Source organism: Halomonas alkaliantarctica (assembly GCF_029854215.1).
GTDB lineage: Bacteria > Pseudomonadota > Gammaproteobacteria > Pseudomonadales > Halomonadaceae > Vreelandella > Vreelandella alkaliantarctica_A.
The window spans coordinates 1840653-1897757 of record NZ_CP122961.1 but is presented as its reverse complement, the minus strand read 5'-3'; the positions used below and the strand labels follow the sequence as shown (position 1 = coordinate 1897757).

The following is a 57105-nucleotide window of genomic DNA, read 5'->3' as shown; positions in this document are numbered from 1 at the left end:
TATCACCGTGCGGATGGTATTTACCGATGACATCGCCGACGACACGCGCCGACTTCTTGTACGGTTTATTCCAATCATTACCCAGTTCATGCATGGCAAACAGCACACGCCGGTGAACCGGTTTAAGGCCATCCCGCACATCTGGAAGCGCGCGGCCGATAATGACGCTCATCGCATAGTCGAGATACGACTGTTTAAGCTCGTCTTCAATATTGACGGGCAAGATTTCTCTGGCGATGTCACCCATGAAAGTCAGATCCTTTGCACTGCATTGGCACTGCGAGAGTTGAAAGCGCTGATAAACACCGCTCTGAAATTACCATAGAGCGGCGCGCAAATACTGCGCCATCATACCACCGCAAAAGCAGCAAGGGCAGCCAGGGAGCTCAGCAAAGCCGTTTAGGCGCTAAATGCCTCTTTCCCCAAGGTCAACGCGGCTAACGCTTCACGCACCTCTCCCTCGATTGCAGCGGCCTTATTGGCGCGCATATCGAGCAGTACGAAGGTTAAATCGGCACGAGCAATGACGGTGCCATCTTTACGCCCACCGTCTTTACGAATGATACGGTGGTGGCAGAGTCCACTGCGCTCTCCAACGTCGATGATCCCGGTCAGCACTTCTAAATCATCCCCTTGTCGGGCAGCGGCCAGATAATCAATGTTCAAATTGACGACGACGAATGCCCGCCCGGCTTGATGGAGCTCTTTCATCATTTCTGGATGTTGATCAAAAAAATCCCAGCGTCCTTCTTCCATAAATTCTAGGTAGCGAGCGTTATTCACATGACCGTAGCCATCTAAGTGATAGCCTCGAACGCGTAACTGAACACGTGACAGCGATGTACTCATATCGACTCCTCCATAAGGATTGGCAACAACTCAATCAAACACAAGTTTGAAACACGTGCAACAGAGACGATTGGTGGCAGCCGCTGGTAGGAATGCCCCGCTTTCGCCATAATGTGCCACCTTTTGAACAGGATTGGTCCCATGTGGTTTAAGCACTTGCATTTATACCGCCTGCACGACGCGCCCGCATTATCCAGCGATGAGCTCGCTAGCGCTTTACAAGAGCATGCCGCCAAACCACTCGGCAACGCCGATGCACGCCGCCTGGGCTGGACTGCACCCGCTGGACGTATGGGCGGCGGTCAACTCGTTCACGAAATTCAATCGCATCGGCTGCTTTCAGCGCTGCGCCAAGAACGCCTTCTGCCCGCGTCTGTTGTAAAAGAAGAAGTCGATGAGCAGGTTGCCGATATTGAGGCCAGCGAAGGCCGCAAAGTGACCCGCAAAGAGAAGACCGCGTTAAAAGAGCAGGTCACCGAGGATTTATTGCCTCGCGCTTTTGTGCGTAGCCAGAAAATTGATCTTTGGTGGGATACTAATGGCCAGATGATCGGCATCAATGCCAGCTCGAGAACCCGCGCCGAAGACATTCTGGATTTGCTACGTGAAACCCTGGGCAGCTTAAAAGTCACCCCGCTGAGTTCACAGACGCTGCCTATCCGCGCCATGACCACCTGGCTGGGTGATGTGTCTAGCCGCCCTGCCGATCTACAATTAGGTGATCAGGTTGAACTCAAAGCCAAAGGCGATGACGGTGTGCTGCGCGCTCGCCAGGTCGATTTGGACAGCGATGAAATTCAGCAGTTACTTGAGAGCGGCCGCCAAGCCAGCAAGCTCGCTGTTAGCCTGGAAGGCCGGTTAAGCTTTGTGCTACACGATGATTTGGCGCTGAAATCGTTGCGTTTTGGCGATGCCCTGATTGAAGAAGCCGATCACGCTGACGACGGTGACGATGCTCTCGCTCGCCTGGAAACAGACTTTATTTTAATGGCGCAGGCCCTATCCGCTGATATACCGCGCTTGGTAGAGTGGCTTGGCGGCGAAACGCAGCGGGAACCTGCGGCGCAGTAAGGGCTCTATAGCCCTTCGGCCTTGATGCTATTAATCGATACCTATTCCTAATCACCCATGGTTTATCATCCAACGGTTCGCATGACTCATCAAAATAACGCTACCAACGCTTCTACTGAGACAGACCCGTGGGCCGATATTCGGCCCTTTATGGATCATGAAGTGGCCGATGTACTTGCCAGGCTCTCACGTGACAATGAGTTGCTGGATGCACTAACCCGCTTCCGGCTGCCGCGCATGGCACGCTGGGCACCATCCCTGGCGCGTATTTTTGCCAGCCGCGCCGTACGGCGCGAAGTCAAAGGTGTTTCATCCGTTTATGAGTTCCAAATGCGCATTGCCCATTACATGGAGCGCATGATTCGCACCACCACGGATGCGTTTGAAGTCACTGGCCTCGACAAACTCGACCCCAACGGCGCCTATCTATTTATTGGCAATCACCGCGATATCTCTCTGGATCCCGCGTTCGTTAATTATGCGCTATACCAGGCGAACCGCGGCACCGTCCGCATCGCGATCGGTGACAATCTGCTCAAAAAGCCCTATGTCACTGACCTGATGCGGCTTAACAAAAGCTTCATTGTGCCGCGCAGTGCACGGGGCAAGCGGGCCATGCTGGCGGCGTACCAGCAGCTGTCTGCCTATATTCGCCACACCATTACCGAAGACCAGCACTCAATCTGGATGGCCCAGCGTGAAGGTCGCGCCAAGAACGGCATCGACCATACCGAGCCCGCTATCATCAAAATGCTGACCATGGCCAGACGCACCTCGGAGCGTGACATGGTTTTTGGCGAGGCAATCGCCGAGCTGAAATTGGTGCCGGTATCAATTAGCTATGAATACGACCCCTGCGACGTGCAAAAAGCCCAGGAACTGCACGATATCGATACCCAGGGCAGCTACGCCAAGAGTGAGTTTGAAGATATTAGCTCTATTGTGGCGGGCATTACCGGCTCAAAGGGACGCGTGCGACTGCATTTTGGTACGCCAGTGGGTTCTGATATGGCGACCCCCGATGAAGTGGCGGCGGAGATTGACCGTCAGGTAATTGGCGGCTATCGCCTGTTCCCCAGCCACTATTTAGCCTTAGAGGCGTTGGGGGAAGCGCCAGAGCTAGTGGCACGCAAAGCCATAACTCGACAGGACCGAGAACGTTTTAATGCCCGGCTTGCCGAAGTGCCTGAGCCTCTGCGCCCTTATTGGCTTGCTCAGTACGCCAATCCCGTTAAACACAAGGCCGGTCGCCTGACGGTTTAATGCCGCGCAACTCATGCCCGTTGGCAGAAAAAATGCTATGGTCAACGCATTGTTTGGTTTCGCTTGGCGCTGTCGCCAATTGCGATCCTAAGGAGACTCTCATGTCCGGTTCAGAAATCCAGAAAACACGCGTCATCAATGAGCTGCGTGACTTTATTCGCAAATTGCTGCAAGACCCAAAAATTCTTGAGCAATCCCTTGTGATTGCCAGGCAACAGTTAACCGAAGGCAATAGCCCAGCGGCCATGGCGCGGATTGCCAACGAAATTTCAGACACCACCAGTGTGCACATACCCGAAGACCCTGCTGAACACTCGGAGGCTGATAAGCTCTTTTTAGAACTGCTGCGTGAAGTCGTTCAAGAAGAGCAAGCGCTTTATTAACCGTTGCTAGCAAGCAACGGTACCGGCGAAGCGTTTAGCGACTTCGCCGTCTTTTTTGTTATCGCCTGATCGGCACCCTTATTAACTCGGAATTAACCTCCACCATGTCTACTACCGCCACGCGCAACATTTTGGTGACTAGTGCGCTCCCTTACGCCAACGGAGCCATTCACCTCGGTCACTTACTTGAGTATATCCAGACTGATATCTGGGTACGTTTCCAGAAAAGCCGTGGCCAACAGTGCTACTACGTATGTGCCGACGACGCCCATGGCACTGCCATTATGCTGCGTGCGGAACAGGAAGGTATTACCTCTGAAGCGCTGATTGAACGGGTTTCCAACGATCACCAAACGGACTTTGCCCGTTTTGGTGTCGGGTTCGACAACTATCACTCGACCCACTCCGCTGAAAACCGCCACTTCAGCGAAATGATTTACAAGCGCTTACGGGATAAAGGCCATATTGCCACTCGCGATATTGAGCAGATGTTTGATCCCCAAAAAGGTCTGTTTCTGGCCGATCGTTTTATTAAAGGCACCTGCCCCAAATGTGGCGCCGATGACCAGTATGGCGATAACTGCGAAAAGTGTGGCGCTACCTATACTCCCGCAGACTTAATTAATCCTGTTTCGGCTATCTCTGGTGCCACTCCAGAAGTACGCACCTCGACTCACTACTTCTTTAAGCTGCCCGACTTTGCCGACTTCTTACAGCGCTGGATTGACGATGGCCACGTTCAGCCGCAAATCCGTAATAAGTTGATGGAGTGGTTTGAGTCTGGTTTTAACGAGTGGGACATTTCCCGCGACGCGCCCTACTTTGGCTTCGAAATCCCCGACGCACCAGGCAAGTACTTCTATGTCTGGCTGGATGCGCCGATCGGCTATTTAGCTAGCTTTAAAAACCTCTGTGATCGCGAAGGGGTCGACTTCGACAGCTACTGGAACAAAGACTCGAAGGCCGAGGTATATCACTTTATCGGCAAAGATATCGTCTACTTCCACGCGCTGTTCTGGCCCGCCATGCTGCATGGCGCTGACCTGCGCACGCCCACCGCTGTTAACTGCCACGGCTTCCTGACGGTAGACGGCGCCAAGATGTCGAAATCGCGCGGTACCTTTATTAAAGCCGCTACCTACGCCGACCATCTCGACCCCGAGTATCTGCGCTACTACTTTGCCGCCAAGCTTACTTCTAAAGTCGACGACCTGGATCTGAATCTGGAAGATTTCGCCGCTCGGGTAAACTCTGATTTAGTCGGCAAGGTGGTCAACATTGCCAGCCGCTGTGCCGGTTTTGTTAAAAAACTTGGCGGTGGAAGTCTTTCAAGCCACTGCGCTGAGCCACAGATGGTCGCCCGCTTTATTGCCGCCGGAGACGATATTGCCGAAGATTTTGAAGCACGCGAATTTAGCCGGGCAATGCGCAAAATTATGGAACTGGCGGACGAAGCCAATACCTACATTGCTGATAAAGAGCCCTGGGCCCTGGCTAAACAGGATGGGCGCGATGCTGAAGTACTGGAAATATGCTCGGTAGGCATTAACCTATTCCGTCAGTTGATGGTGTATCTAGCGCCCGTGGTACCCGCTATGGCCGTGGAAGCTCGTGCGTTTCTTAACGTTGAGTCGCTGGAATGGCATTCTCGTCAAACGGTTCTGACCGATCATTCGATCAACAAATTCAAGCCGCTGATGACCCGCGTTGAGCGTGACAAGATTGATGCCATGATTGAAGCGTCGAAGGAGGATCTCGTGGAAGAGCAAAAGCTGAAAGAAGTGCCCAAAGGTCCGCTGGCGGAAGAGCCTATCGCTGAAGAAATCGACTTTGCCGCTTTTGCCAAGGTCGACCTAAGGATTGCGCGCATTGCCAAAGCGGAATACGTCGAAGGCGCCGACAAGCTACTGCAACTGACCCTCGATCTGGGTGGCGAAACCCGCAACGTCTTCTCCGGCATTCGCTCCGCCTACGCCCCTGAAGCCCTGGAAGGTCGCTTAACGGTCATGGTCGCCAACCTGGCGCCGCGCAAAATGCGCTTTGGCGTATCGGAAGGCATGGTGCTGGCCTCTGCGAATGAAGAAGGCATCTACTTACTCTCCCCTGACACAGGTGCTGAACCGGGCCAGCGGGTCACCTAATCACAATAGAGTCTTGTCAAAGGGGCAGAGGCTAAACGCCTTTGCCCCTTTTATTTTTTGCATCTGTCATACATTGTCATCGTTTCGCTTAGGCACACCCTATGGTTCAACGCTTTTCACGATCATTGCGCTTTCGTTTTCTAGCTGCCTTGGGTGGCGTGTTATTACTAGCCCTTATTTCCTTAGTTGCCTTGAGCAAGTGGGTCATATTTCCCTCGCTTCATAGAGAAGAGCGCGCGTTAGTAACCCAGGAGCTAGAGCAAATTGAACGTAGCCTCAATATGAGCCAACAGGAGCTACTCGCGCAAGTGCGAGACTGGGCGATCTGGGACGATACCTATGAATTTATTGAGGGGAACTACCCTGGCTATACGGATACCAATTTTAGCCAACAGATGTTTGAAGAAATGCGCTACCAACTAATGGCCTTCTTCGACGCGGAGGGCGACGTACATTTTCTAGCAGGTCTCAATCCAGCTACCAGCCAATACCAAACTTGCTATACCGTAGAACGTGAGTGTCGCTGGATGTCGGTGCTGATTCGCACGATGCAGACTTCCATAAAAGAAGATCCAGAACAAGGAAAAAGCAGCCTGTATGCGGGTACAACGCCGCTAATGGTAGCATCAAACCCCATTCTAAGAACGGATGAGAGCGGCCCGCCCCAAGGATGGCTATTCAAAGTGAGGCCAATGGACGATGCATGGTTGTCGATCATAGAAGACTATACAGGGCTACCAACGACGCTTTCGATGGAGCAAGGAGGAAGCAACAATGACACAACCATCACTATCTCTGGCAATACAATCAAGGCGCAACGCTATTTAGCTGTCTACCCCAATAACGAGCACATAGTTTTGGGTACCCAGCTTAATCGCACCAGTTATTTGGCGAGTCTAGAAACATTTCGCTACGTACTTTTATGGACAGTCTGCTTGATGCTATTGGTGATTGGCCTTGTTCTGCTGCTACTCGAGCGTATTATACTGACGCCACTAAGAGCCCTTACCCAGTTTACGCAGCAAGCCAGCGTGGATATAAAGGGATCAAGCAATTTATTAAGACGCGGAGATGAAATCGGCCTCCTAGCGCGCGCCTTCCAAGAGCAGTTCAAGCATCAACAGCAACTCAATGCCGAGCTCATTGAGCTCTCTACCCACGACCCCTTGACCGGTCTACCCAATCGCCGATTATTCGATCAGCGCCTGCGAGAGGTCATTAATATTGCCTTGACCACAGATCAGCCCGTGTCGGTCATGATGATTGACATTGATCATTTCAAACTGTTTAACGATCATTACGGACACCCCGAAGGCGATAAATGCTTACAGCGAGTTGCGCAGACGATGCATGACATTGCTACTGCACATGGCTTTTTTATCGCACGCACAGGTGGGGAGGAATTCAGTGCTATGTTACCTGCGACTACCACCACCCAAGCAATGGAAAAAAGCCAAGCGCTGAGTCATGCTATCGATCAGTTAAAGTATCCTCACCCCAAGTCGCCAGTGGCCTCTTACGTCACCGTCAGCATTGGTATTAGCCAGTTGCATGTAGAAGGTGTTATGACGCCCAGCGGATTAATGACAGCCGCTGACCAGGCGCTTTATGCAGCCAAAGCTGCAGGGCGACATTGCGCCAAGGTGTATGCCCGCTCGCTAGCCAACGAACCCTTTTCTTCGCACAATACGCTGCCATGAGTGAGCTATTTATCATTTTGATCAGCACGGCCCTGGTCAACAACTTCGTATTGGTTCAGTTTCTGGGCCTGTGCCCATTTATGGGCGTCTCTAATAAACTGGAGTCGGCCATGGGCATGTCCCTGGCCACAACCTTTGTGCTGACCCTGGCGTCGGCTGCTAGCTTCGTGGTTTATCATGGTCTGCTTGTGCCGCTGGATGTGACCTACCTGCGCACCATTAGCTTTATCGTGGTGATCGCCGCCGTGGTGCAGTTTACTGAAATAATGGTGCGCCAGTTGAGTCCACTGCTGCACCAGGTGCTGGGCATCTTCCTGCCCCTTATCACCACTAACTGCGCGGTATTGGGCGTAGCGCTGCTGTCGTTAAACCGCGAGTTAAGCTTTTTTCACACCACCCTGTATGGGTTGGGCGCAGCGCTAGGCTTCTCGCTTATTTTGGTGCTGTTTGCCGCCATGCGTGAACGTTTAGCGGGGGCCGATATTCCCAAACCCTTCCAAGGAGCCGCGATTGCTATGGTCACCGCGAGTCTCATGTCGTTGGCATTTCTCGGCTTTTCAGGCTTGGTGCAGGGATGAAGGCAGCGCGCGATGAATAGCACCAGTGATGTGATAGGAATCCTTAGCGCTATCGCGGTATTAACCGGCTTGGGCATCGGGTTTGGTGCCCTGCTGGGCGTGGTTAGCGAGCGTTTTAAGCGCGAAGATAACCCGCTAGTTGAACAAATTGATGCCCTGCTGCCGCAAACCCAGTGCGGCCAGTGCGGCTACCCAGGCTGCCACCCTTACGCAGAAGCGATTAACCAGGGCGATGCGCTGAATAAATGCCCTCCGGGTGGCGAAGCGACGATTCATGCCCTTGCCGATCTGCTTGGTCGCGAGCCGGAGCCCCTGGATGGCGAAGCGCAAAGCGAGCCCAAGGTGGCGTTTATTCGCGAAGCGGAGTGTATTGGCTGCACCAAGTGCATCCAAGCCTGCCCGGTCGATGCAATTATCGGCGCGGCTAAGTTAATGCATACCGTGATTGAAGACGAATGCACCGGCTGTGATCTGTGTCTCGATCCCTGCCCTGTGGACTGTATCGATATGCTGCCACGCTCGACACCGCTCAACCAGTGGCAACCCGTAGTGGCGCAATCATCAAACATGATTGCCAGCGACCGCCAATCCGCACCAGGGAGTCTTGATGTCGAACGTCTATGACTTCCCCGGTGGCATTTATCCGCCTGAGCGCAAACAGCGCTCCAACCAATCCGCACTCATTCAAGCGCCACTGCCAGGCCGAGTAATTCTTACCCTGCAGCAGCACAGCGGCCAGCCCGCCACGCCATGTGTGGCGCCGGGAGATGAAGTAAAAGTGGGCAGCGTGATTGCCAAGCGTGAAGGCATGATCTGTAGCGACCTGCATGCCAGCATTAGCGGAACGGTGAGCGAGGTTGGCACGACCCAAATCACCATTGATGGCGATGGCCAAGATAACTGGGAGCGACTGCCCAGTCTCGACTGGCAACGCGCTGAACCCAGTGCACTACTTGAGCGCTTAAACGAGAGCGGCATTGTCGGCCTAGGCGGCGCAGGGTTTCCCACCCATATTAAAGCGCGAGTGGTCGAACGGCATGCGATTCACACCCTGGTGATTAACGCCGCCGAATGCGAGCCTTATATCACCGCCGATGACCTGACTCTGCGCCACCACGCTAACGAAGTGCTCGAAGGTGCACAGATAGTCGCCAAGCTGTGCGGCGCGCAGCATATAATGATTGGCATTGAGGATAACAAACCCGATGCCATAAAAGCCCTGAAACACGCCCTTTCAAATTACCAGCCGATTAACATTGAGCTGAAAGTAATACCTACCCGCTACCCCAGCGGCGGCGAGCGCCAGCTAATTAAAAGGCTACTAAACCTTGATGTGCCCAGCGGCGGGCTGCCCGCTGATGTGGGAGTGCTCTGCCATAACCCAGGCACGCTACTGGCGATACTACACGCAGTACGCGATGGGCAGCCGCTGGTTTCCAGGGTGGTCACGCTGACAGGCGAAGCCATCACCCAGCCCGGCAATCGCTGGGTGCGTCTGGGCACATCGGTTAGAGAGCTGCTGGAGCAGGCAGGGCTGAATACCCCAGAGTTACACCAAGTGATTCAGGGTGGCCCCATGATGGGCTCACCACTGCTAACGCTCGATACGCCGGTCACCAAGCTTACCAACTGTTTAATCGCGGCCACGCTTAATGAGTTACCGCCGCCCCCAGCAGAATCGCCCTGCATTCGCTGCGGTGAGTGTGAAAGCGTTTGCCCGGTAGCGCTGCTGCCGCAACAGCTGCACTGGTATGCTCGCGCTCAAGACGATGCCAAGCTAGAGCGCTATCACCTGTTCGACTGCATTGAATGCGGCGCTTGCAGTTACGTATGCCCCAGCCATATTCCGCTCGTGGTGGATTACCGGGAAGCTAAAAGCCGGATACGCCTACAGCGGATTGAGGCAGTAAAAGCGGAGCACGCCAAGCACCGTTTTGAGTTCCGCCAAGCGCGGCTCGCTCGGGAAGAGGCTGAAAAACAGGCGCGCAAGCAAGCCCGCCAGGCGCAACAACGTCGCTCGTCTACCAGTGCCGCCGCCAGCAGCGAAAAGGTCGACTTACGCGGTCTGCGCATCGCCCATGCCGCCGCCAAAGCATCGGTCAAAAAGGCTGAAAAAACCCTGGCGCGCGTCGCTCAGGAAGACCCCAAACAATCCCTGGATGACTTAGAAATGCAGCTTGCCACCGCCCAGGAGAACTTAAAAGCAGCCGAGTTGCAGCTTGCCCAGGCGCGCGAACAGCAGTCCAGCGAGGAGTCGCCATGAGCATGATGCACGCCTCAGGCGTTAAAGATGCCATTACAGCAACGTCTGTGCCGCCAACGGCGAGCTTGATGCGCTGGGTCATTGCGGCAACCCTGCCAGGCATCGCCACCATGAGCTACTTTTTCGGCCTTGGAATTATCAGCAATGTACTGCTAGCCGCCGCTTTTGGTGTTGCGCTTGAAGCCGCCGTGCTTCGGCTACGCCAGCGCCCCATCCGTGTAAAGCTGAATGACTCAAGCGCCCTGCTTACGGGCGTTTTGCTGGGCGCATCACTGCCTCCCGCCAGCCCCTGGTGGCTTATCGGTGTGGGTATGATCGCGGCGATTGTGGTCGCCAAGCAGCTATACGGCGGTTTGGGCCATAACCCGTTCAACCCCGCCATGGTGGGCTATGCGCTACTGTTAGTGTCTTTTCCTACCTACATGACGCTGTGGGCCCCGCCCCAGGAATTGCTACCTAATGATTTATGGGCGCAAATCGCCGGCACGCTGCCAACCGCCCAATTGGATAGTTTGAGCGGCGCAACGCCCCTTGATGCATTTAAGCACAAAGGCGAAGCGGTACTGGCCAGCGAGTTCTGGGCTGCCAGTCCACTGCCGGATGGAACCCTAAGCGCCTGGCGATGGGTAGCGCTTGCTTGGCTAGCGGGTGGTGCGGTGTTGTTAGCGAAGCGTATTATTAGCTGGCATATTCCGGTCGCTATGCTTGGCAGCGTATTACTACTGGCCACGCTGTTTTATCTCAGCGACCCCAGCCACTTCGCTTCACCGCTGTTCCACCTGCTCACCGGGGCAACACTATTCGGGGCATTCTTTATTGCTACCGACCCGGTCTCCGCTGCCACCAGCCAACGCGGCAAACTACTCTATGGCGCAGGGATTGGCGCGCTGGTCATGATCATTCGCACCTTTGGCGGTTACCCGGACGCGGTGGCGTTTGCGGTATTGCTGATGAATCTGTGTGTACCGCTGCTAGACCTATACAGCGTGCCACGCCCTACAGGTCAGCAAAAAGCCTCACCGGGTAAACCAGGAGAACAGCCATGACGCTGTTACAGGCCATGCAGCGCGGTGCGCTTGCCCTGGGGACCTTTGCGCTGGTAACGGCAGGCAGCGTTGCGCTTACCCGCACGTTAACCGCCGAGCGTATAGAGAAACATCAGCTGGCTTATCAACACCGCCAGCTGCAGGCAGTACTGCCCCAAGCGCTGGCGAATACGCCCGTCACTAAGGTGCTGGAGAGCACTTTTACCCTTCCCAACCCACAGGCGCTGGGGCTTGCGAGCGAAAGCCAAGGTTGGTGGGTAAACGATCAGGGTAGCAGCGCAGTGATCTTGCCGGTGGTGACCCGCCAGGGGTATAACGGCGAAATCCGCCTGCTGATTGGCATTGATGAGCAGCAGCGTATCAGCGGCGTGCGCGTTACCCAGCACCAGGAAACGCCTGGGCTAGGCGATGATATTGAGCGCAGCCGCAGCGACTGGATCACCGAGTTTAATGGTTTAAGGTTAGATAGTTTGCCGCCAGAAGGCTGGGCGGTGACGAAAGACGGCGGCCAGTTTGACGCTTTTACCGGCGCTACGATTACGCCCCGTGCTGTGGTCAATGCTGTCCATAAAGCGCTTCAGTACGCCGACGATGCACCGCTACCGATGTCATTTGAGGAGTCCACCTTATGAGCCAGTGGCGCGAACTAGCCCGAAGTGGTCTTTGGTCGAATAACCCCGCGCTGGTGCAGCTGCTCGGGCTCTGCCCGCTACTAGCGGTAAGCGGCAGCGTGGTCAATGCGCTGGGGCTGGCGCTGGCCACGTTGCTGGTCATGGTCGGTGCCAGCACGGCGATTTCGCTGATTCGTCACCAGGTGCCCAGCGCAGTGCGTCTGCCCGCTTTCGTGATGGTGATTGCTGCTTTTGTTACCTGCGCTGAACTGCTCATGGCCGCCTACGCTTACCCGCTCTATCAGGTGTTGGGAATTTTTATTCCGCTGATCGTCACCAACTGCGCCATCCTGGGTCGCGCGGATGCCTTTGCCTCACGCCAGCCGGTTCTTCCAGCGGCCATTGATGGCTTTATGATGGGATTGGGTTTTGGCGCCGTACTGGTGTTGCTTGGGGCCCTACGTGAGCTACTGGGTCAAGGCACGCTGTTTAGCGACCTGGCGCTACTGTTTGGGCCGCAAGCGGCCAATTGGCAGCTGACTGTTGCCGACGACTACCAGTTCCTGTTTTTCGTGCTGCCACCGGGGGCATTCTTTGTAGCGGGTCTATTGATTGCGCTGAAAAACGCCATTGATCAACGCAGTGCTGCCCGCGCCAAGCCAGTGGCGACAACACCTCGAACTGAGCGTCGCGTGCGGGTTACCGGCACGATAAAATAGCTGGCAAAATTGCGAAAGTGCCAATGTAAACAACTGCTCGTATTTATAACGCGTATTTATTAAGAGACCCGCCATGAATGCCCAAAAGCGTCATGAAATTTTTGCTCGCCTTCAGGCAGAGAACCCCCACCCGACTACCGAGCTTAATTGGAACACGCCATTTGAGCTGCTGGCTGCGGTACTGCTTTCCGCTCAAGCCACCGATGTGGGGGTGAATAAAGCCACTGCGCGGCTTTACCCAGTCGCCAACACGCCCCAAGCGATCATTGATTTAGGTATCGACGGGCTTAAAGCACATATCAAAACCATTGGCTTATACAACACCAAAGCCGAAAACCTGATGAAAACCTGCCACATGCTCGTTAATCAGCACGGCGGCGAAGTGCCCGACACCCGCCAAGCGTTGGAAGCCTTACCCGGTGTAGGCCGTAAAACCGCTAATGTGATTCTCAACACGGCGTTTGGTCAGCCCACCATGGCGGTAGATACGCATATTTTCCGGGTATCCAATCGTACCGGCATCGCTAAAGGCAAAGATGTCGTTGAGGTGGAACAAAAACTGCTGCGCCATGTGCCAAAAGGATTTCTTCAAGATGCTCACCACTGGCTGATTCTGCACGGTCGTTACACTTGTATCGCGCGCAAACCCCGCTGCGGTAGCTGCATTATCGAGGACCTATGCGACTATAAAGACAAAACCGAACTTACTTAACGGCTAATAAAACCCAGGCTACCAAGTCGAACTCATCAGCAACCGGCGGTAAGCCTCACGCCAAGCGGGCCACTCCCAAACGGTGGTATCAAGGCGCTCAGGGCGAACCGCAGGATCGGTGAGCCAAGCACTAAGCCGGTCATAAAGCCCTTCCCGAGAGCCGTCATAGCGATAGGCTGCAGGGTAAAGCGCAGGGAAACAGAGCCGATCAGGCACTAGTGGCAGCGCCCCGCGCTGGGCCGCTTCCATAATCGCCAAGCCCTGAAACTCATGCCAAGTGGTCGAGACCACAATGCCCGCGCTATCCAACAATTCACGGTACGCTTCCTCCGGCTGCGGCCCCCAAGCCACAATATGCCTGGCTAAGCGCTGCTCGGCCTCGGCAAAAATAGCCGGAACCTGGCGGAAACGCTGACCAAGCACCGCCAGCTCAAACGCTACCCCCGCATCGCTTAACGCAAACAGCACGGCAAAGAAGTCGTCGGGATTTTTGTCATATTCCCAGCGATGATTCCAAACAATGCGGTGCGGAACCGTTGGGTGGACGTACTGACTGCGGATAGATATTGGCACTGGTAATACCCTGGCCCGCTCGCGTAGCGCTTCCAGTGGCTTGGCTGCGGGGAGGTTTTCCGGCATTTTTTTTAGAAAAGCCCGCGCACCATCAATAAAAGAGTCGCGGTTGTAGGCGCTGTTAAACACCACGCAATCCGCCGCCAGCGCCGTATAGAGATTGACCATCTTAGCCTCTACTTGTGGCATCTGATCGCTCGACTCTGGATAAGCGAACTGATTTTCATGAAAGTAGACGACCTTTTTTGCACGGCCAAGATGCGGAAAAAGCCCCACCAGCGTGGCCAGATCAACCATCGAAGTGGCAAGAACCACATCATACGTTTGGTTTAGGATGTCATGCTCTTTCAGCATCCAACTCAGTGGGTTGCCGCGAATACGCCAGGCGAAATGGCGTGGCGGCAGTCTCAACAGCGTCCACGACACCTCATCAAGCTGCGCCATTAAACTTTGCGCCCAGTAGCGATGGCTCACCGCTTCGTAGGCAGATAACAGGAGTACGCGCATTGTCAGCCCTAACAACAAGATCAGTGGAACGCCATAACAGGTTAAGCCATGGCAAAGGGGCAAGCAGTGTAACAAAACGCGCTTGCCAGCTTCTTAGTGAACGCTCCTTTGTCTTGCATGCATTCGGCCAAGGTCGTCTTGGCTGACCGGCGAGATATATCTAGACTGCAGCCATACAGCTTTAAAACAAATAAACGTTAAAACAAATAAAAGCAGGAGAGCTCCATGGCTAAAGTGCTCGTCGTCGATGACGAACCCAATATTGTTTTATCGCTAGAGTTCTTGATGGAGCAAGCAGGTTTTGAGGTCGTTACTGCCGAAGATGGTGAACAGGCCCTGGCAAGAGTGAATGATAGCCAGCCCGATCTACTGCTCCTCGATATTAGCCTGCCGGGAATTAGCGGTTTTGACGTTTTAGAGCGACTACGTAGCGAAGCGGCTACCGCCCAGCTTCCGATTATTATGCTGACAGCCCACGGGCGTGACGTGGAGCGTGAAAAAGGCATGGCGCTGGGCGCCGATGATTACATCACCAAGCCCTTCTCTACCCAGTCGCTGGTCGAAAAAGTCAAAGCCCTACTAATTGAGGAGCAACCATGACCCGAGGCGGGCTGCCCAAACGTCAGCGCCTAATGGGCCTTTGGCTGCTACTTAGCGGCATCAGCCTGCTGGGTGGGGCCATTTTTGCCGCCTGGCTGGATGCGAAGCTTGCTCCCACAGGCGTAACGCGCATCGCCCTCTGGCTTGGTAGCTTCTCCGGTGGCGCAACGATTTTTTTAGCCGGTTTGCTGCTTGAGCGGATGCTGTTTACCCCACTGCGGCATTTACAGGTGCAGCTGGCGCGCTTAGTCGCCAACCCGGACGCGCGGGACGAGCACCCACCCGAAGGTTGGCTAAAAGGATTGGGGCCCGACCTACGACGAGTACGCGAAAGCTGGCGATCAGATCGCAGCCGCCTTGCCACCGCTCACGCTGACGGCGCCCGCAGCGCTGCACGCATCCGCCAGGAGCTGGAAACACTGCTGCAAGTACTCGAAACGCCGCTGCTACTGTGTGATCACCACCGCCGCCTCATGCTGTTCAACCAGGCGGCTGAAGACTTTTTTGAGGGTAATACCGGATTAGGCCTGGGCAAACGCCTGGAAGCGCTGCTACCGGTAGCCAGCTTACAGCAAGTGCTCGGCCAACTGCCTAATGACGGTTCCCCGCGCGAGTTACTCGCCCCCTGTGATGACCGCTGGCTCAAAGTGATTTTACGCCGCGTGCCGGGTAGCAATGGCGAAACACTGCTGACCTTTAGCGACGCCACCGCCTCCTGGTCGAGTGAAATGGGCGTTAGAGCGGAACTGGCAGCAATGTTGACACCGCTTCGTCAGCATACCGCCAGTCTGACCAGCGCCGCCGATGCGCTGATACAGCTGCGCGATCAAAATGACGCCAACACGTCGTCTTTACGCCAGCGTTTTGAGCGGGTAATCCATGAGGAAGGCGTCACGCTGGGCGACAACGTGGCCAAAATCGGCCAGCTACTCGACGATATGCAGCATCAGGGCGAGCGCTTAACGCCCATGTGGTCAAACGATTTCTGGCAAGCGTTGGATGAGCGCCTTGACCCGGAGCACCGCTTAATTACCCCGGTGGGGATGCCTGCCTGGTTTAAAGGCGACGCCCCGGCGCTGATTGCGCTGTTTGACTCTTTAGTTAAGCACCTCAATACCCATCTTCCCGACAGTGGCTTTGAGGGTGAGATATGCCTGGGCAATAAACGCGTCTACCTTGACCTTATTTGGCGCGGCAAAGCGATCCCCGAGCATGAGCTGACGGAGTGGCGACAGCAGCCGCTAAACTCACTACCGTTGACGCCAAGCGTCGCCGATGTAATGCGCCAACACGCCAGCGACATCTGGAGCCTTGCCGACGACGATGGCGTTCATTCACGCCTGCGACTCCCCCTACCCGCCATGGAGCGCGTAGGCGCCCCAAGAGAAACCGCCCCGCCGCGCCCAGAATTCCATGACTTTGGCATTGCCGACCTGCCCCCGCCGGATGAAGCGCTGGCCAGTCGAACGTTGCGCAGCCTGGAAATAGTCGCCTTTGACACGGAAACCACCGGGCTTGAGCTACGCCGAGGCGACACCGTCATCAGTCTTGGCGCCTGTCGCGTGGTCAACGCCCGTTTATTAGCAAGCGAGGCCTTCGATCAAAAAGTTGATCCGCAGCGGCCGATCCCACCGGCTAGCACCGCGATACACGGCCTTACTGATGCCGATGTGATCGGTGCGCCGCCGCTGGATATTGTGCTTACCCGCTTTCGTGATTATGTCGGTGAAGCCGTATTGCTCGCCCATAACGCCGCCTTTGACTTACTTGCCATTAGCCACAAAGGGGTCGCATTTGATATCCCTGTGATTGACACTCTACTGATTTCACGGGCACTGGACGAAGCGCTCGATGGGCATGATTTGGATAGCCTTGCCCAACGCTACGATCTGGCGTTTCCACCGGGGACGCGCCACACTGCTTTAGGCGATGCCCGCGTTACCGCCGAGCTCTGGCTAGCCCTGCTGCCACGCTTAGAAGCCCGCGGCGTCGATACACTTGAGCAGTTATTAGCGCTACAAGCCAACGCCTTCGACCGACAGGATGCCAGTGCCTGATGAAACCTTTCGGTGTGAAATCACGCCAAACAGAGCGCCTAATGGCTCTGGTGGCGATTGCCCTGCTGCTGTTCTGCCCACCGCTGATTATCGTGGTGGACCGTCTTCCCGCTTTTAGCGTGGGGTGGCTACCGCTTTATCTATTTATCGTCTGGGCAGTAGTGATCGGTTTAACTGCCTGGCTGATGGAACAGCGTGCGGGCCGCTAACCATGCGTAATGAGGCGATGATCCTCGGCACCGCCTTTGGCTACTTAGCGCTGCTGTTTGTGGTCGCCGCCTGGGGCGACCGGCGAGCGGAGCAGGGTCGCTCCATCATTGGCTCGCCTACGGTATATGCCCTTTCTATCGCTGTTTACTGCACGGCTTGGACGTTCTACGGCAGCGTAGGACGCGCCGCCGAGTACGGCCCCAGTTTTTTGCTCATCTACCTGGGACCCACTCTGGCGATGCTGTTGGCCCCTTCGGTAATCAGAAAGATGGTGCGCATCGCCGCACGACAACGGATCACCTCCATCGCCGACTTTATTAGTGCCCGCTACGGCAAAAGCACTGGCCTAGGGGCGCTGGTTGCCTTGATGGCGCTGATTAGCATCACCCCCTACATTGCCCTGCAGTTAAAAGCCATTACCGTGAGTCATGCGGTACTGATCAATTACCCCCGCGCAGCCGACACCACCTTGGTGGATGAGCACTTCTGGATGGATAAGTCCCTCTGGGTCGCCCTGGTATTGGCAGTATTTATTATTCTGTTTGGCACGCGCCACCTGGATGCCAGCGAGCGCCATGAAGGCATGGTGGCGGCAATCGCGGTGGAATCCATCGTTAAACTGGTGGCCTTTATGGCCGTTGGCGTGTTCGTGGTGTTTGTGATGTTTGAAGGTCCCGCTGCGCTGTTTGCCCAGGTAGCGGCAACTCCCGCCCTTGTCGATAGCATGCGGCTGGATAGCGTTCCGGGTGGCGCCACCGGCTGGGTGGGCATGCTGGTGCTGGCCTTTCTGGCCTTTTTGACCCTGCCCCGTCAATTCCAGGTATTGGTGGTTGAGAATGTCGATGAGCAGCACTTAGCCAGAGCAAGCTGGCTCTTTCCCCTCTATATGCTGCTGATTAATCTGTTCGTTATTCCCATTGCGCTAGCGGGACTGCTGCTAGGGGTCAGCGCGGGTGACCCGGACAGTTTCGTGCTAACGCTGCCGCTGTCAGCAGGTTTAGAAGGGCTGCCGCTACTGGTCTTTATTGGCGGCCTTTCTGCGGCGACAGGCATGGTGATTGTCGAGACAATCGCGCTTTCAACCATGGTCAGCAACCAGTTGGTGATGCCTCTTCTGCTGCGCTCACGGCGGCTGCACTTAAGTACCAAAGGGGAGCTTGCCGGTTGGCTGTTGGGTATTCGGCGCATTGCTATCGTGCTTATTCTGCTGCTCGGCTATCTCTACCATGCGCTAATTGGTGACTCCTATAGTCTTGTCACCATTGGACTGGTCTCCTTCGCCGGGGCCGCGCAGTTTGCCCCAGCGCTTTTGATTGGCCTTTATTGGCGCGGCGCTACTCGCCAAGGTGCCGCGGCTGGCCTAATCGCCGGGTTCTTACTCTGGTGTTATACGCTGCTGCTGCCAGGGTTTTCCCAATCCGGTTGGTTGGATGCGGCACTACTCACCGAGGGCCCCTGGGGTATTGCTTGGCTAATGCCCTACGGCTTATTCGGGCTCGAAAATTGGGATATTTATACCCATTCGTTGCTCTGGAGCATGATGGCTAACGTGGGGCTATTAGTGGGGGTATCGCTGTTTACCCGACCTACACCACTTGAGCAAACCCAGGCAGCGCTGTTCACAGAAGCAATGCACCCTAATCTGCAAACCACCTCGCTATCTACGTCACTTTGGCGTGGGCAAACGACCCAGGGGGCTCTCAAAGAGCTGCTGGTTCGCTATTTGGGTGCCCAGACCACCCGCCGCGTATTTAGCTATAGCGGAACCAAAAGCGCTTATGCAGCCGATGAGCTCGCTACTGCCGAGCTGATTACCCGCGCCGAACAGGCCCTAGCGGGGGCGCTAGGCAGTTCTTCAGCGCGAGTATTGATCAACTCGGTGGTACGCGGTGAAGCGCTGGACATTGAGTCGATTCTGAGCATTTTGGACACCACCTCACAAACCCTGGAGTACAACCGCCGTTTGGAACAGAAGTCCCAAGAACTGGCAAAAATCGGCGAAGAGTTGCGCAGCGCCAATGAGCGCCTGCGCGAGCTGGATCGCTTGAAAGATGAGTTTGTCGCCATGGTCAGCCACGAGCTACGCACGCCGCTCACCTCCATTCGCGCCTTTGCTGAAATTTTATGCGATAGCAGTCAGCTCCCCGACGAAAAGCGCCAGCATTTTCTTGGTGTGATCGTCCACGAGAGCCAGCGACTGTCACGTTTAATTGAAGAGATTCTGGATCTTGCCCGCCTGGAGAGCGGTCGTTTAACGCTAAATCCCGTGCCACTCGACCTTGCCGACCTTACTCGGCATAGCATTGACGCTATTGCGCATCTGCATGAGGAGCGTGGCATTGCCTTAGATGTTAGCTTGGAAGCTGACCCTGCGATGGTCGTTGGCGACCATGACCGTTTAGAGCAGGTAATTATTAATCTGCTTGATAATGCGGGTAAGTTTGCCGACCGTGATCAGCCAAAAGTGCACCTCACGCTTTATCGCCATCGTCGGCATTTCCGCCTTAGCGTGGAGGATAACGGTGCGGGCATTAGCGAAGACGAGCGTGAGCGGGTGTTTGAAAAATTTCATCAAATTCAACAGGACGACGATATTCCGCGAGGTAGGCCAAGAGGCAGCGGCTTAGGGCTGCCGATTAGTCGGGGCATTATCGCCCACCTGGGGGGGCGACTCTGGGTAGAGGATGCCAAAACCTTAGGCGGTGCATGCTTAACACTGGAGCTGCCCGCGGCGCCGGATGACACTTCTCTTTCCACCCCGGACTAGGCGTTTTTCACTCCCTGAACAAAAGCTCTGATCTGCTGCAGATCAAACTTCAGCAGCAGGCGCTCATCTTCGCGCAGGCGCCGCATATCAATCCAGCCATCAGCGGCTTCACCACGGGCTTTGTTATACCGCTGCTGATCCAATAGGCGCTGCTGCAGACGCTCAAAAGCAGCTATAAGTAACTCCGATTCAGCCAGCGTCAGCGCAGCCGCAGTATGACTTAGCGCGATCAATCGCTGGTGTGTGGCTATTTCGCGCAGCCCGTGACGCAGGCAGCTTAAGCGTGCAGCGCTAATCAAGGGCAACAAACCTTGATGCTTAAGATTAAGGGCTTGCTCGTGGGGGGCATCCAGGCCCGGGCTTGAGGCTAGCCGCCCCAGACGATCCAGCGCCACCGGTAGCTCATCAAGTAGCGCCGCCATTTCATCCATAAACAGTGACGCTTTGGGAAGTGTCGAAGCGATACTTTCCTCTAGTCGCTTAGCAAGCGCTGGATTACCGGCAACCGGAAAAAAATCGAGCAGAATATTGGTCTGCTGTACGCGTTTTACCTGCCGGTCAGCGCTCCATATAGCTAGCTGCGCATGCCACTCGCTCAGCCGTTTGCGCCACATCGGCCAGCGCGCCATGACATGACCACGGCAGAGCGGGATACCGGCCTGATCCAAACGCTGGGTAAACCGCTCGCCCAGCGCTTGAAAGTAGCCATCAATCTCTACATGTCGGTGGTCAGGGTAGTCGTCGATAATCAACGCATTATCCTGGTCGGGGCCTAGCAGGCTTTCGAAGCGCGCCGCGGAGCCTAGCAGCAGAACACAGTAGTCGACGGGCGGAGCGCCCCAGCCCTGCGCCTGCATTTCGTCAAGGGATTGCGCTATTGCCTGACGATACAGTGAAGCATTGTGGTCACTGATAATTTGGCTAATACGCCAGGCGGGCAGATCATAATGCACCAATGTTTCCACCAGCGGCAGTTGCCAAGCATAGGCGTCAGCTAATGAGGTATCCGGTGAGGGGAAGCTCGAGGGGAAGTTTGAGGAGAGTTTTGAGAAGAGATGGTGCAACGGCGCATTGAGCGCCGAGGTATTGAGCGTGCCATTCTCATGGAATAGAGAGCGCCATGGTGAGGCTTGGTGTACTAAACGCATACGCCTATCCTTCACTAAACGTTATGTCGACGGCGCTCTACTCGCTCTGGTCGCTATCACCTGCACGGCGCGGGTCTGGCGCGAACATCGCCTCACCCACTTCATCGATATAGCGCTGCGCTTTGGTGACCATCATGGCATCACAGGCCTCTCGCCCTGGGAGCATATCGGAGCGCTCAAATCGGTGTTCGAGCGTTTCACCACTGGCGTCAGCCTTACTTATCCAACCACTGACGCGGTACTGACCGCTCTGATTATCGGGCTGAGAGACAATCTCATAGCCTTTGTATTCAACCGGCTCAGCAGCTTTGGTGGTGGCGCCTGGCTCAGACTGACGATCACTACCAAAGAGGCCGGAAAGTATTTTTTTTAGCATGATGGCTCCTTTTTAAAAACCATGGCTCCTTTGCTTGTAGGGCGGCAATACGAAGGCCGCCCTACAAGGGTTAAGCTGCTTTTTTTATAAACGCTTGATTAGCTTTGCTTGCGTCCCTTACCTGCGGCAATGCGCAAACGCAGCGCGTTCAGCTTAATAAAGCCTTCAGCGTCTTTTTGGTTGTAAGCACCAGCATCATCTTCAAACGTTGCGATCGACTCATCAAACAGCGACTCATCGGACTTGCGCCCCACTACGGTAGCGTTGCCTTTGTAGAGCTTCATACGCACGACACCCGCTACATTCTTTTGGGTCTCGTCAATGGCCGCCTGCAGCATACGACGCTCGGGGCTCCACCAGTAACCGTTATAGATCACTTCAGCGTATTTCGGCATCAGCTGATCTTTCAGGTGGGCTTCTTCGCGGTCCAGGGTGAGTGATTCAATCGCGCGGTGAGCACGCAACATAATGGTGCCCCCTGGCGTTTCATAGCAGCCGCGAGATTTCATGCCCACATAGCGGTTTTCAACAATATCCAAACGACCGATACCGTTGTCGCCACCCAGTTTGTTGAGTTTCTCGAGCACTTCATGGGCTTTCAACGGCTCGCCGTCGATGGCCACGATATCGCCCTTTTCAAACGTCAGCTCAACGTAGGTGGGCTGGTCGGGCGCGGCTTCGGGAGAGACACTCCAGCGCCACATATCATCTTCGGCTTCGGCCCATGGATCTTCCAAAATGCCGCCCTCGTAGGAGATGTGCAGCAGGTTGGCATCCATCGAGTAGGGCGATTTTTTCTTTTTATTAGAAAAATCGACCGGAATTTTATGCTCTTCGCAATACGCCATTAGCTTTTCGCGGGAAGTTAAATCCCACTCACGCCATGGGGCGATTACTTTTACGCCGGGCTTCAGGGCATAGCCGCCAAGTTCGAAACGTACCTGGTCGTTGCCTTTACCCGTCGCGCCATGGGAAATAGCGTCGGCGCCGGTCTCATTGGCAATTTCGATCAACCGCTTGGCAATCAGCGGACGAGCGATAGAGGTGCCCAGCAGGTACTCGCCTTCATAAATAGTGTTGGCACGGAACATCGGGTAGACGTAGTCGCGAACGAACTCTTCACGCAGGTCTTCGATGTAAATCTCTTTTACGCCAAGTGCTTGCGCTTTAGTTCGCGCCGGTTCGACTTCTTCGCCCTGACCGATGTCGGCAGTAAAGGTCACTACCTCGCAGTTGTAGGTTTCTTGCAACCACTTAACGATAACGGATGTGTCCAGGCCGCCTGAATATGCCAGCACAACCTTTTTGACATCGGACATTCTTTGCTCCTTTAAAAAGTTAAACCTTTGCGATTGGTTTTGAGACAGACCCTGAGTATAGCGTTCTCAATGCCCAGCGAATACCGTCAACGACGCCTGGGTGCTAAAGCTGCTAGAATCACCCCATTCAAAGCGGTGGTTTGCCGCTGATGTTGACTGATGACTCGCTTTACTATTACTCGCTTCAAGACTATTACTCGCTTAAAGATAAGGAGAGCTGCATGAGCGAGGCAATTGCCCGCGAATTAATGGCCCAACGTTTTCGCAGTTACCTGCCCGTGGTCGTTGATTTAGAAACCGGGGGATTTAATGCCCAAGGCGACGCTGTACTTGAGATAGCCGCCGTCACGCTGACCATGGATCCGGAGGGCAACCTGCTTCCTGATGCCACCTATGCCTATCACATTGAGCCCTTTGAGGGCGCGAATGTAGAGCAGTCCGCGCTCGATTTCACTGGAATCAACCTGGATGACCCCCTGCGTCGCCAGGTAGCGCTGAGCGAGTCTGAAGCGCTGGGAGAAATTTTCCGACCGATTCGCAAATCGATCAAAGCCCACGACTGCACGCGCGCTATTTTAGTCGGCCATAATGCCGCGTTCGACCAGGGCTTCTTGAACGCGGCGGTCAATCGCTGTGGCGTTAAGCGCAACCCTTTTCACCCGTTCTCAAGCTTTGATACTGCCACGCTTGCAGGCCTGGTCTATGGCCAAACGGTACTTGCCCGGGCCTGTCGTGCCGCTGGCATTGAGTTTGATAACAAGGCCGCCCACTCCGCTCGCTATGACACAGAGCGCACCGCCGAGCTGTTTTGCGCCATGGTTAATCGCTATAAAGACCTGGGTGGCTGGCAGCTTGCCCAGCGTGAACAAGAGATGGACGGTGCGGATTAACACTTCCAGTCAACACCGTAGCCGCTGATGCAGCAGACAAGGGTTTACGCTAAACTTTGTCACACTGCAGCAGCGTTTATTTTGCACTGCCACTGCCAAGCAGTACTGAGTGAGTAGTACTAAGTGAAGGAGCACTCAGCGTTTACTTGGTGGTGGAACCAAAACCGATTCACCCTACCCGTTTTCAGGAGATGAGACGTTTCCATGGCCCAGCATAATGCCTTTTACGCCCAATCCGGTGGCGTCACCGCCGTGATCAACGCCAGCGCCTGCGGCGTTATCGAAGCCTGCCGTCAAGCACCCGATCAAATTGGCAAGGTTTACGCCGGTCATAACGGCATTATCGGTGCCTTAACGGAAGACCTTATCGACGTTACCCAAGAGAGCGATGAATCGATTGCTGCCCTGCGTCACACACCGGGCGGCGCTTTTGGCTCCTGCCGTTATAAGCTAAAAGACATTGACACCCACCGCGCCCAGTACGAGCGGTTGATCGAAGTGTTTAAAGCCCACGACATTCGCTACTTTTTCTATAACGGTGGCGGCGACAGCGCTGATACCTGTTTAAAGGTCTCCCAGCTTTCTGAAAAGCTGGGCTATCCGCTTACCGCTATCCATGTGCCTAAAACAGTCGATAACGACCTACCGATTACCGACAATAGCCCGGGCTTTGGCAGCGTGGCCAAGTATATTGCCACCTCAACGCTGGAAGCCTCGCTGGATATCGCCTCCATGTGCGCTACCTCCACCAAGGTATTTGTGCTTGAGGTAATGGGCCGCCACGCGGGCTGGATTGCTGCTGCTGGTGGTTTGGCGGGCGAAGCCGAAGGCGAGCCGCCGCACATGATTATCTTCCCCGAAATCCCGTTTAATCGTAAAGCGGCCATGGCGCGGGTTGAAGAGAGCGTCAAGAATTATGGCTACTGCGTTATTGTGGTTTCTGAAGGCGCTCGCTACGAAGATGGCACCTTCCTGGCCGATGCGGGTAACACCGATGCGTTCGGCCACCGCCAGCTTGGCGGCGTAGCACCGACACTGGCCGGCATGATCAAGCAGGATTTGGGCTACAAGTATCACTGGGCAGTGGCCGACTATCTGCAGCGCGCGGCGCGTCACCTGGCGTCTAAAACAGACGTTGAACAGGCCTATGCAGTGGGTCGCGAAGCGGTAACGTTGGCACTGGCGGGTAAAAACGCCATGATGCCCGCCATTCGCCGTATCTCTCAGGCGCCCTATCAGTGGGATGTGATCTCTGCCCCGCTCTCCCAGGTAGCCAACCAAGAGAAGTTTATGCCCCGGGACTTTATCAGCGAAAGCGGCTTTGCCATTACCCAGACGTGCCGGGACTATCTTTCACCGCTGATTCAGGGTGAGGACTTCCCGCCGTTCGAGAACGGTCTGCCTAAAGTGGCTAAGCTGAAACTGGCCAAAGCCGAGCGCAAGTTGCCAATTTTTACGCTGTAAACAACTAGCGCAGCAGAACTAAAAATAGCGGCAATAAAAAGAACGGGGCGATGAATCACTTCATCGCCCCGTTTTATGTGTACTTCCCCGCCTGGGTTAGCGTAGTAACCAGGAAAGCACTAGCAGCAACAGCAGAATTCCCGCCACACCCTGCCAGAAACGCCGCGGCTCCTGGCGGCTCTCTTCTCGATTGGGTAACCGCCCAAGCGGCACCCTAAGCGCATGCAAAAACTCGGACATGCGCCTAAACCGCAGCGCACGCTGGGGGTCCAAGGCACGGCGTAGCGCGTCGTCTAGTTCCTGGGAGATCTCAGGATTGGTGGTACGCGCGCTACGATAGGTCAACTCTTCAAGGTCGGTGTGGCTGCGAAGCCTGTTGGGCGTCAGCGTATAAGGTAAAGCTCCGGTCAAAAGCCAGTAAGTAGTGGACGCTAGCGAGTACTGATCACTGCGCCGACCAATGCTGTCGCCTAATGCATATTCAGGTGCAGTGTGTTCGTTAAAGCCAATCTGTCGTAACAGCTCTCCCGAGTGACGGTGCCCTTCGCCGTCGCGCATATGACAGGCACTAAAATCGGTGAGCACAAGCTTGCCGTGTGGGTCGATCAAAATATTATCGGGATTGATCTGCTGATGAATAATGTCCCGATGATGCAGCGCTTGCACCGCTTTTCCCAACTGATTGGCAATATCCAAGCGCTGGGTCAGGCTGGCTTGAGGATGTCGCTCTCCCCACTCTCGCAGCGTTTCGCCTTCAATATGCTGCATCAGATAATACAGGTAGCGGCGCGGTCGAGATGGCTCCATCACTTTAACCACAAAGGGCGAGTTAACGCGTTCCACCACCCACTGTTGGAGTAGAAAGTGCTCAAGATAGGCATTGCGCAACGAAAGCTCAGGGCTGGGCGCTTTCAGGACCATTTCCCGCTCGCTATGCACATCGCGGACGCGATACACCCGCGACTGCGCCGTTCGCGATAGCACCGCGAGAACCTCCAAGCCGTCTAGACGCTCACCCACAGACAATTCAGGGGGAATCGGAAGGTCGCCATAGAGCTGGCCTGGGTGCTCAGTTACCTCTTCAGGTAATTCATCGATACGTATCAACTGGAAGCAGAACTGGTCACCGCCATAGCCGCGTTCCTGGGCGCGCTGCTTTGCCTCATCGGCTAGCCGCTCGCAGGCGGCATCCAAATCACTGGCGTCCTGGCGAATCAAGCGCACATAGTCGGAAGGCAGCAGCGTGCCGCGCACCCCCTGGGTGGTGAACAGGAACAGATCGCCCTGCTTGAGCGCAATGTGGGTGTAATCAATATCGACACTGCCGTCCATACCCAGCGCTCGTGAAGGGTAGCGATAGCCGCCTAAATCGGTCACATGATCACGGCTTAGCTGCTCAAACTCGGCACCCCGTAAACGAAAGACAAGCGTATCGCCCATATGGAACAGATGGGCTTCGCGGCCGCGGAACACCATCGCCGACATGGATGAAACAAAACTGCCCTCTTTCACATGCTGGCTTTGGCTATAGCACCAACTGTTGAGCGCGCGTAGCACACGGGTGGCAGAGGTTTTGACATCCCAGTGATCGGGGGTCGAAAAGTAGTCGGCCAGAAAGCCGCGTACGCTTATATCACCGGCCTGCTTGGCCATCGTATTGCGTGAAATGGAGTCGCTGATCACCGCACAACCGCCTTTGGCACTAAGCAGCGGCGCTTCAGGAAAGCGAACCGACATTGAACTGCGGTGCAGGCGCCTATCGGGCGCGACAAACGCTTGACCATAACTAATGAGCAATTGGGCGTGCGACAAGTCATCCTCCTAGGCTGCCGACTCGATCGAGGGACATCACTGTCAACCAACACTGTCAATAAACGCTGCCTATGATACACGCAGCAGCACGGAAACGATGCCCACCAAACGTCTCTATCGTATTCGGCCAATTTGAAGGGCACATGAATTATCACGTGCGGCCAACCTATGTCGCATTGGTAATCGGGCAGTCATGTTCGTATAATTCTTCGCCATAAACGACTCTGAACCGATTGCCTAACCACGGCTCGACTCTACTAGCCACAGCACTACCAAGGAATCAACGATGAACTTCGATAATATCCCTGCCGGAAAGGATCTCCCCAACGACGTTTACGTGGTGATCGAAATTCCAGCCAACCACGATCCGATCAAATACGAAATTGATAAAGACATGGGCGCGCTACTCGTTGACCGCTTTATGGCCACCCCTATGTTCTACCCCGCCAACTACGGTTTTATTCCGCATACCCTAGCCGACGATGGCGATGCACTTGACGCATTGGTAGTTACCCCGCACCCAGTTCAACCTGGCAGCATTATCCGCGCGCGCCCGGTAGGCATTCTGAACATGACCGACGAAGCCGGTGAAGATGCCAAGTTGATCTGCGTGCCCCACGCCAAGCTAAGCTCGCTCTATGACGACGTCCAGGAAGTTACCGACCTGCCTGAGCTTCTGCGCCAGCAGATTGCTCACTTCTTCGAGAACTACAAAGATCTCGAGAAAGGCAAATGGGTAAAAGTAGAGTCTTGGGAAGGCGCAGACGCTGCACGCAAGGCGATTGAGAAATCCGTTATCGCCTATCAAAAAGCGTAACAGTCTCCTTGCGGTGTATGTTTCTGCCGCCAATGGGATAAGAGGCCGCCTTAAGGGCGGTCTTTTTATGTGGGCAGGATTAAGGCACTGTTAGGAGCCGCGTCACGTCACCGCAGCGTATACGCCAGGGGTTCAAGGTTGCGGTATGCTATTCGCCTTTCATTGCGATGCCATTGATTAAGGACGCACCGTGTTATCTCTTAAACGTCTGAGCCTGTTTACATTATTGATTTTCTTTCTTGGCTTGCTTCCGCTAAGTGCAAACGCCCAATGGTTTTCATCATCTAGCAACCAAGACGAATTTTTGCCGGTTATGGAAGCCTTTCAGCCGACCGCTTGGCATGATGGCGATACGCTCTATATCGGCATGGATATCGCAGATGAATACTATCTATATCGCCACCAGTTTGCGCTAGTCAGCCAAACGCAGGATGTTAGCCTCGGCGATCCCATCATCCCTCAAGGCATCTTTACCAACGATGAGTTTGTGGGCGATGTGTATGTGTTTCGCGACCAGGTAGTGTTACAAGCACCGTTGGCAGCCCCCTACTCTGGCCCGCTGAATATTGCATTGACCTTTCAAGGCTGCGCAGATGCCGGGCTCTGCTACCCTCCAGAGCAAATAACGCTAGAGGCCAGCGAAACCCAACCCCCCAGCCAGTTTTCCAATTGGCAAGCCGATAATACGGCCTCCGGCCCGGCAGCCAACACGTCGTCCGCTAACACCTCAGAACAGGGCGATTTCGCCGCGCCGCAAAGCGAAGACAGCCGCTTTAGCGCTTTGATCAGCGATGCCAGCCTACCGCTGGCGCTGGGGCTGTTTTTCATTGCCGGCCTGGGGCTTACCTTTACCCCCTGTGTGCTGCCGATGATCCCGATTTTGTCATCGATTGTGGTAGGCCAGAACCCCACTCGCCCGCGCGCCTTCGCCCTTTCGTTAAGCTATGTATTCGGTATGGCGCTGACCTACGCCCTTGTCGGGGTGTTAATGGGGTTGTTTGGTGCCGGGCTTAATCTTCAGGCGCGTCTGCAGTCGGCACCGGTATTGATTACCTTTGCAGTGCTTTTCACGCTCTTTGCGCTGGCCATGTTTGGGGCATTCAACCTTAACCTATCGCCCCGCTTTGCCAACCGTGTTGACGCTTGGCAGGCCCGTGCTCAGCGCAGCGGCCCGGCGGGGCTAGCGCTGGCTGGCGCCCTCTCTGTATTGGTGGTGTCGCCCTGTGTAACGGCGCCCTTGGCCGGCGCGCTGGTGTTTATCTCGTCAACAGGGGATGCCGCAATGGGTGGCGCGGTGCTGTTTGCGCTGGGCATGGGCATGGGCGTGCCGCTTCTTTTGGTCGGCACCTTTGGCGCTACGCTGCTGCCCCGCTCCGGCGCCTGGATGAACGGTGTAAAAATTGCCTTTGGTCTTTTGCTGCTGGGCGTCGCCATATGGATGATCGAGCGTTTAGTGGCCGCACCCATTGCGCTGCTGCTTTGGGCGGCCCTTGCTATCGGCACGGCGCTCGCGCTTGGGGCGCTGAATTTCAATCAGCCGCAGGGGTGGCCGCGGGCACGCCAAACGTTGGGGCTTATGCTGCTTGCTTGGGGGATAGTGCTGGTGATTGGTGCCTCTCAAGGTGGCAGCAACCCCCTGCGTCCCCTTGCGGCAACTTCGAGTATTTCTGGTGAGACTCAGGTAGAAGCACTCGACTTCATCGAGGTAAACAGCTTAACCGAGCTTGAAGCGGCCATCGCCCAAGCTGAAGGCGCCAACCAGCCGGTCTTTGTGCACTTTACCGCCGACTGGTGTATTTCATGCAAGCTTCTGGAGCGGGATGTTTACCCCGACCCGCAGGTTTCCGCAGCACTTAATGATTACACCTTAATCGCCGCCGATGTCACGCAAACTGACCCACAAAGTCGTGAGTTGCTGAATCAATTCAACCTCTTCGGTCCACCCAGCCTGCTGTTTTTCAGCCAGGGAGAGGAGATTCGTGAGGCACGCATTCAAGGCGAAGTGACCGCCGACCAGTTGCGTGAACATCTAGAATCAGTCAGCCAGTGGCTAGCCAATAGCTAAGCTCAAACCCCAGGCGGCCTACTCTCTGAGACACTTAAGCCGCTTTCTGACGCGAACATCGTCAAACGGCCGTTTAATTCTTCGCTGCTTGCTGGTTTAGACGTTGGCTTAGGCTGTTGCTGGACATCCTGGCACTTTTTCGGCAAACTCCGCTCCCATATTAGCTAAAAACTTGCTTTTTTAACGGTGAGAACGGGGTAACGTTCGCTAACATGCAGCGTTCTCTTCATTTTTAAATTTGGTTTACTGCGCAACGTACGCGCCATAAAGGGCTCTCTGCACTTAGGTGGTAGCGCTTTATGACTACTTTTTATGACATTGATGGGGCTATGCCATGGATATCCGCAAAGTTAAGAAACTGATTGAACTGCTCGAAGAGTCCAATATTAGCGAGATTGAAATTCAGGAAGGCGAAGAGTCAGTTCGTATCAGCCGCCACCCCAATGGCGCCTCATGGCAGCCACAACCGATGCCGCAATATGCACAGCATCCTGGCTATGCACCAGCCGCTCCCGCAGCGGGCGCTCCCTCGTCAGCACCGGCTGCAGAAGCAGAGCCTCAGGGTACAAGCTACCGTGGCGAAGCGGTCAACTCTCCCATGGTAGGCACCTTCTACCGCAGCCCTGCGCCGGGCGCCAAGTCGTTTGTAGAAGTCGGCGATAGCGTTAAGCAAGGCGACACCATATGCATCATTGAAGCCATGAAAATGATGAACCAGATTGAAGCTGACCGTGACGGTGTAGTGGAAGCCATCCTGGTGGAAGATGGCGAGCCAGTAGAATTCGATCAACCCATGATCGTTATCGCTTAATCTTTCATTTTCAACACGGGTGGACTCTCCCATGCTGGACAAGGTACTTATCGCCAACCGCGGCGAGATTGCCCTCCGTATCCTACGGGCCTGTAAAGAACTGGGCATTAAAACCGTAGCGGTACACTCCAAAGCTGATCGTGAACTGATGCACGTTCGCCTGGCGGATGAAGCCGTGTGTATTGGCCCGGCTTCGTCAGCGCAGTCTTACTTAAATATCCCGGCCCTGATTAGCGCGGCCGAAGTCACCGACTCAACCGCTATTCACCCTGGCTACGGCTTTTTGTCTGAAAATGCCAACTTTGCCGAACAGGTTGAGCGCTCGGGTTTTACCTTTATTGGTCCCCGCGCTGAGACGATTCGCCTAATGGGCGACAAAGTCAGCGCCATCCAGTCGATGAAGGAAGCAGGCGTTCCCACGGTACCAGGCTCTGACGGCCCCTTGGGTGATGACGACGCAACTAATCTCGCCACCGCGCGACGCATTGGTTACCCGGTCATCATCAAAGCAGCCTCTGGCGGCGGTGGTCGCGGCATGCGCGTGGTGCACACCGAAGGCCATCTGCTTTCGGCCATTACTGTTACCCGCACTGAAGCCCATGCTGCCTTTGGTGATGGCACGGTCTACATGGAAAAATTCCTTGAGAAGCCGCGCCACGTCGAAGTGCAGGTGCTAGCCGACGGTCAGGGTAATGCGATTCATCTTTATGACCGCGACTGCTCACTGCAACGTCGTCACCAAAAAGTGCTCGAAGAAGCCCCCGCGCCAGGCCTCGACCCAGACGCCCGAGCCCAGGTGCTTGAAGCGTGCCGCCAGGCATGTATCAAGATCAACTACCGCGGTGCAGGCACCTTTGAATTCTTGTACGAAGACGGTGAATACTTCTTCATCGAGATGAATACCCGCGTTCAGGTTGAGCACCCAGTGACCGAAATGGTCACCGGCGTGGACATTGTCAAAGAGCAGCTACGCATTGCCTCGGGTCTGCCGCTGTCGATTCGCCAGGAAGATGTCCAGCTCAACGGCCACTCTTTTGAGTGCCGGATTAACGCCGAAGACTCGCGCACCTTTATGCCTTCGCCCGGCAAGGTAACGCTGTTTCACGCACCGGGTGGTTTGGGCGTTCGTATGGACTCTCACCTGTACACCGGCTACACCGTACCTCCGCACTATGACTCCCTGATCGGCAAGCTGATCACCTGGGGAGCGGATCGCGAAATAGCCCTCACTCGGATGCGCAATGCCCTCGACGAGCTGCTGGTGGAAGGCATTAAAACCAATATCGACCTGCAAAAGGATTTGGTTCGCGACAGCTATTTCCGTCAAGGCGGTGTCAACATTCACTACCTGGAAAAGAAACTCAGCAGTTAACGTTTTCCAGCGCTATGCTTGATGCCCAACGGGGTGGCCATGTCCACCCCGTTTTTGTCTTTACTGTATTTGCCTTTAATTCGCCCCGCGGAGACTCTCCATGCCCTGGCTTCAACTCAAAGCCCACGTCGCTCCCGAACAGGCAGAGTTCCTCGAAGAACTGCTGCTTGAAGAAGGTGCGACGGCCATTGGCCTTCAGGACGCCCACGATGATCCGGTATTTGAGCCTGAGCGTGGCACCACACCACTGTGGGAAGATACCATCCTCACCGGCCTGTACGATGACCTGGAGGGCGTCGAGAGCATGCTGGAGCGTATTGAGGCCGCTTGGTCTGAACATATGCCTGGCGAACCCTGCCCTACAATAGAGTATGAACTGCTCGCCGACCGGGATTGGGAGCGGGAGTGGATGGATGACTTCACGCCGCTGCGTATGGGCCAACGCCTCTGGATTGTGCCTAGCTGGCACGAGCCACCTCAAGCCGACGCCGTAAACCTGATTCTCGACCCCGGCCTTGCCTTTGGTACCGGTACGCACCCGACCACAGCACTGTGCCTTGAGTGGCTGGATGGGCTGGCCGTAGCCGGTCACTTAGCCCAGCAAACCGTCCTTGATGTGGGCTGCGGCTCGGGCATTCTCGCTATCGCCGCGCTCAAGCTAGGCGCTAGTCACGCCGACGCCACCGATATTGACCCTCAGGCGCTGCAGGCCAGCCGCGATAACGCCGAGCGGAACGGTATTGCCGAATCGGATTTAAACCTCTACTACCCAGAGCAGCTAACCGACGGCGGCGTCTACCCTATTGTGACCGCGAATATTTTAGCGGGCCCACTGATTGAACTCGCGCCAATGATTGCCGGCCACGTGGCTTCTGGTGGTCGCATTGCGCTATCGGGGATTTTGGCAAACCAGGCAGATGATGTTTACGAGGCGTATGTGGCCCAGGGGCTCACTATGGAGGAGCCGGTGATTCGCGAAGGCTGGGTGCGGCTTAATGGCGTACGGCCGCGTTAAAGCGGCAATTGGCCTTCACCCCACCACCGAGTAGGCGTATCATACGCCCCCTTGAAACGCCTACTCGCCGTTAGCCCTGCTCACAGCTTAGAACCAACAAAGTCCGCTGCCATGACGTTAACCACTCTACCTGCCAGCATTGGCCCGTTTGCATTACCTAATCGCGTAATGCTGGCACCCATGGCTGGCGTCACTGACCGGCCTTTTCGCCAGCTATGTCGGCGACTTGGGGCAGGCTGGGTAGTGGGTGAAATGGTCACTTCAGACCCTAGTTTGTGGCATACTCGCAAATCGCAGCTGCGTATGGATCACCGCGGTGAACCCGACCCGCGTGTAGTGCAAATTGCCGGAGGCGACGCTGAAATGCTCGCCCAAGCGGCGCGCTTGAATGCCGATCTGGGCGCCCAGATTATCGATATCAATATGGGCTGCCCGGCTAAAAAAGTCTGTAACAAAGCGGCAGGGTCGGCGCTCCTTCGTGACGAAGCCCTGGTGGCCGAAATTCTCGATGCAGTAGTGGCAGCGGTTGATATACCCGTAACGCTGAAAATCCGCACGGGCTGGTGTGCCGAATCCAATAACGCCCTGCGCATTGCCAGGCTCGCCGAGTCAGCCGGCATTCAATCGTTAGCGATACATGGCCGTCATCGCCAGCAGCGCTATACTGGTCAGGCAGAGTACGACACGATTGCTGAGATCAAATCTCACCTAGCGATACCCGTGATTGCCAACGGCGACATAACAAGCCCGGAAAAAGCCGCCGAGGTACTTGCTTATACCGGCGCTGATGCCGTGATGGTGGGCCGTGCTGCGCAGGGCAACCCATGGATCTTTCAACAGATCAGCCACTACCTCCAGCATGGAGAGCGGATGGCACTGCCAAGCCTTGCGGAACGCCACCAGGTGCTTCACGGGCACGTTGAAGCGCTGCATGAGTTTTATGGCACCACCATGGGTGTACGTATCGCGCGCAAACATGTGGGCTGGTACCTCAGCGATGACCAACGCTTTACGCCGCCCCAACAGCGCGCGCTTAAGCAGCAGTTCAATGCGTTAGCGTCACCTGAAACGCAATTTGATTGGATCAACGACGCGATGGCCCCCGGCGCCGCCTCGCGTTTGCTAGCCAAAGGAAGCCATGCTGCATGACCGAACGCGATCTTCTATCTAGCGACACATACGCAAGCGATAGCTATTCCAGCGATGTCGGCTCTAGCGATAGCTACTCCCATTTAGCAGGCACGCTAGCGGACCCTGCGGCTAACTCACCGCCGCAGCCGCTTCGGGAGGCAGTGGAAACGGCCATACGCCGCTACTTTGAGCATTTAGACGGCAGTCAGGCTACCGATCTATACGCCATGGTGATGGCCGAAGTAGAGGCGCCTTTACTTGCCTGCGTCTTGGAGCACACCGACGGCAATCAGACCCGGGCCGCTGATGCGCTAGGGTTAAACCGTGGCACCCTGCGCAAAAAACTCAAGTTATACGGACTTATCGAAGGTGACGCCCCATAACCTGGGGCGTTGTTGTTTTTAATTCTCGTCTCTGCACACGAGCACTCTAATGGCTGATAACTCTCTCATGGCTGATAATTCTTCCCTGACTGGCAGCAACGCTACCCCCGTCCGCCGCGCCCTTCTGAGCGTTTCTGATAAAACCGGTATTGTGGAATTTGCCCGCGGCCTCACCGAACACGGCGTTGAACTCCTCTCTACTGGCGGCACCTTCCGCCTGCTGCAAGAAAATGCCATTGCCGTGAAAGAAGTGTCTGAACACACCGGCTTCCCCGAAATTATGGATGGTCGCGTTAAAACGCTACACCCAAAAATTCACGGGGGCATCTTGGCTCGTCGCGGCCAGGATGATGCAGTCATGGCTGAGAATGACATTACGCCGATCGACATGGTGGTGGTCAATCTCTACCCCTTCGCCGCCACTGTCGCCAAGCCCGACTGCACGCTAGAAGATGCCATCGAGAATATCGATATCGGCGGCCCCACCATGGTTCGCGCTTGCGCCAAAAATCATGCTTACACCACCATCGTGGTCAATAGCAGTGACTACGCGCGCGTGCTGGGTGAACTAGCGGCTCAAGATGGTCAGGTCAGTAGCGCTACACGCTTTGATTTAGCGGTTAAAGCGTTTGAGCACACCGCTGGCTACGACGGCGCGATTGCCGACTACCTAGGCCGTAAAGTCAATGCCGCTGATGAAGCGTTCCCACGCACCTTTAACCTGCAGCTCGATAAAAAGCAGGATATGCGTTACGGCGAAAACCCTCACCAGCAGGCAGCCTTCTACGTTGACCCCCAGGCAAGCGAACCTAGCGTTGCCACAGCAAAAATGCTCCAGGGAAAACCACTCTCGTATAATAATGTGGCCGATACCGACGCCGCTTTTGAGTGCGTTAAGGCTTTTAACGAGACGGCCTGCGTGATCGTTAAGCACGCCAATCCATGCGGCGTCGCCATTGGCGCCACCGCCCTAGCCGCTTACGACAAAGCCTTTGCCACCGACCCCACCAGCGCGTTTGGCGGCATTATCGCCTTCAATACGCCGCTGGATGCGGAAACCGCCCAGGCGATTATTGACCGCCAGTTTGTCGAGGTGATTATTGCCCCGGGCGTCAGCGATGAAGCGGCCGTCATTGTGGCGAATAAGCAAAACGTGCGCTTGCTGGACGTCAGCGCCCACTGGCCCGGCGAGCAACAGCCTGCGCTGGACTTTAAGCGCGTCAATGGCGGCTTGTTGGTACAAGAGCGTGACGACGGAATGGTCGCCCGCGATGACTTGACCGTGGTCAGCCAGCGCGCGCCCAGCGAGCAGGAGCTGCGTGACCTTGCCTTTGCCTGGCGGGTAGCCAAATTCGTAAAGTCCAATGCCATTGTGTACGCCAAAGAGGGCCAAACAGTGGGTGTTGGCGCGGGTCAAATGAGCCGGGTTTACTCCGCCAAGATCGCCGGTATTAAAGCCGCTGACGAAGGTCTCTCGGTTCCCGGTTCAGTGATGGCATCTGATGCCTTCTTCCCGTTCCGCGATGGCATTGATGCTGCCGCAGCGGCAGGCATTACCGCGGTCATTCAGCCCGGAGGCTCCATGCGCGATCAGGAAGTGATCGACGCGGCCAATGAAGCAGGCATTGCTATGGTGTTCACCGGTATGCGCCACTTCCGCCACTAAGCCATCAATGAGCTGATTAGAAACACAAAGCCCCTTAGGCGCTCTTTTGACAGGAGCATACCTAAGGGGCTTTTTAATAGTAGCAATCAGTACTGATAAACCAATACCCAGTGTCTGGCCAGTATCAAGTTCTAGCCAAGATCAATACACAGATACTTGGTTTCCAAGTACTCTTCCAAGCCCTGATGCCCACCTTCGCGACCCAGTCCAGAGGCTTTTACACCCCCAAAAGGCGCGGCAGCGTTGGAAATGGCGCCAGTATTAATACCCACCATACCGTACTCTAACGCCTCGGCGACACGCCATACGCGAGCAAGGTCACGGGAGTAGAAATAGGAAGCCAAGCCATACTGGGTATCATTGGCCATCTCGATAGCGGTCTCTTCATCGTCAAACGGGAAGACAGCGGCTAGCGGGCCAAAGGTCTCTTCGTGAGCCACTTTCATCTTGTCAGTCGCAAAACTGATCAGCGTCGGCGTGAAGAAATTGCCGCCCAGCGGATGCGGATGACCGCCAAGAAGCAGCTCAGCGCCATTATCAATGGCGTCCTGCACATGCTCGCTGACTTTTTTAACGGCGTTATTATCGATTAACGGGCCGATATTGATATTGGGTTTGGTGCCATCACCCACATGCAGTTCGCTGTTCATGGCGACCGCTAGCTTTTCACAAAAGGCGTTAATCACACTGGACTGCACCAGGAAGCGATTAGTGCAGACACAGGTTTGCCCGGCGTTGCGGAATTTAGCGGCCATGGCGCCTTCCACGGCGGCGTCTAAATCGGCATCCTCAAAGACGATAAAGGGCGCATTACCACCTAACTCTAGCGAGATTTTCTGGATATGCTCCGCCGCCTGGGCCATCAGCTTGCGACCCACTTCAGTAGAACCAGTGAAGGTAATCTTGCGCACTTTGGGCGATTGGGTCATCGCCTGGGCAATATCGCTAGCGCTACCTGGCACTACGTTAAAGACACCGCGTGGGATGCCCGCCCGTTCAGCCAACAGCGCCAAGGCCGTAGCGGAAAAGGGTGTTTGGCTTGCGGGCTTAACCACTATCGTGCAGCCAGCGGCCAATGCCGCCCCGGCCTTACGGGTAATCATCGCCGCTGGGAAATTCCAGGGTGTAATCGCACCCACAACACCGACGGGTTGCTTGGTAACGACGATGCGTTGATTGGCGTTAGCCGCGGGAATCGTTTCGCCATAAACACGCCGCGCCTCTTCGGCAAACCAGCGCAAAAAGCTGGCCGCGTAAGCAATTTCACCCGCGGCCTCTTTTAGTGGTTTGCCCTGCTCATAGGTCATCAGCATGGCCAAATCTTGCTGGTGCTCAAGCATTAGATCGTGCCACTTCATCAGCAAGTCTGCGCGCTCTTGGGCAGTTAGCGCCCGCCAGGCCGGTAGCGCAGCATCCGCAGCATCAATCGCCCGCTCGGTCTCGGCTTTACCCAAGCGAGGAATATCGCCAATTGCTTCTCCGGTTGCCGGGTTTAATACCGTAATCTGCTCGCCACTATCTGCCGCGACCCAACTGCCGTCAATATAAGCAAAGGGGCAATACAGCTGTGTTTCTTTAAGCGCTTCCATGACAGGCTCCTGACCAAAAATGATGGCCTTGTAGGCTCATTAACGTCTTCATGCTAAGACGAAACACCCCTTTAAACCAAATCTGCGGCGTGCTTTACCGACCAATAACCTTCGATAAATTCAGCTAATGAGCATTAAAAACTCTTGCCGAGTCGCTTGATTCTTACGGAATGCACCCAGCATTACCGACGACGTCATGCTGGAGTTTTGTTTCTCCACGCCACGCATCATCATGCAGAGATGTCGCGCCTCAATTACCACCGCAACGCCCTTTGCCTGGGTAACGTCCTGCACTGCCTCTGCGATCTGGCGGGTTAGGTTTTCCTGAATCTGCATTCGACGGGCAAACATGTCGACGATCCGGGCAAACTTGGACAGTCCTAACACTTTGCCATTGGGCAAATAGGCAATATGGCACTTGCCGATAAATGGCAGCAGGTGGTGCTCGCACATTGAGTAGAGCTCAATGTCTTTTACCAGCACCATCTCATCCGTTTGCGACTCAAATACCGCGCCATTAATTATCTCGTCCAATGACTGAGTGTAGCCCGCATTGAGAAACTGCATGGCCTTGGCCGCACGTTTAGGCGTATCTCTTAGCCCTTCACGGCTGGGGTCTTCGCCAAGAGCTGAGATTATCTGGCGGTAGTGCTCAGCGATATCATCGGACATTTGTAGCCTCATCAATAACTATCTAAAAAACCATCTCAAAACCATACGCAATTGCATCCAGGCGGTCACCCAGTTCATTACCCCTTTTGCGCATGAAAAAGTAACATCATTTTTAGAGCGACGTTAAACAGCGTCTCTCCTCCACAAGCATTATACAAAAGGTATACTTTTAAAAAATCCTGCACAACGACTATTAAGCAAAAGAAACATTTTACCGCATCTAGGCTGCCTGTGACCCGTTTACCTGCGTCAGAGCGCCGCGTCGTTCACTTTTCAACCCAGGGGCCTGTGATATGATTAATTGGTTCTATTTTACTGCCTTTATCGCAGGCGCCAACATTGAGAGCTCGCCATGTCATTTAAGCCAACGCCTTTTTGGTTAACCGCCCTTGCGGTCCCCTTTTTTGCTACGCCGCTATTGGCTATTGCTGAAGAAGCCACGCTTTCACTGCCTAATGAAGCCACCGTCGGCGTAGAAGTCGTTGAAGAGCTAGCGTTTGAGTCAAACCAAGCGCGCCTTAACGATATTTTGCTGCACCCTACTCAAGCAGCCGGCGCCTCGCACTCCTTACCGGAATACTGCGTCATTGTAGGCAGTGCGCAAATGGTTGATGAGCGCATTCGCGTCACCACCCAAGAGGCGACCTGTATTGAAACAAACGACGCTGACAGCGATATTTTCACTGGCGAATTTAGTGCCAGCGCTTATGGCGAAGATGGCCAATACGGCATCGCCTGCGAAGGCATCCCGTGCACGCTCTCCCCTGGCCAGCCGTTCCTTCTGACCCTTGATCAACCCGTTGAAATTGTTGAGCAGGATAATCCCTCTGCAGAGCTTAACGAACAGCGTCGCCAAGCAGACGGAGAAGGCATCGCCAACCCGGTGCCTCGCGAAGAAGCCGTGCCCGATTGACCTTGATCTACTATCGCTATAACAGGTCAGTGGTTACCTGTAACGCTCATTACGCCAGCCAGCGTGGATTCTCTAACTGGAGGCACTGCTGCTCTAATTGGCGGATATGCTGGTCCCAATAGCCGCTATCCGCCAGCCAGGGAAACGCCCTAGGAAAAGCGGGGTCGTCCCAACGCGATACCAGCCACGCTGAGTGCCTGATCAGCCGATAACTTCTAAGCGGCTCAATCAGCGCCATTTGGTCGGTGGGAAATGGGCCTGTCTGTTCATACCCTTCGATAATTTCACTTAACTGCGATCGCCACCCCTGCGGGTCGTCGGTCGGCAGTAGCATCCATATATCCTGCATGGCGGGTGCCATGGTGCAGTCGTCAAAATCGACCAGCGTAAACTGCTCGTCACGCCCCAGCACATTACCCAAATGGCAATCGCCATGGCAGCGAATGATGCTGCTGGCGGGCACATTGTGTTTTGTAAGCTGTTGGTACACCTTTTCGATCACACGGTCATAGGCCCGGCGCTGATGAGGGCTCATCCAATGGCTGGCCAACACGCGCTGCTGAGCATCCAGAATACCGCTCGCCATTTCTAAACGCGGGCGGTGATGAAAGGCTTTTTTAGCTGATACCTGGTGCAACCGCCCCAGCAACTCCCCCATGGCAAACAGATGTGATGGGTTATCCAGCTCCGGCGCCTGGCCGGGGCAGTGCGGAAACAGCGTAAACCGAAAGGCCTTAAAGTAGTGCAAAGACGTACCCGCCTTATCACGCCAAGGCGCAACGACCGGTACCTGTTGATCTACCAGCTCCTGCAGAAAATCGTGCTCCTCCTGAATCGCACTATCTGACCAGCGGCCAGGCCGATAAAACTTAACGATCCAGTTTTTGCCATCGTCATCACGAAATAGCAGCACACGGTTTTCATAGCTATTTAGCGCAAAAGGCTCGCCCGCAGGCCAAATATCCAGCGATTCAACTGCAGACATCACTAAATCAGGCGAAAGAGAGCTAAACGGGTGTGACATAGGCCACTCCTGGGTTGGCTATTGCAGATTAGTGCCTAGTCTATCAATCCTTACCTAACGGTGTCCGCGCGGCCGCCCAAATATCGACACGCCTGGCGCCTGCATCCAGCGCGGCACGTGCCAATGCGTGGCCTGTAGAGCCCGTAGTGACCACGTCATCCACAATGACGACATGCGCCGGTAGCGGCGATTCAATTACAAAGGCGCCCGCTAGGTTGGCAGCCCGTTGACGACGGTTTAACGTGCGCTGCGAGGGGGAATCCTTTACTCGTTTGGCAGTCACTACTGGCACCCCCAGCTGGCGGCTGAGCCTTTCGGCCAACCAGTGTGATTGGTTAAACCCACGTGCACGAGCATGCTTAGCGGTCATAGGCACTGACAAGAGTGCGTCACTCTGGGTCACCGGCGGAGTTAACAACATTAGTTCAGCCAATAGCGTGCCCGCCCGCGGAGAAGCTTGAAATTTAAAATCATGCACCAGCTGTTTGATTGGCTCTTGATACAGCAGCCCCGCCTGGGTGGTCGAAAATGCCGGCGGTTCAATTAAGCAGTGACCACACAAGCTAGCACCAGGGGAAACAGGCTCAGCGCATTGGCGGCAGGGCTGTAGGTTCCACGGCAGCTCAACTAAACAGGTTGCGCACCACCCGCGCCCCGCCGATGCTGGTGCCAAACAAAATGCACAGTAGCCAGGCAGGGCCTGTTTGATAAATTGACCACAACGCTCTAGCCACCCCTTTAATGTCATACCCTCTCCCGGCTGCTATATGCATTAATATCAAATCATTGATTGACTTCTACCACAAAGTTGATAATATACGCCTCGTCTTAGCGGATGTGGTGGAATTGGTAGACACGCTAGATTTAGGTTCTAGTGCCGTAAGGTGTGGGAGTTCGAGTCTCCCCATCCGCACCAATTACTTTTTAGTTTCAAATATTTAGCACAACCCCTTTTCTCTCAAATAGTAGTTTCCAAATAACTGTGTTCGACGCTATCCCGATGGCTTTTTGATAAGCATTTTGCACAAAACGTTTACATTTACTTTGAAAGACACCCAATGGCTCAATGCCATTTTTTTGTGTGTCTGCTATTTACCTAATACTACCTCTATCGAAGCCCGATTTGGCTGACTTGCCCCCGCTTTTCCGCTAGTCTCTATTGTTAAATAATTCTACATAATCTCCCTCAATGGCTATCACCAAAAGTCCGCTTCAGGGATCATCGCCAATAAAGATGAGAAGGATCTCACATAATGGAATGGCTCAACGATAACGCTCAAGCAATTTCGGCCGTAGCGAGCATATGCACGCTCTTTGTGTGGGTATTTTATGCCCAGCTGCTCTATAACGGCTATGTGCGTCAGCGTCGCCCTCGCGTGATAATTAATCGCGGCAGGGGTACAGGTGTGGATGCTATCTGCTTAATCAGCAATATGAGCAGTGAAGCCATCTATGTTCAGCACCTAGTCGCGGTACTGCATACCCAGCATCGCAGTTACTCCCTGGACGTGGTGGAGTACCAGCAATACAGGGGCGAGCAAGAACAAGAAGCCAGCTATCGGACTCATCAAGGCCCGCTAGCTTCCGGGGATTACCTCAACATTCAGTCGTTTGGCGACATTGTGAATCAAGTGAAAGAGTATTGGGAAATCGAAGATAACCTGCTGCAAGAGCAGAATATCCAGCTTGAAATTCGCGTTATCGCCATTTATGGATCCGAGGATATGCCCACGGGTGCTTCTCGAGCCTTTAACCTCGACCTAAACGCATCACCCAATCACCAGCTTATTCCCGCGAGCGTCGATACAGATCGACTCAATAGTCGCGGCCAACGAAAGCGTGTACTGGAGTGGGCAAAAGAGATCGAAACTCACAAAGCGCGCTGAATCTACCCTATTGCTAAGCGGCAACGCGCCCCATTACCGAGACTACCGACGATGCATAAACTGTTCACCCTCTGCTGGCTTGGCATACTTACTACGCTATCGACTAACGTGTATGCCGAAGAGGAAGATAGTGACTTACCCGAGTGGGCGGAAGAGCGCATAGAGCCGTTTCGCGAAAGCGTAGGTAACTGGGTGGATAACACCTCGCGCAATATCGATGGATTCTTTGGCACCGACGACCATATGCAGGTCAACAACGAGTCCTACCTACGTCTAGGCCAGGAAATTGACTGGATGGAGGGCGAAGGCACACGTGGCGACACATCACTTCGCTATCGTATTGATCTACCCACTTCAGAAGACCGTCTGCGGCTGATAATCGAGAGTGACCCGGAAGAGTCCCAAGGCACCCTAGAAGAGCAAGGCTCTGGACGCCTTGCCAATGACCAGCGTGATCGGCGAAGTTCTACGCTAGGCCTGAATTGGTTAGAGAGTCGCGATAAACGCGTCAACTGGAGCAATCGAGTAGGTGCCGGTGTTCGTCTGCGCCTCCCTCTTGACCCTTACGTGCGCTTTACCAGCGAGCGCCTGTGGCAGCTGGGTGAAGGGCCGTGGCAGCTTGAGTCGAATAACCGCGTCTCATGGTTCAACAATGAAGGTTACTCAGCGCGCACACGTTGGGATGTCGGTCGGCCGTTGAGTGACAGCCGTCACTTGCGCTTTATCACTACCGTTCAGTGGCGCGAGGAAGAAGATAAACTGGAGTACAGTGAAATTGCCGAACTCAATCACCGCATTAACCGGCGCAGCGCACTGCGCTACTCGGCGATAGCCATCGGTGAAAGCGCCTCCAACCCTCGCATGACCAATTACTATCTGCAAACCCGCTACCGCCGCGATATTCATAAAGGTATTTTATTCGCCGATGTGATTCCGGAGTTGCACTTCCAGCGAGAGGTTAGCTACGACCCACGCTGGGCGATGACGCTGCGACTTGAGATGTACTTTCAGCGCACGATTAGCCGTGACTACTTTTAACGCGCCTAATCTACACACGCAACGTAGGCGGCCATACAGGGCCGCCCATCTATATAGCAAGTCTATTTAATACCAAGGCAACAAGCTACAGCCGCAAGCCGCCATCGCACTCAATGATGCGCCCAGTGAAGTAGTCGTTCTCCATGATAAAGGCGACGCTTTGGGCAATATGATCGGGCTCGCCCAAACGCTTTAACGGCACGCTTGACGAGATACGCTCCAACATATCAGGGCGCATCGCAGCGGTCATTTCGGTTGCTATAAACCCAGGCGCCACGGTGCCGGTACGAATCCCATAGCGGGCCAACTCCTGGCTCCAAGTAACCGTCAACGCGTGCACGCCCGCTTTTGCAGCAGCGTAGTTGCTTTGCCCCATATTGCCTGCCCGGGAAATGCTGGAGATATTGACGATCACGCCTTCATGCCCGGCTTCAATCATTTGAGTGGCGGCTTCACGACCACATAGGAAAACGCCGGTTAAATTGACATTAATAACTTTCTGCCAGGCGTCTAAGGACATGCGTTTTTCCACTTGGCCCTCTTTGGCCTTTACCAGCAGCGCATCCTGGGTAATACCCGCATTATTGACACAGCCGCTGACCGGCCCCATCCGCTGCGCGATATCCGCAAACGCCTGAGTCACGGAGGCTTCTTCGGCGACGTTCACCACAAACGCCTGGGCATCGACGCCTTCAGCAGAAAGTTGCGACACTGCCTGATCAAGCGCTTCAGCGCTCATGTCCAATAGCGCCATGCGCGCGCCTTGCTTGCCCAAACGCAGCGCCATGGCATAGCCCAGCCCACGCGCCCCACCCGTGACTGCAATTACTTTATCGTTAAGTTTCATTCGTGGCTCCCTACGACAGATTAAATCGGTTTCATTGTGCATTGCAGCATAGAAGAAGTTTAAAAATAAATCGAGCTACATCACCGCTGGGATACGCCATGTTAGCTGCTTGCTATTTATATTTATGTCACCATATTACGCAATTACGACTGTTATCGAGTCGCTTTTTCTGGAGTTAGCCATGCCTATTCTTATTTTTATATCGCTCTTTACCTTACTTGATTTTGTGGTTCTATTTTCGATTGGCAGCCAGATCGGCCTACTCACGAGCCTACTCTTAGTGCTCGGCACAGGCTTTGTCGGGCTACACTTGATTCGCAAAGAGGGTGTGTCGACCTTCGCGCGGGCGCGCCAGCGTATGCAGGCCGGTGAAATACCCTCCAGCGAGCTATTAACTGGCGCTGCACTTATCTTCGGCGGCGCCTTACTAATGGCCCCAGGCTTTTTGTCCGATGCACTAGGCCTGGCATGCTTGATCCCCAGCGCGCGGCAACTGATGTTCAAAGCACTTACTTGGCTGGGGCTTAAAAAAATTGCCGGTCAACAACAAGGCCCCAGCGCTTCATCAGCTCGGCCCAATGAATATCAAAACAGCCAATCTTCGCAACAGGATGGCCCGATTGAGGGGGATTTTATTAGTCGAGATGAGCCCCCACGCCGTCGTTAAGGTTTCCTTCGTAAGAAAAGCCGCTGAAAAGCATTTTTTTATTACTCGCCCCCTTGAAAGGACATCCGCAGCCCCCATTTTTCACCCAGCACACAAATTCGGTAGCAATCTAAACGGTAGCTGCCATTTACAAGGAAGATCGTGAGGTCTTCACTTCTCGCGGGTTACTCCCTCGAGAACACTTTCAAGCGAACCGCCCTTATAAGGGCTTCAACCATACTCAGGAGAACGTGAATGAATATCCGTCCTTTGCACGATCGTGTCATCGTCCGTCGCGTTGAAGAAGAGCAGAAAACTGCAGGCGGCATCGTGCTTCCGGGCAATGCAGCAGAAAAGCCGACGCGTGGCGAAATTCTTGCTGTCGGTAATGGCCGCATTCTGGAAAATGGCGATGTCCGTCCGCTAGACGTTAAGGTTGGCGATAACGTGATCTTTAAAGATGGCTATGGCGTCGAGAAGCAAAAAATCGACGGCGAAGAAGTCTTGATCATGAGCGAAGCCGATATTCTTGCCGTTGTTGAAGGCTAATAATCGCTGTTGCTCACAATTTTTAGTGAGCGCCTCGAATCATTACTTTCACGTTTTTGCATTCAATTTAGGAAGTAGCAGATATGTCAGCTAAACAAGTTAAGTTCTCAGATGATGCCCGCAAGCGTATGGCCCGTGGCGTTGACGTTCTCGCCAACGCGGTAAAAGTTACCCTCGGCCCGAAAGGCCGCAACGTGGTACTGGAGAAATCCTTCGGCTCCCCCACCGTCACTAAAGACGGTGTTTCTGTCGCCAAAGAGATCGAACTGAAAGACAAGTTCGAAAACATGGGCGCCCAGATGGTTAAAGAAGTCGCTTCACAGACTTCTGACGCTGCAGGTGACGGTACTACTACCGCTACCGTTCTGGCCCAGGCGATTATCGCTGAAGGCCTGAAAGGCGTGACAGCGGGCATGAACCCGATGGATCTTAAGCGCGGTATCGACCAAGCAGTTAACGCTGCCGTCAAAGAAATCAAAGCAATGTCCGTCCCCTGCACCGACACCAAGTCGATTGCTCAGGTAGGCACAATCTCTGCTAATGGCGACAAGCGCATCGGTGAAATCATTGCCGAAGCGATGGAAAAAGTCGGTAAAGAAGGCGTCATCACTGTCGATGAAGGCCGTGGCTTTGAAGACGAGCTGGAAGTTGTTGAAGGTATGCAGTTTGATCGCGGCTACCTGTCTCCTTACTTCGTTACCAACCAGGACACCATGACGGTTGAACTGGAAGATCCTTACATCCTGTTAGTGGATAAAAAGATCTCCAACATCCGTGAGCTGCTGCCGGTTCTCGAAGCGGTTGCTAAACAAGGCAAGCCGCTAGCCATCATCGCTGAAGATATCGAAGGCGAAGCACTGGCAACGCTGGTTGTTAACAACATGCGCGGCATCGTTAAAGTAGCTGCTGCTAAAGCACCTGGTTTCGGTGACCGTCGTAAATCCATGCTGCAGGATATCGCTATCCTGACCAACGGCACGGTCATCTCTGAAGAAGTAGGCCTGACGCTTGAGCAAGCGAACCTGGACCACCTGGGTACCGCTAAGCGTATGACCATGTCTAAAGAGAACACCACCATCATCGATGGCGCTGGTGCAGAAGGCGATATCGAAGCACGCGTTAATCAGATCCGCGCGCAAATCGAAGACACCTCTTCTGACTACGACAAAGAGAAGTTGCAAGAGCGCGTTGCCAAACTGGCAGGCGGTGTTGCCGTTATTCGCGTCGGTGCTGCCACCGAAGTGGAAATGAAAGAGAAGAAAGCCCGCGTTGAAGACGCTCTGCACTCTACCCGTGCAGCCGTTGAAGAAGGCGTCGTACCTGGTGGCGGTACCGCACTGGTTCGCGTTATGGCGAAAGTACAAGGTCTGACCGGCGACAACGAAGACCAGAACCACGGTATCAACATGGCGCTACGCGCTATGCAGTCACCGCTGCGTCAAATCGTTGCTAACGCTGGTGAAGAGCCTGCCGTTGTTATCAACCGTGTGAAAGATGAAACCGGCAACTTCGGCTACAACGCACAGACCGGCGAGTACGGCGATCTGTTCGAAATGGGCGTTCTGGATCCGGCAAAAGTAACCCGTACTGCGCTGCAGTCTGCTGGTTCTGTTGCTGGTCTGATGATCACCACTGAGTGCATGATCGCGGAAGACCCGGAAGAGAAAGACTCAGCCCCCGATATGGGTGGCATGGGCGGAATGGGTGGCATGGGCGGCATGATGTAATGCACCCCTGAGCCCTCTGCTCAAGACTGCTAGCTGTTAAAGCAGTCACCAACAACCCCGCTCCGTGCGGGGTTGTTGCGTTTTGAAAGGTCACTAGATTCATTGCAACCTAATAGCTGCTTGCCCCATCGGGTAAAGCGAACGTGGTACTATCAGCGCGGATTTTTATAAGGCTATAGGGCAAAACCAGCGCATGTTGCAGCATATTCGTATCGTACTCGTTCAGACTTTCCACCCGGGCAATATCGGCGCGGCTGCGCGGGCCATGAAAACCATGGGCTTAACCGAGCTGGTGCTGGTTAATCCACGTCTGTTTCCCGATGAAGAGGCGACTCGGCTAGCGGCGGGCGCCACTGATGTTCTAGAAAGTGCTCGTGTAGTGAACTCGCTGGAAGAAGCCGTTAACGATTGCGTTCAGGTCGTCGGTGCCAGCGCGCGCTTACGCAGCCTGCCCTTGCCCCACTTTGACGAACCCGATGAGATGGCCGCAGACGTTATTCAGAACGCACAAACGGCGCCGGTGGCACTGGTGTTTGGGCGCGAACGTTCGGGGCTGACTAACGATGAAATTCGCTGCTGCACGCACCAGGTTAGCATTCCCGCCAACCCTGATTACGGCATTCTAAATTTATCCCAGGCGGTACAGATACTAGCTTATGAAGTACATCGTGCCTGGCGTAAAGGTGAGGATAGCGGCTTTGCTTATCAGCGACCGCTGGAGGCAACGCCGCCCAGCCGCGAACAGTTCTTACACTTTCAGGCGCATCTGGGCCGCTTAATGCAGGAGAGCGGCTTTTTAACCCAGCCACATGCCCGCACTGAAGAGCAGCTTCAAGCCCTCTTCGCCCGCGCCCAACCCAGCCGCAAAGAGCTCTCGCTTCTGCGAGGGCTATTAAGCGCGCTTGAAAGCCATCTGCCGAAACAGTGAAGTATTTTGAATAGCGATAAAAAAGGGACAACAGCGTTATCCCTTTTTAGTTTGAAGATCGAGTTGTTAGAGCATCATTGCCGCTAGCCAGCCAAAGCCCACTAACGGAATGTTGTAGTGTAGAAACGTCGGCACCACGCTGTCCCACATATGATCGTGCTGACGATCAACGTTTAGGCCAGATGTTGGCCCCAAGGTAGAGTCAGAAGCGGGCGAGCCAGCATCACCCAATGCCGCTGCCGTGCCCACCAGCACTACCGTAGCCATGGGTGAAAAGCCAAACTGTACCGCCAAGGGCACAAAAATCGCGGCGATAATCGGGATGGTTGAGAACGATGAGCCGATACCCAGCGTAATAAATAGCCCTACCAGCAGCATTACCAGCGCTGCTAAGCCGCGGTTATCGCCAAATAGCGCAAAGGCTCCTGACACCAGAGCATCAATTTCACCGGTAGTTTTCATTACCTCTGCAAAGCCCGCCGCAGAGATCATGATAAAACCGATCAGCGCCATCATGCGCATACCGCTGGTAAATAGATCGTCAGCTTCACGCCACTTAAAAATGCCGCCCATTGAAAGCAGTCCAATCCCTACCAAACCACCCAGTATCATTGAACCGCTATAAAGCTGGAGACCGAGCGCTGCGACGATCGCCACCCCCGACATAACAAGCCCCAGCATATGCGGCCTGGCAGGCGTATGGCCTGCGGTAACGTTGGCGTTAACGATATCTTCGGCTTGGTATTCACGCGGGCGGCGGTAACTCCATAGCAGCGCAACGATTAGCCCTAGCGCCATGCCCCCTACCGGTATAGCCATCGCCATCGGTACCATGCCACGGCTAATCTCTAAACCTAGCGGTTCCCCAGCGCTATTTAAGTTGGCCAAGAGAATATCGTTTAGAAAGATTGCCCCAAACCCTACCGGCAGCAACATATAGGGTGCTGTTAAACCAAAGGTAAGCGCACATGCCACCGCACGACGATCCAGCTTCAAGCGGTTCATCACGGTTAGCAGCGGCGGAATCAGCACCGGTATAAAGGCGATATGTACCGGAATAGCATTCTGAGAAGAGATAGCCACCAACAACACAGCTGTTAGCAGCAGCATTTTGACCCGCGCCTGATGCGTGGCGGTGGTTTCTTTACCTAACAGAGTTATCAATCGGCTAGCCAACATATCTGGCAGCCCCGAACGGGAAATAGCTACCGCAAAAGCCCCTAAAGTAGCGTAGGCCAGCGCCACCTGGGCCCCGCCGCCAACGCCTTCATTAAAGGCGTCCAGCGTTTGCTCTAGTGACAACCCACCCACTAAACCGCCGACTAAAGCACCTACCACTAAAGCAAACACCACCGAGACACGCGCAAGTGATAGCGCCACCATCACCAGCACCGCAAGAATTACTGCATTCATGAATTTTCCTAGAGCAATTGAAAGGTCATTAACGGCAAAGGGGGCGGATTTTAGCAGATTAATAGCGTAAAACTAATACTGCTTTACTTGTCTACTCCTAGCTTCTAAAAGCGCACAACGCATGCGATAGTGAACCAACTGTTAGCCTGCCAATAAAGAGAACATCATGGCCTTCGTTCTTCGCCACTCGCTGCTGCTGATTATATTGGGAAGCCTGGTTATTTCGACGGCCATGGGGTTACGCCATGGCTTCGGGCTGTTTATGGAGCCGCTTAGCAGCGAGCTCGGCTGGGGGCGTGGCGTATTTGCCTTTGCATTAGCCTTACAAAACCTGGTTTGGGGCTTATCGCAACCCTTTACCGGAGCACTGGCGGACCGCTTCGGTGCGGCCAGAATTATCGTGGTTGGCGGCTTGTTATACGCTTTGGGGCTGCTGTTTATGAGCCTCTCTACCTCGGTGTTGGGCATGACGGTCAGCGCCGGGCTATTGATCGGCCTTGGCCTCTCTGGCACCACATTTTCGGTCATTTTAGGCGCCGTGGGCCGAGCAGTGGCTCCTGAAAAACGCAGTATGGCCATGGGCATTGTTAGCGCGGCAGGCTCCTTCGGGCAATTCGCCATGCTGCCCGGCACCCTTGGCTTGCTCGAGTGGCTAGGGTGGGCGTCGGCGCTAATGGCGATGGCGGCTATCGCTGCCATCATCATTCCCCTAGGAGCAATGCTGCGCGATAAGCCTACCGCCAAAACGGCATCTGATTTAAGCCTGAAAGATGCGCTCAACGAAGCAGCAAGCCAAAAAGGCTTCTGGCTACTCTGCTTAGGCTTTTTTGTCTGCGGATTTCAGTTGGTTTTCATTGCCGTGCACCTCCCCGGCTACTTATTTGATAAGGGCCTTACTGTTCAAGTGGGCACGACGGTATTGGCATTAGTGGGGCTGTTTAATATTGTCGGTACCTATAGCGCAGGGTGGATGGGCGGCATCTGGTCAAAACCCAAGCTGCTCACCTGGCTCTATTTGATTCGCGGGGTGATGATTACGGCGTTTGTTTATTTGCCGTTAAACCCCATCAGCGCTTATTTATTTGGTATCGGCATGGGGTTGCTATGGCTCTCCACCGTGCCATTAACTAACGGCATTGTGGCTTCCGTATTTGGTGTTCGTCACCTCTCCATGCTCGGCGGCATCGTGTTTCTATTTCACCAGTTAGGCTCCTTTATGGGCGTCTGGCTGGGCGGCTATTTTTATGATCTTACCGGGCACTACAACACGGTCTGGCAAATTGCTATTGTGCTCTCTGTCGTGGCCGCTGCACTACACTGGTTTATCAGTGAAAAGCCCCTTGAGCGCTCGCAGCCAACAACGGAGACTCGATGACAATCAATCATTTACTCAAGGTTATGGCGGCAATTCTACTGTTTACCGGTTTAATGCTCGCGTGGTGGGGCTGGCAGCACATGGATGCTACTTTGCTGCTGATGGGTATCCGTTTATGCTAACCAGCAAAGGCCAATTAAGTTGATTACTTGCTAACATGACTATTCCTTACCCCGAGCATATCGCGGTTGTGGTAACCACCTTCGTTACTGTGGTCATTGCGGTTCTGCTTCACTATGAAGCCCTATGGCTTATCTCTCGCCAAATAGAAAAATCTCGACAGCCGCACCGACAACGCATCCTGGGGATGGCGTTTGGCGTATTAATGACCCACATTGTCGAAATTTGGCTGTTCGGGATCACAGGCTGGTGGTTAACCGATCAGTTGAGTATTGGTGCTTTACACGGGTACGAAAGCTTTAACGTACTTGATTACATCTTCTTCTCTGCGGTGACTTATACCACCGTGGGCTATGGTGATATTTATGCCATGGGACCGGTGCGCTTTTTATATGGCACGCTGGCATTAACAGGTTTCGTGCTGATCACTTGGTCAGCATCGTTCACTTTTATAGAAATGCAAAAGCACTGGCGGGTTGGACGATAATCAGCACCGTTATACGCACAAGGGATTCGGCATGTTTGAAGTGGTTATTCTATCGCTAGCGTTTGTCTTTGGCATCGCTGCGCGCCAGCTAAGTTTGCCGCCACTCGTAGGGTTCTTAGCAGCGGGATTTGCTCTCAATGCTTTTGGCCCCAGTATTGGCCTGCCAGCCGATGCGGGCCCATTGCTTGAACATCTTGCCCATCTAGGGGTGCTACTACTGCTCTTCACTATTGGCCTTAAACTTAATATACGCAGTTTGGCAGAACCCGTTGTGCTGGGAAGCGCATTTATACATTTGGCGATTACCTGTGTGTTGTTCACAGCGGGTTTTGTCGTTTTCCTATCGCTACCTATTGATAAAGCGATACTACTTGCCATTGCGCTGTCTTTTTCAAGCACGGTATTGGCAGCCAAAGTGCTCGAAAGCAAACGCGAATTACGCGCCCTGCATGGTCGAATTGCGATTGGCATATTAATCATTCAGGACCTAGTTGCCTTAGTGGTTCTGAGCGTTTATGGCGGTCATTCCCCCAGTCCGTGGGCTGCGCTGGTTTTATTGTTGCCACTACTAAGGCCTGTCCTTTATTGGCTTATGAACGCAGCGCAGCACGATGAACTGCTGGTGCTACTAGGTGCTGTGTTAGCTATCGCCGTTGGCGGCATGGGCTTTGAAACCGTGGGTCTAAGCTCTGAAGTAGGCGCTTTGGTTATGGGGCTACTGCTTGCCAAACACCCCCGTGCGCAAGAATTATCCAAGGCGCTGTGGGGAGTGAAAGAAGTGTTGTTAATCAGCTTCTTTTTACAGATAGGCATGGCGGGTTTGCCTGATAAAGAAGCACTTCTATTTGCCGTCATCCTGGCTATTCTGCTGCCACTTAAAGGAGTGCTGTTTTTCGCGTTACTCATCGCCTTTCGCATCAGAGCGCGCAACGCCTTTCTGGGTGGATTGAGCCTGACGGCTTATAGTGAGTTTGGCCTGATTGTGGCTGCCAGCATTTTGCAAGAGTGGCTTGTGCCTCTGGCGATTACCGTGGCCCTGTCGTTTGTTATCGCCGCACCGCTTAACCGCGTCGCCCACCAACTTTTTGATCGTTGGGAAAAGCACCTGCTCCGTTTTGAGCGCCAATCTCGGCACCCTGACGAGCAGCCAGTAGATTTAGGTGGCGCCACCATATTAGTACTCGGCATGGGTAGAACCGGGAACGCCGCCTACGATTTTTTTACCGATAAAGGTTTGACAGTGGTTGGCATTGACTCTGACCCGAATAAAGTAAATGGGCAAAGACATGTTTTTTATGGCGATATCGAAGACGTAGGATTCTGGCATCATCTCAATATAGCGCATATCACGGCGGTGACCCTTGCCACTCCAGAACTTGAGAGCAAGCTTGTTGCCACCCGCGAACTGCGCCAAGCAGGCTTCACTGGCCACATTATTGGGGGCATCCACTTTCAGGATGAAGCAGAGCCGCTGCATACCGCTGGAGTTGATCAAACGTATTTGCTGATGACCGGTGCAGGCATCGGTATCGCCGAAAAAACATGGGAACGCCTCCAGTCTCACCCGCTGTAAATGCTCGGGTAAGTTGCGCTTACTCGTTGCCTCTCACTTTTTTATTCATGAGCGATAAGTGGACTTTAGCTCTGCAAGAAAGCTTTGTGCAAGAAGTTTAGCCTTGACTAACAATATTGCACGAAAATACGTTACTATCCCCCCGACTATCCAATGATTGTTTCCACTGCTTCCGATATAATCTGCCAATGACTGATTCTAATCCGAACGCTTCATTGACCGCCCCAAGCATTCCTGGTGATGCCTTGCCGCCCGTCGAGCAGCATGCTCAGCAGTATGCAACGGTGCGTAATGCCCACGAAACCGAACTGATTGAAGACTACGTAGAGCTAATTGGCGACCTGCTGGCACACCGCGGCGAAGCGCGCGCGGCGGACATTGCCAACCGCATGGCGGTCAGTCAGGCAACGGTTTCTAAAATGATTCGGCGTTTAAACGAGCTTGAGTTGGTCACTAGCAAGCCCTATCGCTCGCTGTTTCTCACCAAAGCGGGACAAAAAATGGCGGAAACGTCACGCGCCCGCCACGATATCGTGCTGCACTTTCTACGCGCCCTTGGGGTAAGAGATGCTACTGCGCGCATTGACGCTGAAGGCATGGAGCATCATGTGAGCGATGAAACCCTCGCCATCATGCAGCGCTTTACCGAGCAGCAGCAAAACAACTAACCCCGCGACTCGTCATCGGTGAGAAAAACGCAGATGATTCACCTGAGTGATGGCGCCGTTCCAAATCATTTCCAGATGAGTGGTTTGGATAATGTCAGCCACACAGCTTGGTGTCATTAGCGCCCAGCAGTTTGCATTAATCTTGCGAACAGAGTGGTAGCGAAGCCCACCTTCACTCCGGCGTATGTCGGCACCAAAGGGCTGCGAGGCCGAGTAATCATCGGGCGTGTAAATAGCGTGCTCAATGGGTAAAACGAGCGCATCGTAAAAGCCGCCCTGATCGAAAATGGCCTTTAAACCACGAAAGACAAACCGTTCGTAGTGCAATCCTGGCACATTTTGCCAATACACCTGCTGGTGATACTTTACTTCGGCAATCGCCGTTTCAAGCGTATCGGCAAAATAGAGCACGCCAAAACTGCCATCGCTAAAGCGCGAACCCTGCGGGTTTACATGGGTAAAAGGCGCAACTGCATATGAGCACCCACGTATTCCAAAAGGAATTTGCTCCGGTGGCAGCAGCGCTAAATTACCCACTTCATTTTGTAAACGCGGATTGGTTAATGCCTGTAGTGCGTGAAGCGCGGCAAACTCTTCAACGCTCGCCACGTCATCGAACAGATCTATCGGCGGAAACTTACTATTGACTAAGCGATAACCGGTGACGTTTCCAGGGGGCAGGGTCTGCAAATCAGTGGCCTTCACCACTGGCTTCCCCGTAGGCTATCGATACGCTTAAAGGTTTCGTAGAGTGCCGCAAAATCACCGGAGCCGATAATTTCAAGCGGCGTGCGGCCATTAAAGTAGGGATTGTGATTCACCAAATTGACAAACCCATAAAGATTCTCTGGGTTATCAAATATCATCCGCAGCGCAGCGTGAATGTTGAGTAAGTAGCTGATCCGAGTTAGCTGGTCGCTATCTAATTTGATCTCGACAAGATCCCCGCGCCGGGCACGTGCGTAAGTGCTATGCGAAACGCGCAAAATCGCTTCACCCTGCTCGCCAGATGCTTGCCACTTATCCAGAATGCGCACAGCGGCTTTCAAGCCTGCCGCCGCCGCTGCCCTGTTTTGGGAAATATCGTGTGCCGTTTGCATAGCTACCCTCTTAGCCTTCGTCTTTCATCTACAGATACTAGTTGAATAAAAAAGTATCTGCAAATACATTGACGCAGCTTTTACTCTTAGGGTCAGCCTCCCAACACTTTTGCGGGCATACCCAACCGACCTACTCCCGGTAGTTTCACAGCGGGTCGCATAACGTCGATACCAAAGCTCAAACCTAAGAAATTGATTTCAATACCCTCCTCCAGCGCCACCATTAAGCCTACCACCCCACCCAATGAGAGCTGATAACCGGTACCGCTGGGCGCCGCCGCAAAAACGCCATTGAAAATATAGTCCTTGCCGATAGCAGTCACCGGGAGAGCCACCTCAAAACCGGGTACTTCGCGTATTACCCAAGCGATAAAACTATTGCTGTTCGGCCCAGGCCATACACGATATAGCTCGGCTTGGGGGTAGTCAGCGGCAGCGGTCTCAATCTGCGGTATCAACTGCGCAGCGTCATCGCCTCGGTAATCCGCCAGTAGCGTAGGCGAGTTACCAAACCAAGCACGATCAGGCGTATCTATTGAAGACACCACCGTTGGACGCCGCCAGCTCAGCACTTGATGGAGCCGGTAGCTATCGGCATTTTCCGCCTTGGTCGCAATCCAGATATGTTCGCCAAACGCTCCGCGCCAGTTATAAGCACGAGCGGAATAGACTTGAACCACGGCTTCAGAACTCTCCGCAGGATCCGGTGCTATACCCGCGGATGAACGATCTAGCGATGACCAATGACCGTCAGTCACCACCTGATTACTCGCCAATAACCAAACAGGCCCCGTCAATAGCAGCGCTAAAAGCGCTACCAGACTGAGCAGCCAACGTAAGAACGTTTTCATCGCTTTATCCGTCACTGAAAGTTATCTGCCTAGCACCGCGATAACTCACTTGATGGTGGCTGTCGGGATGGTACTAATCACCCTCTTCTGCTACCGGCTCAGCGGCTATTGAAAATGCCACTTTTCGCATGAAAAGAGCCCACCCCTCAAACTCAAATAAGATCTCTTGGAATTTCTTCGTCCCAACTCTTAGAAAAAACCCGGCCTTCGCCCTCATAGGCATCCAATGTCGCACGCAAGCGAAAGCTTTCTGCATTCGATGTCATCAAGGTGCGGGTGACACTGCGTACCATCCAGTCGCCGCGTCGAAAACTGCGCTCCCACTCTGTCCAGCCGCTTAGACTGTCGTAGTTGCCGTAGTCATAAGTGTAGCGCTCGATAACCCGAGAAGAGAGTTCCAGATCGATGTTATCGATCCGGAAAGTACCTTCATCATTGATGACTTCGAGTATGGTCTGATCCTTGGCCAGATCGCGGATCACCCGCCAAGCTTCTTGAGTCGGCTGTATCACGGTAACCGCTAGCGGCGGTGCTGCTTCCGGCAGGCCAAATTCTGGCAGCGCGGCTTCTTCTTGGGGCTGGGGTTCACGACACGGCAGGATCAGTCGGCTGGTGGCCGGATGCACTGTCAGCTTGACGGGCACTGGCGCTGGCCAAGCCAGTGGCCAATAACTGGTCGAGAGCGAGAGGCGAATGGCGTTACCCACGGGAAAGTTTTGCGCGATGTGCTTCAGAAGTATGCGCACGCGATAACGCTTGCCCGGCACCAACGGTTCTGGAAATTCATCGCTGTCGCGGTGGGTCAGATTCAAAAGCCCATAGGAGATCCGAGTCGCCTTGTCATCCTGTGCGATGTCGGCGAGCCTTAACGCCACCATTGCCACGGGCTGGTCGGCTTCGATATCGAGTTCGACTACGGGCTGCCCGCAAATCTCGATCTCTTTTTCCAGTCGCGGTGTTTGGAAGATCAACGAGCCGCCATCTTCTTCTCGTTGATCGTGCGGTAGATCAGGCGGCGCATTGTAGGAACACCACTTACCGGCATACAGTCCGACCGATAGCGGCGAGCGCACAGAGAGAGGAATGTCGTTGCCCGCTACGGAAGCCTCAGCGCCCTGCTGAATAGGCAGAAGATCGTGCCCGCTGGTCAGGCGAAAGTAGCTTGGCACAATCCGCGGTGATGGCCAGCTGGGTTCTGACACCCAGCGCCCTGGCCGAGATTTGTAGCGGGCCGAAGGAGGAACCGATTCCTGCATCCACACGCGCAACATCGGCTCATCCATGATGCCCGTTTCCTTGCCCTTCAACCAATAATCCCACCAGCGTAGCGATTCCTGTAAAAAGCCGATGGCCGGCCCCGGAACACCCAAGTGGGGATAT

At 54.4% G+C, this 57105-nt stretch carries 55 protein-coding genes, 1 tRNA gene and 1 pseudogene (2 of these 57 running past the window's edge); 40 read left to right on the top strand and 17 right to left on the bottom strand.

Features of this window, described 5'->3' with window-relative positions; translation table 11 throughout:
- A protein-coding gene (gene gyrA, locus QEN58_RS08565) for a DNA gyrase subunit A (protein ID WP_280106679.1) crosses the window boundary here: on the bottom strand, positions 1 to 247 show its 5' portion. The gene continues 2495 nt to the left of window position 1, outside the view; the window shows 247 of its 2742 coding nt (coding positions 1-247); the start codon lies at positions 245 to 247; the stop codon falls past the left edge of the window.
- Between the two features lie 152 nt (positions 248 to 399).
- Positions 400 to 849 carry an acyl-CoA thioesterase gene (locus tag QEN58_RS08560; RefSeq protein ID WP_280106678.1) on the bottom strand — a complete coding sequence of 150 codons (450 nt, stop codon included), beginning with the start codon at positions 847 to 849 and terminating at the stop codon, positions 400 to 402.
- 141 nt (positions 850 to 990) lie between these two features.
- On the opposite strand from QEN58_RS08560, the gene QEN58_RS08555 reads away from it, so the two are divergent.
- From QEN58_RS08555 to nth, 12 genes are all read left to right on the top strand, one after another.
- Positions 991 to 1920 (top strand): recombination-associated protein RdgC, encoded by a 930-nt coding sequence (locus QEN58_RS08555; RefSeq protein ID WP_280106677.1) that lies wholly within the window; start codon positions 991 to 993, stop codon positions 1918 to 1920.
- An 81-nt stretch (positions 1921 to 2001) separates the two neighbouring features.
- Positions 2002 to 3183: a 1-acyl-sn-glycerol-3-phosphate acyltransferase gene (locus QEN58_RS08550; protein ID WP_280106676.1), complete on the top strand. Its 1182-nt coding sequence runs from the start codon at positions 2002 to 2004 to the stop codon at positions 3181 to 3183.
- 101 nt (positions 3184 to 3284) lie between these two features.
- Positions 3285 to 3566, top strand: a complete 282-nt coding sequence (locus tag QEN58_RS08545; RefSeq protein WP_280106675.1) for a hypothetical protein — start codon at positions 3285 to 3287, stop codon at positions 3564 to 3566.
- Between the two features lie 104 nt (positions 3567 to 3670).
- Entirely contained in the window at positions 3671 to 5707 is a 2037-nt protein-coding gene (metG, locus tag QEN58_RS08540; protein ID WP_280106674.1) for a methionine--tRNA ligase, read from the top strand.
- A 281-nt stretch (positions 5708 to 5988) separates the two neighbouring features.
- Entirely contained in the window at positions 5989 to 7407 is a 1419-nt protein-coding gene (locus QEN58_RS08535) for a sensor domain-containing diguanylate cyclase (protein ID WP_280106673.1), read from the top strand.
- Complete coding sequence (gene rsxA, locus QEN58_RS08530) at positions 7404 to 7985, top strand: electron transport complex subunit RsxA (RefSeq protein ID WP_007114112.1); 582 nt, start codon at positions 7404 to 7406, stop codon at positions 7983 to 7985. Before QEN58_RS08535 ends, rsxA begins: the two co-directional genes overlap by 4 nt.
- 12 nt (positions 7986 to 7997) lie before the next feature.
- A complete protein-coding gene (gene rsxB, locus QEN58_RS08525) occupies positions 7998 to 8609 on the top strand; it encodes an electron transport complex subunit RsxB (RefSeq protein ID WP_280106672.1) in 612 nt (203 codons plus the stop codon).
- Positions 8593 to 10248, top strand: coding sequence for an electron transport complex subunit RsxC (gene rsxC / locus QEN58_RS08520; protein WP_280106671.1), 1656 nt, complete (start codon positions 8593 to 8595; stop codon positions 10246 to 10248). The genes rsxB and rsxC overlap by 17 nt, the downstream gene beginning before the upstream one ends.
- Positions 10245 to 11294, top strand: coding sequence for an RnfABCDGE type electron transport complex subunit D (locus QEN58_RS08515; RefSeq protein WP_280106670.1), 1050 nt, complete (start codon positions 10245 to 10247; stop codon positions 11292 to 11294). Before rsxC ends, QEN58_RS08515 begins: the two co-directional genes overlap by 4 nt.
- Positions 11291 to 11926 (top strand): electron transport complex subunit RsxG, encoded by a 636-nt coding sequence (rsxG, locus tag QEN58_RS08510; RefSeq protein WP_280106669.1) that lies wholly within the window; start codon positions 11291 to 11293, stop codon positions 11924 to 11926. Before QEN58_RS08515 ends, rsxG begins: the two co-directional genes overlap by 4 nt.
- Positions 11923 to 12624, top strand: a complete 702-nt coding sequence (locus QEN58_RS08505; RefSeq protein WP_280106668.1) for an electron transport complex subunit E — start codon at positions 11923 to 11925, stop codon at positions 12622 to 12624. Before rsxG ends, QEN58_RS08505 begins: the two co-directional genes overlap by 4 nt.
- Positions 12625 to 12697: 73 nt before the next feature.
- Positions 12698 to 13336, top strand: a complete 639-nt coding sequence (gene nth / locus QEN58_RS08500; RefSeq protein ID WP_280106667.1) for an endonuclease III — start codon at positions 12698 to 12700, stop codon at positions 13334 to 13336.
- Between the two features lie 18 nt (positions 13337 to 13354).
- Here the strand turns inward: nth and QEN58_RS08495 are convergent, their stop codons facing one another.
- On the bottom strand, positions 13355 to 14416 hold the full coding sequence (locus QEN58_RS08495; protein WP_280106666.1) for a tRNA-queuosine alpha-mannosyltransferase domain-containing protein: 1062 nt from the start codon (positions 14414 to 14416) through the stop codon (positions 13355 to 13357).
- 225 nt (positions 14417 to 14641) lie between these two features.
- Here QEN58_RS08495 and QEN58_RS08490 point away from each other — a divergent pair, with 225 nt between their 5' ends.
- Genes QEN58_RS08490 through QEN58_RS08475 form a run of 4 tightly spaced genes read left to right on the top strand, consistent with a single transcriptional unit; the run spans position 14642 to position 20050 of the window.
- The gene (locus QEN58_RS08490; RefSeq protein WP_022523646.1) at positions 14642 to 15016 is read left to right on the top strand and encodes a response regulator transcription factor; all 375 of its coding nucleotides are present in this window, start codon (positions 14642 to 14644) and stop codon (positions 15014 to 15016) included.
- Complete coding sequence (locus tag QEN58_RS08485; RefSeq protein ID WP_280106665.1) at positions 15013 to 17073, top strand: 3'-5' exonuclease; 2061 nt, start codon at positions 15013 to 15015, stop codon at positions 17071 to 17073. Before QEN58_RS08490 ends, QEN58_RS08485 begins: the two co-directional genes overlap by 4 nt.
- A complete protein-coding gene (locus tag QEN58_RS08480; protein WP_071693111.1) occupies positions 17073 to 17282 on the top strand; it encodes a hypothetical protein in 210 nt (69 codons plus the stop codon). The genes QEN58_RS08485 and QEN58_RS08480 overlap by 1 nt, the downstream gene beginning before the upstream one ends.
- Before the next feature lie 2 nt (positions 17283 to 17284).
- Positions 17285 to 20050: an ATP-binding protein gene (locus QEN58_RS08475; protein ID WP_280106664.1), complete on the top strand. Its 2766-nt coding sequence runs from the start codon at positions 17285 to 17287 to the stop codon at positions 20048 to 20050.
- On the opposite strand, the gene QEN58_RS08470 is transcribed toward QEN58_RS08475, so the two are convergent.
- The 3 genes from QEN58_RS08470 to QEN58_RS08460 form a co-directional block, all read right to left on the bottom strand.
- Entirely contained in the window at positions 20047 to 21198 is a 1152-nt protein-coding gene (locus QEN58_RS08470; protein WP_280106663.1) for a DUF294 nucleotidyltransferase-like domain-containing protein, read from the bottom strand. The genes QEN58_RS08475 and QEN58_RS08470 overlap by 4 nt on opposite strands.
- A gap of 37 nt (positions 21199 to 21235) precedes the next feature.
- On the bottom strand, positions 21236 to 21574 hold the full coding sequence (locus QEN58_RS08465) for an HlyU family transcriptional regulator (protein WP_280106662.1): 339 nt from the start codon (positions 21572 to 21574) through the stop codon (positions 21236 to 21238).
- A 98-nt stretch (positions 21575 to 21672) separates the two neighbouring features.
- Positions 21673 to 22893, bottom strand: coding sequence for an argininosuccinate synthase (locus QEN58_RS08460; protein WP_071693107.1), 1221 nt, complete (start codon positions 22891 to 22893; stop codon positions 21673 to 21675).
- Between the two features lie 221 nt (positions 22894 to 23114).
- Between QEN58_RS08460 and rnt the strand changes: the two genes are divergently transcribed.
- The gene (gene rnt / locus QEN58_RS08455) at positions 23115 to 23783 is read left to right on the top strand and encodes a ribonuclease T (protein WP_280106661.1); all 669 of its coding nucleotides are present in this window, start codon (positions 23115 to 23117) and stop codon (positions 23781 to 23783) included.
- A gap of 204 nt (positions 23784 to 23987) precedes the next feature.
- Positions 23988 to 25247: a 6-phosphofructokinase gene (locus QEN58_RS08450; RefSeq protein WP_280106660.1), complete on the top strand. Its 1260-nt coding sequence runs from the start codon at positions 23988 to 23990 to the stop codon at positions 25245 to 25247.
- A 96-nt stretch (positions 25248 to 25343) separates the two neighbouring features.
- On the opposite strand, the gene QEN58_RS08445 is transcribed toward QEN58_RS08450, so the two are convergent.
- Positions 25344 to 27059, bottom strand: coding sequence for a bifunctional protein-serine/threonine kinase/phosphatase (locus QEN58_RS08445; RefSeq protein ID WP_280106659.1), 1716 nt, complete (start codon positions 27057 to 27059; stop codon positions 25344 to 25346).
- Positions 27060 to 27345: 286 nt separating this feature from the next.
- Between QEN58_RS08445 and ppa the strand changes: the two genes are divergently transcribed.
- From ppa to purH, 8 genes are all read left to right on the top strand, one after another.
- Positions 27346 to 27876 carry an inorganic diphosphatase gene (gene ppa, locus QEN58_RS08440; RefSeq protein WP_280106658.1) on the top strand — a complete coding sequence of 177 codons (531 nt, stop codon included), beginning with the start codon at positions 27346 to 27348 and terminating at the stop codon, positions 27874 to 27876.
- A gap of 190 nt (positions 27877 to 28066) precedes the next feature.
- Positions 28067 to 29941 carry a protein-disulfide reductase DsbD gene (dsbD, locus tag QEN58_RS08435; protein WP_280106657.1) on the top strand — a complete coding sequence of 625 codons (1875 nt, stop codon included), beginning with the start codon at positions 28067 to 28069 and terminating at the stop codon, positions 29939 to 29941.
- Between the two features lie 334 nt (positions 29942 to 30275).
- Positions 30276 to 30752 (top strand): acetyl-CoA carboxylase biotin carboxyl carrier protein, encoded by a 477-nt coding sequence (gene accB, locus QEN58_RS08430; protein ID WP_280106656.1) that lies wholly within the window; start codon positions 30276 to 30278, stop codon positions 30750 to 30752.
- A gap of 31 nt (positions 30753 to 30783) precedes the next feature.
- Positions 30784 to 32124, top strand: a complete 1341-nt coding sequence (gene accC / locus QEN58_RS08425; RefSeq protein WP_035579006.1) for an acetyl-CoA carboxylase biotin carboxylase subunit — start codon at positions 30784 to 30786, stop codon at positions 32122 to 32124.
- A 100-nt stretch (positions 32125 to 32224) separates the two neighbouring features.
- Positions 32225 to 33139, top strand: a complete 915-nt coding sequence (prmA, locus tag QEN58_RS08420) for a 50S ribosomal protein L11 methyltransferase (RefSeq protein WP_280106655.1) — start codon at positions 32225 to 32227, stop codon at positions 33137 to 33139.
- A 111-nt stretch (positions 33140 to 33250) separates the two neighbouring features.
- Positions 33251 to 34288, top strand: coding sequence for a tRNA dihydrouridine synthase DusB (dusB, locus tag QEN58_RS08415; RefSeq protein WP_280106654.1), 1038 nt, complete (start codon positions 33251 to 33253; stop codon positions 34286 to 34288).
- Positions 34285 to 34653, top strand: coding sequence for a DNA-binding transcriptional regulator Fis (gene fis / locus QEN58_RS08410; protein ID WP_071693098.1), 369 nt, complete (start codon positions 34285 to 34287; stop codon positions 34651 to 34653). Before dusB ends, fis begins: the two co-directional genes overlap by 4 nt.
- A 49-nt stretch (positions 34654 to 34702) precedes the next feature.
- On the top strand, positions 34703 to 36319 hold the full coding sequence (gene purH, locus QEN58_RS08405; protein ID WP_280106653.1) for a bifunctional phosphoribosylaminoimidazolecarboxamide formyltransferase/IMP cyclohydrolase: 1617 nt from the start codon (positions 34703 to 34705) through the stop codon (positions 36317 to 36319).
- A gap of 131 nt (positions 36320 to 36450) precedes the next feature.
- Here purH and QEN58_RS08400 read toward each other — a convergent pair whose 3' ends face one another.
- Both QEN58_RS08400 and folE read right to left on the bottom strand, forming a co-directional pair.
- Entirely contained in the window at positions 36451 to 37908 is a 1458-nt protein-coding gene (locus QEN58_RS08400) for an NAD-dependent succinate-semialdehyde dehydrogenase (protein ID WP_280106652.1), read from the bottom strand.
- Between the two features lie 120 nt (positions 37909 to 38028).
- Positions 38029 to 38580 carry a GTP cyclohydrolase I FolE gene (gene folE, locus QEN58_RS08395; RefSeq protein WP_280106651.1) on the bottom strand — a complete coding sequence of 184 codons (552 nt, stop codon included), beginning with the start codon at positions 38578 to 38580 and terminating at the stop codon, positions 38029 to 38031.
- Positions 38581 to 38932: 352 nt separating this feature from the next.
- On the opposite strand from folE, the gene QEN58_RS08390 reads away from it, so the two are divergent.
- A complete protein-coding gene (locus QEN58_RS08390; RefSeq protein WP_280106650.1) occupies positions 38933 to 39493 on the top strand; it encodes a TraB/TrbI/VirB10 family type IV secretion system protein in 561 nt (186 codons plus the stop codon).
- Between the two features lie 49 nt (positions 39494 to 39542).
- Here the strand turns inward: QEN58_RS08390 and QEN58_RS08385 are convergent, their stop codons facing one another.
- Both QEN58_RS08385 and QEN58_RS08380 read right to left on the bottom strand, forming a co-directional pair.
- Positions 39543 to 40517, bottom strand: a complete 975-nt coding sequence (locus tag QEN58_RS08385) for a serine/threonine protein kinase (RefSeq protein ID WP_280106649.1) — start codon at positions 40515 to 40517, stop codon at positions 39543 to 39545.
- Between the two features lie 43 nt (positions 40518 to 40560).
- Positions 40561 to 41265: a ComF family protein gene (locus QEN58_RS08380; protein WP_280106648.1), complete on the bottom strand. Its 705-nt coding sequence runs from the start codon at positions 41263 to 41265 to the stop codon at positions 40561 to 40563.
- An 83-nt stretch (positions 41266 to 41348) separates the two neighbouring features.
- Here QEN58_RS08380 and QEN58_RS08375 point away from each other — a divergent pair.
- From QEN58_RS08375 to QEN58_RS08365, 3 genes are all read left to right on the top strand, one after another.
- Positions 41349 to 41433, top strand: a tRNA-Leu gene (locus QEN58_RS08375).
- 337 nt (positions 41434 to 41770) lie between these two features.
- Positions 41771 to 42403 (top strand): hypothetical protein, encoded by a 633-nt coding sequence (locus QEN58_RS08370; protein ID WP_280106647.1) that lies wholly within the window; start codon positions 41771 to 41773, stop codon positions 42401 to 42403.
- Between the two features lie 51 nt (positions 42404 to 42454).
- Positions 42455 to 43441, top strand: a complete 987-nt coding sequence (locus QEN58_RS08365; RefSeq protein ID WP_280106646.1) for a hypothetical protein — start codon at positions 42455 to 42457, stop codon at positions 43439 to 43441.
- Positions 43442 to 43526: 85 nt separating this feature from the next.
- Here the strand turns inward: QEN58_RS08365 and QEN58_RS08360 are convergent, their stop codons facing one another.
- Positions 43527 to 44288, bottom strand: a complete 762-nt coding sequence (locus QEN58_RS08360; RefSeq protein ID WP_280106645.1) for an SDR family oxidoreductase — start codon at positions 44286 to 44288, stop codon at positions 43527 to 43529.
- Positions 44289 to 44469: 181 nt separating this feature from the next.
- On the opposite strand from QEN58_RS08360, the gene QEN58_RS08355 reads away from it, so the two are divergent.
- The 4 genes from QEN58_RS08355 to QEN58_RS08340 all read left to right on the top strand — a co-directional run bounded on the left by QEN58_RS08355 (position 44470) and on the right by QEN58_RS08340 (position 48138).
- Positions 44470 to 44955 carry an FxsA family protein gene (locus tag QEN58_RS08355; protein ID WP_280106644.1) on the top strand — a complete coding sequence of 162 codons (486 nt, stop codon included), beginning with the start codon at positions 44470 to 44472 and terminating at the stop codon, positions 44953 to 44955.
- Positions 44956 to 45189: 234 nt separating this feature from the next.
- Positions 45190 to 45483, top strand: a complete 294-nt coding sequence (locus QEN58_RS08350) for a co-chaperone GroES (RefSeq protein ID WP_027959273.1) — start codon at positions 45190 to 45192, stop codon at positions 45481 to 45483.
- Between the two features lie 83 nt (positions 45484 to 45566).
- A complete protein-coding gene (gene groL / locus QEN58_RS08345) occupies positions 45567 to 47210 on the top strand; it encodes a chaperonin GroEL (protein WP_035578979.1) in 1644 nt (547 codons plus the stop codon).
- 193 nt (positions 47211 to 47403) lie between these two features.
- Positions 47404 to 48138 (top strand): RNA methyltransferase, encoded by a 735-nt coding sequence (locus QEN58_RS08340; RefSeq protein WP_280106643.1) that lies wholly within the window; start codon positions 47404 to 47406, stop codon positions 48136 to 48138.
- A 66-nt stretch (positions 48139 to 48204) separates the two neighbouring features.
- On the opposite strand, the gene QEN58_RS08335 is transcribed toward QEN58_RS08340, so the two are convergent.
- Positions 48205 to 49551 (bottom strand): Na+/H+ antiporter family protein, encoded by a 1347-nt coding sequence (locus QEN58_RS08335; protein WP_280106642.1) that lies wholly within the window; start codon positions 49549 to 49551, stop codon positions 48205 to 48207.
- 166 nt (positions 49552 to 49717) lie between these two features.
- On the opposite strand from QEN58_RS08335, the gene QEN58_RS08330 reads away from it, so the two are divergent.
- The 6 genes and pseudogenes from QEN58_RS08330 to mntR all read left to right on the top strand — a co-directional run bounded on the left by QEN58_RS08330 (position 49718) and on the right by mntR (position 53774).
- Positions 49718 to 50926 carry an MFS transporter gene (locus tag QEN58_RS08330; protein ID WP_280106641.1) on the top strand — a complete coding sequence of 403 codons (1209 nt, stop codon included), beginning with the start codon at positions 49718 to 49720 and terminating at the stop codon, positions 50924 to 50926.
- The gene (locus QEN58_RS08325; RefSeq protein ID WP_280106640.1) at positions 50923 to 51048 is read left to right on the top strand and encodes a hypothetical protein; all 126 of its coding nucleotides are present in this window, start codon (positions 50923 to 50925) and stop codon (positions 51046 to 51048) included. Before QEN58_RS08330 ends, QEN58_RS08325 begins: the two co-directional genes overlap by 4 nt.
- Before the next feature lie 35 nt (positions 51049 to 51083).
- Positions 51084 to 51533, top strand: a complete 450-nt coding sequence (locus tag QEN58_RS08320; protein WP_280106639.1) for an ion channel — start codon at positions 51084 to 51086, stop codon at positions 51531 to 51533.
- Between the two features lie 31 nt (positions 51534 to 51564).
- Positions 51565 to 52572 (top strand): annotated as a pseudogene (locus tag QEN58_RS08315) (cation:proton antiporter domain-containing protein); the annotation flags it as partial.
- Positions 52546 to 53106: an NAD-binding protein gene (locus QEN58_RS19490; protein WP_425270326.1), complete on the top strand. Its 561-nt coding sequence runs from the start codon at positions 52546 to 52548 to the stop codon at positions 53104 to 53106. The pseudogene QEN58_RS08315 and the gene QEN58_RS19490, both read left to right, overlap by 27 nt.
- Positions 53107 to 53294: 188 nt before the next feature.
- Positions 53295 to 53774 (top strand): manganese-binding transcriptional regulator MntR, encoded by a 480-nt coding sequence (mntR, locus tag QEN58_RS08310; protein ID WP_280106637.1) that lies wholly within the window; start codon positions 53295 to 53297, stop codon positions 53772 to 53774.
- Positions 53775 to 53786: 12 nt separating this feature from the next.
- Here the strand turns inward: mntR and QEN58_RS08305 are convergent, their stop codons facing one another.
- From QEN58_RS08305 to QEN58_RS08290, 4 genes are all read right to left on the bottom strand, one after another.
- Positions 53787 to 54482, bottom strand: a complete 696-nt coding sequence (locus QEN58_RS08305; RefSeq protein WP_280106636.1) for an RES family NAD+ phosphorylase — start codon at positions 54480 to 54482, stop codon at positions 53787 to 53789.
- Positions 54476 to 54874 carry an antitoxin Xre-like helix-turn-helix domain-containing protein gene (locus tag QEN58_RS08300; protein ID WP_280106635.1) on the bottom strand — a complete coding sequence of 133 codons (399 nt, stop codon included), beginning with the start codon at positions 54872 to 54874 and terminating at the stop codon, positions 54476 to 54478. Before QEN58_RS08300 ends, QEN58_RS08305 begins: the two co-directional genes overlap by 7 nt.
- A 92-nt stretch (positions 54875 to 54966) precedes the next feature.
- Positions 54967 to 55725 (bottom strand): DUF3750 domain-containing protein, encoded by a 759-nt coding sequence (locus QEN58_RS08295; protein ID WP_280106634.1) that lies wholly within the window; start codon positions 55723 to 55725, stop codon positions 54967 to 54969.
- A 152-nt stretch (positions 55726 to 55877) separates the two neighbouring features.
- Positions 55878 to 57105, bottom strand: the 3' portion of a protein-coding gene (locus QEN58_RS08290) for a CocE/NonD family hydrolase (RefSeq protein ID WP_280106633.1). Its footprint extends 815 nt past the window's final position; only the last 1228 of its 2043 coding nucleotides appear in the window; its start codon lies off the right edge, out of view; the stop codon is at positions 55878 to 55880.

Excerpts from the sequence above, each read along its gene's own strand:
- QEN58_RS08560 (WP_280106678.1), bottom strand. The coding sequence starts at position 849 with ATGAGTACATCGCTGTCACGTGTTCAGTTACGCGTTCGAGGCTATCAC.
- QEN58_RS08555 (WP_280106677.1), top strand. The coding sequence starts at position 991 with ATGTGGTTTAAGCACTTGCATTTATACCGCCTGCACGACGCGCCCGCA.
- QEN58_RS08550 (WP_280106676.1), top strand. The coding sequence starts at position 2,002 with ATGACTCATCAAAATAACGCTACCAACGCTTCTACTGAGACAGACCCG.
- QEN58_RS08545 (WP_280106675.1), top strand. The coding sequence starts at position 3,285 with ATGTCCGGTTCAGAAATCCAGAAAACACGCGTCATCAATGAGCTGCGT.
- metG (WP_280106674.1), top strand. The coding sequence starts at position 3,671 with ATGTCTACTACCGCCACGCGCAACATTTTGGTGACTAGTGCGCTCCCT.
- QEN58_RS08535 (WP_280106673.1), top strand. The coding sequence starts at position 5,989 with ATGAGCCAACAGGAGCTACTCGCGCAAGTGCGAGACTGGGCGATCTGG.
- rsxA (WP_007114112.1), top strand. The coding sequence starts at position 7,404 with ATGAGTGAGCTATTTATCATTTTGATCAGCACGGCCCTGGTCAACAAC.
- rsxB (WP_280106672.1), top strand. The coding sequence starts at position 7,998 with ATGAATAGCACCAGTGATGTGATAGGAATCCTTAGCGCTATCGCGGTA.
- rsxC (WP_280106671.1), top strand. The coding sequence starts at position 8,593 with ATGTCGAACGTCTATGACTTCCCCGGTGGCATTTATCCGCCTGAGCGC.
- QEN58_RS08515 (WP_280106670.1), top strand. The coding sequence starts at position 10,245 with ATGAGCATGATGCACGCCTCAGGCGTTAAAGATGCCATTACAGCAACG.
- rsxG (WP_280106669.1), top strand. The coding sequence starts at position 11,291 with ATGACGCTGTTACAGGCCATGCAGCGCGGTGCGCTTGCCCTGGGGACC.
- QEN58_RS08505 (WP_280106668.1), top strand. The coding sequence starts at position 11,923 with ATGAGCCAGTGGCGCGAACTAGCCCGAAGTGGTCTTTGGTCGAATAAC.
- nth (WP_280106667.1), top strand. The coding sequence starts at position 12,698 with ATGAATGCCCAAAAGCGTCATGAAATTTTTGCTCGCCTTCAGGCAGAG.
- QEN58_RS08495 (WP_280106666.1), bottom strand. The coding sequence starts at position 14,416 with ATGCGCGTACTCCTGTTATCTGCCTACGAAGCGGTGAGCCATCGCTAC.
- QEN58_RS08490 (WP_022523646.1), top strand. The coding sequence starts at position 14,642 with ATGGCTAAAGTGCTCGTCGTCGATGACGAACCCAATATTGTTTTATCG.
- QEN58_RS08485 (WP_280106665.1), top strand. The coding sequence starts at position 15,013 with ATGACCCGAGGCGGGCTGCCCAAACGTCAGCGCCTAATGGGCCTTTGG.
- QEN58_RS08480 (WP_071693111.1), top strand. The coding sequence starts at position 17,073 with ATGAAACCTTTCGGTGTGAAATCACGCCAAACAGAGCGCCTAATGGCT.
- QEN58_RS08475 (WP_280106664.1), top strand. The coding sequence starts at position 17,285 with ATGCGTAATGAGGCGATGATCCTCGGCACCGCCTTTGGCTACTTAGCG.
- QEN58_RS08470 (WP_280106663.1), bottom strand. The coding sequence starts at position 21,198 with ATGCGTTTAGTACACCAAGCCTCACCATGGCGCTCTCTATTCCATGAG.
- QEN58_RS08465 (WP_280106662.1), bottom strand. The coding sequence starts at position 21,574 with ATGCTAAAAAAAATACTTTCCGGCCTCTTTGGTAGTGATCGTCAGTCT.
- QEN58_RS08460 (WP_071693107.1), bottom strand. The coding sequence starts at position 22,893 with ATGTCCGATGTCAAAAAGGTTGTGCTGGCATATTCAGGCGGCCTGGAC.
- rnt (WP_280106661.1), top strand. The coding sequence starts at position 23,115 with ATGAGCGAGGCAATTGCCCGCGAATTAATGGCCCAACGTTTTCGCAGT.
- QEN58_RS08450 (WP_280106660.1), top strand. The coding sequence starts at position 23,988 with ATGGCCCAGCATAATGCCTTTTACGCCCAATCCGGTGGCGTCACCGCC.
- ppa (WP_280106658.1), top strand. The coding sequence starts at position 27,346 with ATGAACTTCGATAATATCCCTGCCGGAAAGGATCTCCCCAACGACGTT.
- accB (WP_280106656.1), top strand. The coding sequence starts at position 30,276 with ATGGATATCCGCAAAGTTAAGAAACTGATTGAACTGCTCGAAGAGTCC.
- accC (WP_035579006.1), top strand. The coding sequence starts at position 30,784 with ATGCTGGACAAGGTACTTATCGCCAACCGCGGCGAGATTGCCCTCCGT.
- prmA (WP_280106655.1), top strand. The coding sequence starts at position 32,225 with ATGCCCTGGCTTCAACTCAAAGCCCACGTCGCTCCCGAACAGGCAGAG.
- dusB (WP_280106654.1), top strand. The coding sequence starts at position 33,251 with ATGACGTTAACCACTCTACCTGCCAGCATTGGCCCGTTTGCATTACCT.
- fis (WP_071693098.1), top strand. The coding sequence starts at position 34,285 with ATGACCGAACGCGATCTTCTATCTAGCGACACATACGCAAGCGATAGC.
- purH (WP_280106653.1), top strand. The coding sequence starts at position 34,703 with ATGGCTGATAACTCTCTCATGGCTGATAATTCTTCCCTGACTGGCAGC.
- QEN58_RS08400 (WP_280106652.1), bottom strand. The coding sequence starts at position 37,908 with ATGGAAGCGCTTAAAGAAACACAGCTGTATTGCCCCTTTGCTTATATT.
- folE (WP_280106651.1), bottom strand. The coding sequence starts at position 38,580 with ATGTCCGATGATATCGCTGAGCACTACCGCCAGATAATCTCAGCTCTT.
- QEN58_RS08390 (WP_280106650.1), top strand. The coding sequence starts at position 38,933 with ATGTCATTTAAGCCAACGCCTTTTTGGTTAACCGCCCTTGCGGTCCCC.
- QEN58_RS08385 (WP_280106649.1), bottom strand. The coding sequence starts at position 40,517 with ATGTCACACCCGTTTAGCTCTCTTTCGCCTGATTTAGTGATGTCTGCA.
- QEN58_RS08380 (WP_280106648.1), bottom strand. The coding sequence starts at position 41,265 with ATGACATTAAAGGGGTGGCTAGAGCGTTGTGGTCAATTTATCAAACAG.
- QEN58_RS08370 (WP_280106647.1), top strand. The coding sequence starts at position 41,771 with ATGGAATGGCTCAACGATAACGCTCAAGCAATTTCGGCCGTAGCGAGC.
- QEN58_RS08365 (WP_280106646.1), top strand. The coding sequence starts at position 42,455 with ATGCATAAACTGTTCACCCTCTGCTGGCTTGGCATACTTACTACGCTA.
- QEN58_RS08360 (WP_280106645.1), bottom strand. The coding sequence starts at position 44,288 with ATGAAACTTAACGATAAAGTAATTGCAGTCACGGGTGGGGCGCGTGGG.
- QEN58_RS08355 (WP_280106644.1), top strand. The coding sequence starts at position 44,470 with ATGCCTATTCTTATTTTTATATCGCTCTTTACCTTACTTGATTTTGTG.
- QEN58_RS08350 (WP_027959273.1), top strand. The coding sequence starts at position 45,190 with ATGAATATCCGTCCTTTGCACGATCGTGTCATCGTCCGTCGCGTTGAA.
- groL (WP_035578979.1), top strand. The coding sequence starts at position 45,567 with ATGTCAGCTAAACAAGTTAAGTTCTCAGATGATGCCCGCAAGCGTATG.
- QEN58_RS08340 (WP_280106643.1), top strand. The coding sequence starts at position 47,404 with ATGTTGCAGCATATTCGTATCGTACTCGTTCAGACTTTCCACCCGGGC.
- QEN58_RS08335 (WP_280106642.1), bottom strand. The coding sequence starts at position 49,551 with ATGAATGCAGTAATTCTTGCGGTGCTGGTGATGGTGGCGCTATCACTT.
- QEN58_RS08330 (WP_280106641.1), top strand. The coding sequence starts at position 49,718 with ATGGCCTTCGTTCTTCGCCACTCGCTGCTGCTGATTATATTGGGAAGC.
- QEN58_RS08325 (WP_280106640.1), top strand. The coding sequence starts at position 50,923 with ATGACAATCAATCATTTACTCAAGGTTATGGCGGCAATTCTACTGTTT.
- QEN58_RS08320 (WP_280106639.1), top strand. The coding sequence starts at position 51,084 with ATGACTATTCCTTACCCCGAGCATATCGCGGTTGTGGTAACCACCTTC.
- mntR (WP_280106637.1), top strand. The coding sequence starts at position 53,295 with ATGACTGATTCTAATCCGAACGCTTCATTGACCGCCCCAAGCATTCCT.
- QEN58_RS08300 (WP_280106635.1), bottom strand. The coding sequence starts at position 54,874 with ATGCAAACGGCACACGATATTTCCCAAAACAGGGCAGCGGCGGCGGCA.
- QEN58_RS08295 (WP_280106634.1), bottom strand. The coding sequence starts at position 55,725 with ATGAAAACGTTCTTACGTTGGCTGCTCAGTCTGGTAGCGCTTTTAGCG.